A 56,529-nucleotide genomic window follows, 5' to 3' on the forward strand; every position below is an offset into this window, starting at 1 on the left:
ATAGCGCAACAGCACTTTCAAGGCGCGCATGGTCAGGCCCATCGGCGTGCGGCCGTATTCCTGGCAAAAACGCGTGAGAAAGGCGTTGATCAGCAACGGTATGTCATCGCGGCGCTCGCGCAAGGGCGGCAGGGCGATGGGGTAGACGTTGAGCCGGTAGAACAGGTCTTCACGGAACGCGCCGTCCGCCACGGCCTTGCGCAAGTCGATGTTGGTGGCCGCCACGACGCGCACATCGACCTTGATGCCATGGCCGCCGCCGACCCGTTCGACTTCCCGCTCCTGCAAGGCGCGCAGCAACTTGCTTTGCCCGGCCAAGCTCAGGCAGGTGATCTCATCCAGGAACAACGTGCCACCGTGGGCGTGCTCGAAACGACCGGGGCGTGAATGGGTGGCGCCGGTATAGGCTCCGCGCTCGACGCCGAACAGTTCAGCCTCGATCAGGTTGTCGGGGATGGCCGCGCAGTTGAGGGCGATGAACGGCCCCTCGCGTCGGCGACTCAATTGGTGCAACTGGCGGGCGAACATCTCCTTGCCCGCACCGGATTCGCCGCTGACCAGCACGGTGGCAGGGGTCAAGGCCACCCGTTGCAAAGCCTGGGTCGCGGCGTTGAAGGCGGCGCTGGCACCGATCAGTGGCTGTTCGCTGTCCGGCAACGGGACCGTTCCGGCCACGCTGTCGGACTGAATGTCGGCGCGGGCGCCGACGGTCGACGGTGAGGCATTGAGGTAATTCAGGTCCTGCTCGATATCACCCCATTGTTCAGCGGTCTTGCCGACGACTCGGCAGCGTTCGTGGCCCATGCCCCGGCATTCCACTTCGCGAAAGACCACCAGTTGCCCGAACAGCCCGCTGACGAAACCGATGGCGTAGCCCAGTTCGGTCCAGCACACCGGATCCTGCCCGGTGCCGTAGGCGGCGACATGCTCGTCGGCCTCGCAGGAGTGATGCCAGAGAAATTCCCCCTCATAGAACCCCGAGTCGGCGTCGAACTTGAAATGCAGCGGCTCGACCTTGGTCATGCCTTCGAGGGTATGCAGATGCGTGCCGGCGCGAAACACCGCCGCGGCATCGGCGTGGGGCCAGCGCTCGCGAATCAGCCGGGCGTCGCGGGCGCCGGAGGAATAACCGGTGCGGGTGAGCATGCCTCGGGCCTGCTCCAGCCCCTGGCGTTCGATGATCTCCCGGCGCAATGCACCGAAGGAGGAACCGTGCAGCAGCAACATGCGCTGGTCGTTGAGCCAGATGCGACCATCGTCGGGGGAGAAAAACAGGCAGGCGGTGAGCTCTGCCGGCGTGGGCGAACTGCTGTCGCTCAACTCGTTGCTATCACCCCGTGGATGGAAATGCTCGGTGGCGATCCGGTGATCCGGCAACTGGCAGTGGGGATTATTCATTGTTATGCCCCTGATGACGGGGTGATCGAAATGATCACCTGGCGAGATAGTTATTAAGCATAACCTTATCAAATGAACAAGCGACAGCTGGCCAGCGGCCAGGTCGGTGGAGGCGCCCTGTGCGTCATGCCTGGCGAAGAACCTTGAGCCAGAGCCTTGCGCCAGGTTTATCAAGGCCCGCGGGCAAAATCGGCACAGCGCTTGCTCAAGCACTTGCACGGCGTTTGCGTCGATACCTTCCAGGTGCGGCAAACGATGACAAAAACAAAAGAGCCGGGAGTGTTAAATGTCTGCAACCAAAAGCCACCTGCTGTCCCAGGTGATCGAATCGGAATGTGTCTTCAACGGTGACTGGGTGCCTGCCTCGGGCCCGCTGCAATCGATCATCGAGCCGGCCACCGGTGAACGGCTGATGCGCTGTGCCATGGCCGATGCCGCCGACATCGCCAAGGCCAGTCGCGACGCCGCCCTGGCGCAGCCGGCGTGGGCGGCGCTGGGCCCGCGGCAACGGGCGGCGATTTTCCGCAAGGCCGCCGACGTGGCCGAGCAGTCCTTCGACGAACTGGCGCTGTACGTGGCCCGGGAGACCGGTGCCGCGCTGTTCAAGGGACAGCATGAAGTGCGCGAAGCCATTGTGCTGTTGCATCAGGCCGCCGGTCTGCTGTCCCAGGCCCATGGGGTGGTGCTGCCCAGCGAGGCGGGGCGCCTGTCCTATGCGCGGCGCCAGCCCCATGGCGTGGTCGGGGTTATTTCGCCCTTCAACTTTCCCCTGGTGCTGTCCATGCGCTCCGTCGCGCCGGCCCTGGCGGCGGGCAACGCGGTGGTGCTCAAGCCGGATCCGCAGACCCCGGTGAGTGGCGGTTTTCTCATCGCTCGGTTGTTCGAAATGGCAGGCCTGCCCAAGGGCTTGCTGCACGTGTTGCCCGGCGCGGCGGAGGCCGGGGAGGCGCTGTGCCGCGACCCTAATGTGCGCATGATCGCCTTCACCGGTTCCACCGGCGCCGGTCGCAAGGTCGCTGAAGTGGCCGGGCGCAACCTGAAGAAGGTCGCCCTGGAGTTAGGCGGCAAGAACCCACTGATCATTCTCGAAGACGCCGATCTCGACCTCGCGGCCCGGAACGCGGCCTGGGGCGCCTGGCTGCACCAAGGGCAGATTTGCATGGCCACCGGATTGATCCTCGCCCATGAGTCCATCGCCGCCGAGCTGACCCGCAAACTGGTGGAAAAGGCCCAGGCCATGACCCTCGGCAACGCCGCTCGGGAAGAAGCCGCCATGGGGCCACTGATCAATCAGCGGCAGTTGCAACGGGTGCACGACATCGTCAGCGACACCGTGCTCGCCGGGGCCCGGCTGGAGACCGGCGGCGATCACGATCGGCTGTTCTACCAGGCCACGGTGCTCAGCGGTGTGAAGCCGGGCATGCGCGCCTTCGACGAGGAGGTCTTCGGGCCGGTGGCCACGGTGGTCAGCTTCGCCACCGATGACGAAGCCATCGAATTGGCCAATCGCACCGAATACGGTTTGGCGGCGGCGATCATTTCTCCGTCCGTGGGCCGGGCCATGGCCATCGGTGAGCGGTTGCAGTGCGGCATGCTGCACATCAATGACCAGACCGTCGCCGATGAATGCGTCAATCCGTTCGGCGGGCGCGGCGCCTCGGGTAACGGCGGCAGCGTTGGCGGCCCGGCGGATTGGGATGAATACACGCAGTGGCAATGGGTCACCGTGAAGAATACTGCGCCGATCTATCCGTTCTGACGTCGTTCCTTCGATATGCCTACACAACAATAAGAGGGCTTGAACATGAACCTGCACAACAAAACCCTGGTCGTCACAGGCGTGGCCTCCGGCATCGGTGCGGAACTGGCGCGCCTGGCGCGTTTCCAGGGCGCCCGGGTGATTGGCGTCGATCGCCATGAACCGCAACTGACCGTGGATGGCTTTTTCCAGGCCGACCTTGGCGATCCGGAAAGCATCGATGCCTTGGTGGCGCGGCTACCGCAGCAGATCGACGGGCTGTGCAACGTCGCCGGCGTACCGGGAACCGCGCCGGTGCAAGCGGTGGCGAAGGTCAATTACCTGGGGCTGCGCCATCTCACCGAGTCCGTGCTGCCACGCATGGTGCCCGGCAGCAGCATCGTCAACGTCGCCTCGATCCTGGGGGGGCAGTGGCCGGAACGGCTGATGCTGCACAAGGCGCTGGCTGCCGCCGAGAGCTACGGGGCAGGGCAGCAGTGGCTCGCGGCCAATCCGGTGGACCAGACCACCTGTTACCAGTACTTCAAGGAAGCGCTGATCGTCTGGACATACCAGAAGTCGCAGCAATGGTTTGCCGAGTATTCGGTGCGGGTCAACTGTGTGGCACCCGGGCCGGTCTTCACCCCGATCCTTGGGGATTTCGTCAGCATGCTCGGCGAGGAAAGAGTGGCGCAGGACAGCCATCGCATGAAGCGCCCGGCCCTGGCCGACGAGGTGGCGGCAGTGATCGCATTCCTCTGTTCTGACGCCGCGCGCTGGGTCAACGGCGTCAACCTGCCGGTGGACGGCGGGCTGGCGGCGACCTACGTATAGCGCTACCGCGGTGATGTACCCCGGCCCCGTGAGTGCGGTGCCGGGCCTGCGATAACAACAAAAATACAGGACTCACAAGATGCTCAAGCCTATCTTGCGGATGGCTGCTGCCCCGATTCTGGTAACACTGTCGCCCCTCGTTCATGCCTATGACTTGCCCGGTCTCAACCTGGGCAGCACCAGCTTCTACGACGGTTCCCCGGCGCCGGCCGGCCCAGGTTGGTACCTGGAGGAATACCTCACGTACTCCAAGGCCGACCGGTTCAACGATGCCCACGGCGATAAACTGCCGTTGCCCAAGCAAACCGTAGAAGTCTTCGCGCCCACCACCCAGATCATCTACGTGGGGCAACCCTGGGCCAACGGCGCGATGCCAGGGTTCACGCTGATCAACACCTCCCTGGTCCACGCCGATGTGGACGATGGGCTGGACAATGCAGCCCTGAGTTCGCGGGAAGGCTTTGGCGACCTGGTCGTCGGGGCTTTCCTGCAATTGCCCACGCTGACCCGCGCCGACGGTAGCCCTTTGCTCACCCAGCGTGTCGAGGTGGACGTGTCGATGCCGGTGGGGGCCTACAACCGCAACCGGTCGATCAACCCGGGCAGCAACTTCTGGTCGTTCAATCCGTATTACGCCGCCACCTATTGGTTTATGCCCAAATGGTCGGCCAGCGGGCGCTTCATGTATTTGTGGAACGGCAAGAACGACGACCCGTCGGCCAGTTTTGGCGACGTCTCCGATACCCAGGCGGGCCAGGCCCTGCACGCGAACCTGACGTTGCAGTATGCCTTGACCGACCGATTCAGTGCCGGACTCAACGGCTACTGGCTCAAGCAGTTCACCGACACCCAGGTCGATGGGCACGATGTCAGCGGGCGCCGGGAGAAAGTCTGGGCGATCGGGCCGGGGTTCAACTATGTCTTTCGCAAGGAGGACACGCTGTCGGTCAACGCTTACTTCGAGCAGGATGCCGAGAACCGCACCGAGGGGAACAAGCTGGTGTTGAACTGGTTGCATCAGTTCTGAGCCTGGACAACCGCGGAGGGTTGCAGGCGCTGTGAAGGGTAACGAAGCTGCGATCTTTCCACGCTCATCGATTCCAGCGCGAAAGATTCAGGATCGCAGGCTTCGCCAGTTCTACAACAGCGCTTAGCGCCGCAGCGGCTCGCCATGCACCACTTGCGACTGTACCGCCGCCGCCCGGGCCATCACGCTGATCGCCGCCACGGCCGCGATCAGCAACCCGGGCGACGTCGCCAGCAACACGCCTGTCGTGCCTGCCCCTGCCGCCAGGATCTGGCCCGCAGCCAAGGGGCCAGCGACCGAACCCAGGCGACCGATAGCCACTGCCGCGCCGACTCCCGTCGCGCGCACCGTGGTGGGGTAGGAGGGCGGTGCCAAGGCATAGAGAACCAGTTGCGCGGCCATGACGAATAACCCGGCAGCAAACCCGGCGATGCCCATCGGCACGATGCCGACCGACAAACCGACTCCGGCCAGGGCACTCAGCAGGCCGGCATAGACGAACAGCACCACCTTGATGCCATTGCAACGGTCCAGCAACAGGCCGCCCAGCAACGAGCCAAGGGCGCCACCGACGTTGAACAGCATCTGCACCAGGCCAGCCTGGGGTTTGCTGAAGCCCTGTTCCAGCAACAATGACGGCAGCCAGTTGAGCAACATGTACATGACCGTCAGGGTGAAGAAATAGCTCAGCCACAGGGCCAAGGTGGTACGGCCGCGACCTTCACCGAACAGCGCCTGGGCGGTGGAGCCGCGCGATGAGCCGCCATCCTGCACCTGGCGAAAGGCACTGGATTCTGGAAGCCACAGGAGCATCAGCGGCACCACCAGCAGCGGCGCCAACCCACCGATGAAAAACGTCATCTGCCAGTGCTCGCCAAACAGCATCGCGACCACGGCAGCCAATGCACCGCCCAGCGGCACTCCCGCATACATCACGCTGATGGCCGTGCCTCGGCGCTGCTCACCCACGGCTTCGGCACACAGGGCTATGAGGTTGGGCAGGGCGGCGCCCAGGCCCAGGCCGGTCATGAAACGCACCAGCAACAGGGTGGAGAAGTGTTCGACATAAGCGGTGCTGAGGGAAAACACGCCGAAGAGCAAGACAGCGGTGATGAGGATTCTCTTGCGACCGATGCGATCAGCGATCCAACCACCGAAGAAGGCGCCCGGCAGCAACCCGATGATCCCGGCGCTGAACACCCAGCCCATCATGTTCGGGTCAAGGGCAAACGTCTGCCGTAGGCCTGCGGCGGCGGTACCGGCTGACTGCAGGTCGAAACCCTCGATCAACGCAACGATGAAACACAAGGCAATGGTCAGCGTCGCACGACGCGCCGGACGGTCCATGGCAAATCCTCTTATTGTTTTTGTGAGGGGACACCGCTCGAAGGAAAACCGGCGGATGGGATTAAGATTAACAAAGATAACTAAAAAATGAAGGGTGCCGGAAGGACGTCAATAAGCGGCCAGTTCAGTATGAAAATCAGTGGCTTGGAAAGGATTAATGGACGAATGGGTAAATTAGTTAGTTATATTAATGTTCGATTATCGGACGCCGGCGATTGACGAAGCGCCCGTACCGTTTCCATTCTTTGTCCGCACGGCCCCCGTCGCCAGGCTCGGGCCGATCAAAACAACAACAATAAATGGACACCGAACATGCCAAACCTTGCTCGGGACACGCTGACGGCGTGCCCTGTTTCATCCCTCGTCCCTCTGCTGGCCTGTCTCGGGCTGAGCCTCGGTTCCCCCGTATCGTGGGCGGAAGGCTTCATTGACGACAGCCACGGTACGCTGACCCTGCGCAACTACTACATGGACCGCGACTACAAGGACGACGGCGCCAAGACCGCAGCGCGGGAATGGGCTCAGGGTGTGTTCATGAACATGGAGTCGGGGTTCACCCCGGGCGCGGTCGGGTTCGGCCTGGATGTCAGGGGGTTGCTGGGCATCAGGCTTGATTCGTCGCCGGATCGCAGTGGCACTGAACTGTTGCCGGTGTCCGCCAGCGACAAGCGCGCGGCGGACGAATATTCGCGCCTGGGCGTGACCGGCAAGCTGCGTTTCGCTCAAACCACGGTGAAGACCGGCGATGTCTCGATCTTCCTGCCGTTTGCCTTTGCCAGCCCGTCGCGGCTGCTGCCGCAGACCTTTCGCGGGACGACGCTCAGTTCCAAGGATCTCGACGGTTTGACGTTGAACACCGGGTATATCGATCGCATCGCCCGCCGCGATTCCACCGATTACCAACCGATGAGCATCGCTTCGCCCAACCGCCGATTCAACGGCGCGGCGACCGCTTCCCATATGGCGTATGTGGGCGGTGACTACCAGGTCAACAAAGACCTCAGCCTGCGGGCCTACCACGCCGAAGTGGCGGACCTGTACCGGCAGGAAACCCTGGCGTTGTTGCATAACCTGCCCCTGGGCGATGGCGTCCTGACCACCGACCTGCGCAGTTTTTTCAGCGACGAAGACGGCGCGGCCAAGGCCGGCAAGGTGGATAACCGCAATGCCTCGGCACTGGTTGGCTATCGCCTGGGCGGGCATCGCGTGAGCCTGGGCTACATGCACGCCAGTGGCGATACGGCCACGCCTTATGTGTCCGGCACCGAGTTGATGGGCTTGAGTGAAATGACCATGAGCTCGGACTTCCTCAATGCCAAGGAACGCACCTGGCAGGCGATCCATGACTACGATTTCGCCGCCGTGGGCGTGCCGGGCCTGAGGACTCGACTGCGTTATGTGCGTGGCGATCACATCGAGCTGGCGGCCCTCAATGCCGAAGATCGCAAGGAGCGCGAGTTCCAGATGGAGTTGGGGTACGTGATCCAGGGCGGCCCACTGAAGAACGTCGGGTTGCTGGTCCGCAAATCGATCTATCGCAACAACTTCCCGGGTACGGCGGCGTTTCGCGACGAGAACCAGACCCGGTTCCTGGTGACGTACAGCGTGCCGATCTGGTGAGTTTCAAGTCGGCTGGCTAGCGCTTGTGGGAGCAAGCTTTGCTCCCACATAGCGGTGCCGCAGGGACCCGCGCCAGGCTCGCTACTGGTAAACCTTCTTCAACAACCGCAGCAACTCCTCGCGCTCAGTCCCCGAGAGGGCAGCGGTGGAGTCAAGGTCGCTCTGGGCGGCGATTTGCTTGAGTTCCTTGAGCAGGGTTTCGCCGGTCTTGCTCAGGAAGATCCCATAGGAGCGCTTGTCTGGCTTGCAGCGCACGCGCACCGCCAAAGCCCGGCTTTCCAGCTTATTGAGCAACGGCACCACTTGCGGCGGTTCGATCGCCAGGGCCTTGGCCAGGTCGGCCTGCATCAGGCCGGGATTCTGGTCGATGATTGCCAGGGCCGAGAACTGGGCGGGCCGCAGATCATGGACGGCGAGCCGGCCAATCAGGTTCTGGAACAGTTTCAACTGGGCGCGGCGCAGGGCGTAACCGATCAGGTCATCCAACGCGGAGTCCAGCGGCACCTGAGCGTCGGTACCGGCGACCAGGGGCTCGGCGGGTTCGGCAAGCTTGGAAGACTTGGCCATCGAAGTGAGTGTCCTCAAGATAAGTGATTAACAAGGCTATCCAGTTTGCCGGGGTTGCGGCGCCCTGGCTACGGGCTTGTGCATATTCGAATTTTTAAACCTTCGATCCAGCCTCTGAAAAATACAGATAAACCGGTTAATAGTTAATTGACATAACTAAATTTCCGGTTTAGTTTTTGAGCATCTTCAGCCAAGAACAAGAGTGCACGCATCATGAGCAATTACGAAGGTCGCTGGAAAACGGTCAAGGTCGACATCGAGGAGGGCATCGCCTGGGTCACCCTCAATCGCCCGGAAAAACGTAACGCCATGAGCCCGACCCTCAACCGCGAGATGATCGACGTGCTCGAGACCCTGGAGCAGGATCCGGCCGCAGGGGTATTGGTGCTGACCGGGGCCGGTGACGCCTGGACCGCTGGCATGGACCTCAAGGAATACTTCCGCGAAGTGGATGCCGGGCCGGAAATCCTCCAGGAAAAAATCCGTCGCGAAGCGTCGCAATGGCAGTGGAAATTACTGCGCATGTACGCCAAGCCAACCATCGCCATGGTCAATGGCTGGTGCTTCGGTGGCGGTTTCAGCCCGCTGGTGGCGTGCGACCTGGCGATCTGCGCCGACGAAGCGACTTTCGGTCTCTCGGAGATCAACTGGGGCATCCCGCCGGGCAACCTGGTCAGCAAGGCCATGGCCGACACCGTGGGCCATCGCCAATCGCTGTACTACATCATGACCGGCAAGACCTTCGGTGGGCAGAAAGCGGCCGAAATGGGCTTGGTCAATGAGAGCGTGCCCTTGGCGCAGTTGCGTGAAGTCACTGTGGAACTGGCCCGCAACCTGCTGGAAAAGAACCCGGTGGTACTGCGGGCGGCCAAGCATGGCTTCAAGCGTTGCCGCGAACTGACTTGGGAGCAGAACGAAGATTACCTGTACGCCAAGCTCGACCAGTCGCGCCTGCTCGATACCGAGGGTGGCCGCGAGCAGGGGATGAAGCAATTCCTGGACGACAAGACCATCAAGCCGGGCCTGCAGACCTACAAGCGCTGAGCCAACCGCGCGGCGGGCGCCATCGTGCGCCCGCGGGCTGTTCGTCCCAGGCCCTCGGCGCTACTGTGAACGTGTTCCCGATAAAGACAATAAAGAGGAATCACCATGCTGGACGTGCCCCTGTTGATTGGCGGCCAGTCGTGCCCGGCCCGCGACGGCCGGACCTTCGAGCGCTGCAACCCGGTGACCGGTGAAGTGGTGTCTCGCGTGGCCGCCGCCACCCTGGAAGATGCCGATGCCGCCGTGGCCGCAGCCCAGGCGGCGTTTCCCGCCTGGGCCGCGCTGGCACCCAACGAACGCCGCACGCGTCTGCTGCGGGCAGCCGAGCAATTGCAGGCCCGCAGTGGCGAGTTCATCGCCGCGGCCGGCGAGACTGGCGCCATGGCCAACTGGTACGGTTTCAACGTGCACCTGGCGGCGAACATGCTGCGCGAAGCCGCGTCCATGACCACCCAGATCAATGGCGAAATCATTCCCTCCGACGTGCCAGGCAGTTTCGCCATGGCCCTGCGTCAGCCCTGCGGCGTGGTGCTGGGTATCGCGCCCTGGAACGCCCCGGTGATTCTCGCCACCCGTGCCATCGCCATGCCCCTGGCCTGCGGTAACACCGTGGTGCTCAAGGCTTCCGAGATCAGCCCGGCGGTGCATCGGCTGATCGGCCAGGTGTTGCAGGACGCCGGGCTGGGTGACGGTGTGGTCAACGTGATCTGTAACGCACCGGCGGATGCGCCGGCCATTGTCGAACGGTTGATCGCCAACCCGGCGGTGCGCCGGGTCAATTTCACCGGTTCGACCCACGTTGGACGCATCGTCGGCGAACTCTCGGCGCGCCACCTCAAACCAGCGTTGCTGGAGCTGGGCGGCAAGGCGCCGTTGCTGGTACTGGACGACGCCGACCTGGACGCCGCCGTGCAAGCGGCGGCCTTCGGGGCCTACTTCAACCAGGGCCAGATCTGCATGTCCACCGAGCGATTGATCGTCGACGCCCGCGTGGCGGATGCGTTCATCGCCAAGCTGACCGCCAAGATCGCCACCTTGCGTGCCGGTGATCCGGCGGCCGGCGATTCGGTGCTGGGCTCGTTGGTCGACGCCAGTGCCGGCCAGCGCATCAAGGGACTGATCGACGATGCCTTGGCCAAAGGCGCAACGCTGGTCACCGGTGGCCAGTTGGAAGGCAGCATCCTGCAGCCGACCTTGCTCGACGGCGTCACTGCGCAGATGCGCCTGTACCGCGAAGAGTCCTTCGGGCCAGTGGCGGTGCTGTTGCGCGGCGAGGGCGATGAAGCGCTGTTGCGCCTGGCCAACGATTCCGAGTTCGGCCTGTCGGCTGCCATCTTCAGCCGCGATACCACCCGCGCGTTGGCCTTGGCCCAGCGGGTCGAGTCGGGCATTTGCCACATCAACGGGCCGACCGTGCACGACGAGGCGCAGATGCCCTTCGGCGGGGTCAAGTCCAGTGGTTATGGCAGCTTCGGCGGCAAGGCGTCCATCGAGCATTTCACCCAGTTGCGCTGGGTGACCTTGCAGAACGGTCCCCGGCATTACCCGATCTGAAACCCATCGCATCATGGGTGGTCGAGCCTCGAACGCCGCCGCCCGGATGCAGGCCAGAATAACAATGACAAGGCCGCAGCCCCGCGCTGCCATGCTCCGCTCGCATCGCGACCCGAGCGTGCCTTGGTGGAGGAAATGTACGTGAGTTCCGAGTCCAGATCGTCCTCCCGACCCGAGGCCGGGCGTTATCGCCAGGTGTCGATTGGTCATCCTGCCGTCGAAGTCCGGGAAGAGCGCGGCATTTTGCACATGCGCTCCCTGGAACCCCTGGCCCCGCTGCCGGCGCGTTTGCTCGAACGCCTGGTGCACTGGGCCGAGGTGCGCCCGCAGCAGACGTTTATCGCGGCCCGTGAAGCAGGCGGCGACTGGCGTCGGGTCAGCTATGCGCAGATGCTCGACAGTGTCCGGGCCATCGCCCAAAGCCTGCTCGGTTACGGTTTGTCAGCGGAAAAACCCTTGGCGCTGCTCTCCGGCAACGACATCGAACACCTGCAAATGGCCCTCGGTGCGATGTACGCCGGCATTCCCTATTGCCCGGTGTCGCCGGCTTATTCATTGCTGTCCCAGGATTTCGCCAAGCTGCGCCATGTCTGCGATCTGTTACAGCCGGGGTTGGTGTTTGTCAGCGAAGCCGCCCCGTTCGAGCGAGCGGTCAATGCCGTACTGCCGGCGAACGTTCCCTTGATCACGGTGCGCGGCGAGATGGCGGGCCGCTCCAGGACCCGCTTCGCCAGCCTGTTGGCTCAACCCGGCGGCGCGGAGGCCGAGCAGGCGTTCGCCGCCACCGGCCCGGACAGCATCGCCAAGTTCCTGTTCACCTCGGGCTCCACCAGGCTGCCCAAGGCCGTGATCACCACCCAGCGTATGTTGTGCGCCAATCAGCAGATGCTGCTGCAAACCTTTCCGGTGTTCGGCGAGGCGCCGCCGGTGCTGGTGGACTGGCTGCCGTGGAACCACACGTTCGGCGGCAGCCACAACCTCGGCATCGTGCTGTACAACGGCGGCACGTTCTACCTGGACGACGGCAAACCCACCGCCCAGGGCTTCGCCGAGACCCTGCGCAACCTCAAGGAAATTTCGCCCACCGCCTACCTGACCGTGCCCAAGGGCTGGGAAGAATTGGTCAGCGCCTTGGAGCAGGACGGTGAATTGCGCGAGCGTTTCTTCAAGCGCATCAGCCTGTTCTTCTTTGCCGCGGCGGGCTTGTCCCAAAGTACCTGGGACCGGCTCGACAAGGTCGCCGAGCAGCATTGTGGCGAACGTATCCGCATGATGGCGGGCCTGGGCATGACCGAAGCGTCGCCGTCCTGCACCTTCACCACCGGGCCCTTGTCCATGGCCGGCTACATCGGTCTTCCGGCGCCCGGCTGCGAGGTCCGGCTGGTGCCTGTGGACGGCAAGTTCGAAGGGCGTTTTCGCGGGCCGCACATCATGCCTGGCTACTGGCGTTCGCCGCAGCAGACTGCCGAAGTGTTCGACGAGGACGGTTTCTATTGCTCGGGGGATGCGATCAAACTGGCCGATGCCAGCAATCCGCAACTGGGGCTGATGTTCGACGGGCGGATCGCCGAGGACTTCAAATTGTCTTCCGGTGTCTTTGTCAGCGTCGGGCCGTTGCGTAACCGGGCGGTGTTGGAAGGCACACCCTACGTCCAGGATCTGGTGATCACCGCACCGGATCGCGAGTGCCTGGGTGCGCTGGTGTTTCCACGACTTGCTGAATGCCGGCGCCTGTCAGGCCTGGGCGCGGATGCCAGCGACACCCAGGTCCTCGCCAGCCCACCGGTACGCCAATGGTTCGCCGACTGGCTGCAACGCCTGAACCGCGAAGCCAGCGGCAACGCCAGTCGCTTGGAGTGGATAGCCTTGCTCGATGAACCGGCGTCGATCGACCGTGGTGAAATCACCGACAAGGGGTCGATCAACCAACGGGCGGTGTTGCAGTGGCGGGCGGGGAAGGTGGAGGCTTTATATCGCGGGGAGGATGCGTCGATCCTGCGGGCGGGTCCTGCCGCTTGAGGCAATCAAAAGTCCCTGTGGGAGCGAGCTTGCTCGCGATGGCGGTGGTTCAGCAGCAGAGATGTCGCCTGGTACACCGTCATCGCGAGCAAGCTCGCTCCCACATCAAATCCGGGGGCTGCTTGCTGTTGTTTAACGCCGGCCCAGCAGCAAACCCACCACCAGCCCGAACCCCGCGGAAATCGCCACGGTCTGCCAGGGGTGGCCGCCAATATAGACCTCAGTGGCATCGACTATGGGACGGGTACGCTCCCGGGCGCTGGTGACCGAGTCGCGCGCCTGTTGCAGTTTCTGCGCTATCTGGTCTCGCAGGTTTTCGGCCTCTTCGCCTACCAGCGAGGCGCTGCTTTTGAGCAGCTTTTCCGATTCTTCAATCAGCGCCGTCAATTCGCTGAAGGCTTGATCCTTGATTTGTTCTCCGTTCGCTTGCACGGTGCCTTTACGGGCCATGGAAGTACTCCTTGTGTGGATGAATGGCATTGAACAGTGGAGTGCCGCGCCGGTTAAAAAGTTGCAGCGCTCGGCCTTGGCAGGGCAATCCATCGCAAATCGTGGTTAAGACGTTTCCCTGCAAGGTGTAAGATGGCGCCTATTTACGCAACAGGTAATTCCCATGAGCTTCAATCTGGCTGACAAGCCCCTGGCCGAGCGCGCTGCGCTGGAAGACGAAAAATCCCGACTCTTTGAACTGTGGCAAAACAACCTGGGCAAGGCCAAGGGCGATGCCGCCCGCCTGTTCGGCGAGCGCTCCAAACGCAAGGGCAAGTGGGCCGAGTGGGTGCGTGCCGAACTGGACGGCATGTCGCCGCCGGAATACGCCAACATGGTGCGCAGCGAAGTCAATCGACTGATGGCCGCCAACAAGTAAACCTCAGGCAAACGTCGCGCTAATGGCCTCGCGCACCTTGAGCACTGCCGGATCCATTTGCGTGTGGGTCCGCCAGCCCAGTTCGATGGGGTAGCGGGGCAAGGCCAGGGGGCAGGGCAGCAAGGCCAGGCCGCTGAGGTCGGCGATGGCCCGGGCGGCGTGGGCCGGAATCGTCGCTACGGCCTGGCTGCCCTTGAGCAGGAATGGCAGCGCGGCAAAGTGGGTGGTCGAGGCACAGACTCGCCGACTCAGGCCAAGCCCGGCCAATCCTTCGTCGGTGATGCCGATGAAGCCCCCCGAAGACACCAGCAGATGCTCGCGGGCCACGAACGCCTCCAGACTGAGGGATTGTTGGCCATGCGTCAGGCTCGCCGGGTCCAACAGGCAGGCGTAATCGCCTTCACCCAATACCTGGCGGCTGAGCAACCGCTGGGCGAAACCACCCGCCGTGATCGCCAGGTCGAGATCGCGCTCCATCAAGGCCCGGCCGACGATCTGGCTGTGGGTCTGACGGAAAATCAAGCGCAGGCCCGGCGCACGTCGGGCCACTTCGTCGATCAGGCGCCGCCCATGGGCAATCTCGAAATCATCCGACAGGCCGATGATGACCGAGCGGCCGTCATAGTGGCTGGCATCCGGGTCGACCATCGCCAGGCTCTGGCGACATTTGTCCAGGGCTTCGCTGATCACCGGTTTCAGCTGGTTGGCCCGCAACGTCGGTGCCAGACCCCGGCCCGTGCGCACGAATAATTGATCGTCATACAACCCCCGGAGCCTGCGCAATGCGGCGCTGATGGCCGACTGGGTCACGCCCAGGCGCACGGCGGCGCGGCTGGCGCTGGATTCGTCATGCAGGGCTTCGAAAGTCTTGAGCAGATTGAGGTCGATGTCGGCGATATTCATGAGACTCATATCATTTAGCAGCATTCGGGGCTTTATTCATGATCGGCCGCTCCTTGAGAATCAGCAACACCTGATGATCAAGGAGTTGAAAACCATGCCCAAATCCATTGTGGCTGCCCTGCAGATCGGTTCGTTGCCTGGCGGCAAGGCCGAGACCCTGGCGCAGATCCTTTCCTACGAAGACGCCATTCGCCAGGCCGGCGCACGCCTGGTGGTGATGCCTGAAGCGTTGCTCGGTGGCTATCCCAAGGGCGAGGGGTTCGGGACGCAACTGGGTTACCGGCTGCCGGAGGGGCGTGAAGCGTTCGCCCGCTATTTTGCCAACGCCATTGATGTGCCCGGCGTAGAAACCGAAGCGCTGGCCGGGCTGTCGGCGCGTACCGGGGCGAGCCTGGTGCTGGGCGTCATCGAGCGTGTCGGCAGCACCCTCTATTGCACCGCGCTGTATTTCGAACCCGATACGGGCCTGGTAGCCCGGCACCGCAAGTTGATGCCCACCGGTACCGAGCGGCTGATCTGGGGCAAAGGCGACGGTTCGACCTTGCCGGTGATCGACAGCCAGGTTGGCCGGGTCGGCGCGGCGGTGTGCTGGGAAAACATGATGCCGCTGTTGCGCACCGCGATGTACGCCAAGGGGGTGGAGGTCTGGTGTGCGCCCACGGTGGATGAGCGGGAGATGTGGCAAGTGACCATGCGGCATATCGCCCACGAAGGGCGTTGTTTTGTGGTCAGTGCCTGTCAGGTCCAGGCCTCGCCGCAGGCGCTGGGTATCGATGTCGCGCACTGGCCGGCCGAGCGGCCGCTGATTGCCGGTGGCAGCGTGATTGTCGGGCCCATGGGCGATGTGCTCGCCGGGCCGCTGAAAGACACCGCCGGGCTACTGACCGCCGAAATCGATACCGATGACTTGGTGCGGGCGCGCTACGACTATGACGTGGTCGGGCACTACGCCAGGCCGGATGTGTTCGAACTGGTGGTGGACGAGCGCGCCAAGCCTGGCGTGCGCTTCATGGCATGATTCACCACGTCGCCGCGGAGCCCGGCAGTTCGAGGGTCCCGCGGTCGACGAAGCGCATGGTACCGAACACGCCGCCGGCGAGTTTGCCCTTGAGCACATAGGGCAGGTTGTCCAGGCTTTGGGTCTGGCTCAGGCCCAGAGTCTGGCGCAGCACGGAAAACGCCGAAATGCTCACCGGGACGCTCAGGATCGCTTCGGAAAAGCGCGGGATCGAGCCGGTCTGGTCACTGACCCCTGTCGCCAGCGTACGGCCATTGACCTCCAGGTCCAGCGCCACGCCGTTGTAGTCGATGGCGGTTTCGTTGGGGTTCTGCACGCGCAGTTTCACGGCGAAGCGCACCTCCAGGCCCTGGTTGGGCAACGGTTCGATGCCGACCACGTTGATGTTCAGCGGGTCACGGTTCGGGAAGAGAGCGCAGGCGCTGAGGCTGAGCAGGATCAGGAATACGGAAAGGCCGAGGATTCTGCGCATGGATTGACTCTCAAAGAATGAAAAAACCGGAAGCGATTGAGCACGATACGCCACAGGTGCCCCCCGGCAACCAACGAACCCTGGCTCATAGACAGAGGCTCCTGACAGTTTCTGACACCAGCCTCTGCTAATCTGCGCCATCTTTTCTTTGCGGACAGTCCTTCGTGTCGCGTACCACTCGGCTGCTCACTTTGCTGCAAGTCTTGCGGGGCAAGCGTTGCCCGGTCACCGCTGCGACGTTGGCGGGTGAACTGAATGTATCCGAGCGCACCTTGTACCGCGACATTGCTGAGCTCACGGCCCTCGGCGCGCCGATCCAGGGCGAGGCGGGCATTGGTTATGTATTGCGCAGCGGCCTGTTCCTGCCGCCACTGATGTTCACCGCCGATGAAATCGAAGCCATCGTGCTGGGCTTGCGCTACGTGGATCAGCGCGGCGACGAGGTGCTGGGCAAGGCGGCCGCCGACGCCCTGGCGAAGGTCGCCGCCGTGCTGGCCCCGGATGTGCGGGACGCGTTGCGCAACCCTACGGTACTGCCTGGCCCGCCGGGTTATGGCTATCCGCAGAACACCGTGGAGCTGAATGTCTATCGCCAGGCCATTCGTGCCCAGGCCAAGCTGCACATCGACTACGCCGACGTGAACAAGACCCCGAGCCAACGCCTGATCTGGCCGCTGGCCCTGGGCTTTTTCAACGAGGCGCGGGTGGTGGTGGCCTGGTGCGAATTGCGCGGCGCCTACCGGACCTTTCGCACCGACCGGATTGCCTCGGCCACCGAGCAGGGCGAGCGGTATCCGGGCCGGCGCAGCGATTTGTTGCGGGACTGGTTTGCGTTGATGAAGTTGGACGAAACCGGGCGTTTCACTCCTGACAAAAACTGACACAACGCTGTTCTAGCATGGTGCCAGATCGATAAAACAAGGAGCCGTACCATGTCCAATCCCGTCTCTTCCCTGGCCCCGGCCATCGCCGGCTACATCGCGGCTGCCAATGCCCGTGACAGTTCGGCGGTGACGCGTTTTTTCGCCGAGGATGCCAACGTGTTCGATGAAGGCCAGCACCGCGTTGGCACCCAGGCCATCGCCCAATGGATGGAAGACACCGCCCAGCGACTCCAGCCGCGGGTGGAAGTCCTCAATGTGCAGCAACGCACTGGCAAGGTGCTGGTGCAGAACCTGATTTCCGGAACATTCCCCGGCAGCCCGCTGGAGTTGCGTTATACCTTCCGGCTCGATGAGCAGGGCAAGATCAGTCGGTTGGATATCTCAATCTAAAGTTCCGTACCCAGGTCTGTGGGAGCAAGCCTTGCTCCCACAGGGCATGCTTCCACAAGACCTTGCTCCTACAGATAAACCCCACGCCACCGTTCTACGCAGGGTTCCTGCAATCGCCCGCCATGGCATACTCCCCACCTTCGTTTTCCGGACCCGGGCCGTATGACTTTCGACTCCCCCTTGACTGCCTGGCAGCATGCCATCGAACACCACGGCTTCGTCCAGGACGAGGCCCAGGAATTGGCCATCATGGCGCTGGAGCAATGCCACCAGGCGTTGCACGAAGGGCGCAAGTCGATCAAGGGCGTTTATCTCTGGGGCCCGGTGGGGCGTGGCAAGACCTGGCTGATGGACCGCTTTTATGAAAGCCTCAAGGTGCCGGCCCGCCGTCAGCACTTCCATCATTTCATGGCGTGGGTGCACCAGCGTTCGTTCCAGCTCACCGGCACGCCGGATCCTTTGCAGGCCCTGGCCCGGGAGTTGAGCGCAGAAGTGCGGGTGCTGTGTTTCGACGAGCTGTTCGTCAACGACATCGGTGACGCGATCATTCTGGGGCGCTTGTTCCAGGTGATGTTCGAGCTGGGCATGGTGATGGTGAGCACCTCCAACCTGCCACCGGAAGAGCTCTATGCCAACGGCCACAACCGTGAGCGTTTCCTGCCGACCATCACCGCGATCAAGAAACACATGCAGATCGTGCCGGTGAACGGCTGGCAAGACCATCGCCAGCACCCAGGCCAATTGCAGCAGCGTTACTGGCTGCGCGATCCCGGGCAGCCCGATCCGCTGGGCGATGTCTTCAACCTGTTGACCGCCGGGCAGGTGCCCAGCCGTGCGCCGATTGACGTGGGCCATCGTCGGCTTGAACCGTTCCAGGCCAGCGATACGGTGCTCTGGAGCCGTTACGCCGACCTGTGTGAGCAACCGTTCTCGGCGCTGGATTTCATGGCGCTGTGCGACCGCTTCAGCATTATCCTGCTCAGTGATGTGCCCTGCCTGAGCGCCGAACAGCGCGAGGGGCGCATTGCCCGTGGCACCGAGGACGGCGTCGAGCGGGTCGTGGCCGGTGACCGTGAGTTGCCGCAGTTATCGGTCCACGACGACGGCGTACGACGGTTCATCGCCCTGGTCGACGAATGCTACGACCGCAAGGTTCCGTTGTACCTTTCGGCTGCGGTGCCAATGGATGAGTTGTACACCGAGGGCTATCTGCAATTCCCGTTTCGCCGTACGCTCAGTCGCCTCCAGGAAATGCAAATGCAACGTTTTGGTCAGCCAGCCTGACCTGTATCCCGCCGACGGCGTCGAGCCGCCGGTACTACCGAAGTGAGATGGAAGGTCATGGAAGAAGCCAAGGACATCCTTGTCCTGCAAGCCAGCTACACCAACCCGATCCACGCCGAAGCGATCTGTCATGTGCTCAACGGCTATGCGCAGGACCCGATGGGCGGAGGGCATCCGTTGCCGGCCGAAGTGCTGTTGCATCTGCCCGAGGAGTTGGCCAAGCGTCCTCATGCTTTCAGCGTGCTGGCTTTCGTCAATGGCGAACCGGCGGGGCTGGTCAATTGTTTCGAAGGTTTTTCAACCTTTGCCTGCCGGCCTTTGGTGAACATCCACGACGTGGCGGTGATGCCGGAATTTCGCGGCCTCGGGTTGAGCCAGAAGATGCTGCAGAAGGTCGAGGATATTTCCCGCCAGCGCGGTTGCTGCAAGATTACCCTGGAAGTGCTCCAGGAAAATGCCGTGGCACGGGGCAGCTACGCCAAGTTTGGCTTTGCCCCTGGCATGTTCGACCCTGCCCACGGCCCTATGCAGTTCTGGATCAAGCCCCTGTAAAAGCGGGCCTCCGGTCAGTTTCGGTTATTTCTGCACGACTTCGGCCAGTGGCGCCTTGGGCTGCATCAGGCTGAAGTCGATCAGGGCCTTGCGTGGGGTTTGATACGGGTTGCCGATCAGCAGCGGGCGGGCCTTGAAGTCATCGCTGACCAGGCTCTTGCTGCGGTCCAGCTCGTCAAAACTCAAGCCGGCCAGGTCCGCCCAGGTGTGGATCAGGTGTGAACTGCTGTAGGGCCGTGACAGGTCGCCGGCAAAGTTCCAGTCATGGTTTTCGCGCCACTTGGGCGAAGCCCAGGCCATGAAAGGTATGGTGTACATCGGTGCGGTCGGTTTGCCTTCGTTACGACCCAGCGTGCCGTGTCCCGGCGAGTCGAACACGTCTTCGCCGTGGTCCGAGAGGTACAGCAGGAAGCCGTTGGGATCGGTCTTGGCGTAATCCTTGATCAGGCTGGACACGACAAAGTCGTTGTACAGCACGGCGTTATCGTAGCTGTTGTAGGTCGGGACCTGATCATCACGCAGGCCCGCCGGTACGCCCTGGCGGTCAGTGAATTTGTTGAACGTCGGTGGATAGCGGTACTGATAGCTCATGTGGGTGCCGAGCAGGTGCACCACGATCAGCTTGCGCGGGGCGCTGTCGGCCAAGGCCTTGTTGAACGGCTCGATCACGTCGCCATCGTATTGTGCGGCATTCTGGTTGCGGTTGTTGTTCAGGTACACCTGTTCGTCGGCCTGTTGGGAAAAGGTCGTGAGCATGGTGTTGCGCTTGGTCATGGTCTGCTGGTTGGTGATCCAGAAGGTCTTGTAGCCGGCCTGCTTCATCATGCTGACCAACGATGGGGTACTCAGGTACAGGTCTGGATTCTCCTCGTCGGCGAACGTCAGTACCTGCTGCAGCGCTTCGATGGTGTAGGGGCGCGGGGTGATGACATTGTCGAACACCGAAAGCTGGTCCTTGAGCTTGTCCAGCTCCGGCGTGGTTTCCCGCGGGTAACCGTACAGGCTCATGCGCTGGCGGTTGGTGGATTCGCCGATCACCAGCACCAGGGTGGCCGGCTGTTCTGCCATGGCATCCTTGAGATTGCTCAGGGGCGCAATCTTGCTGGCGCTGTGGAGCATGCCTTGCATGTTTTCCAGCTGTTCACAGTAGCGACGATAGGCCACCAGCATCTGCCACGGCACGGCCGGCTCGATGCGATCTTCGAACTTCTCCAGGCCACCGGCGAAACTGCCGGTGCGCTGGGTCTGCTTGACCAGCGGATAACCGACCACCGCGAGCACGATGACCGCGGCCGCCACCCAGGCTTGTCCCCGGGGCAGGTACACCGGACGCAGGCGGGTCCAGAGCCAATAGCCAACGACGGTGTGGGCCAGGAACGCCGCCACCATCCACCAGGCAAAATACTGGGTCAGGTACTCGCCGGCTTCAGACACGTTCGATTCGAACATGATGAAAATGACGCTCTGGGAAAATTCCTGCTGGTAAATGAAGAAGTAGCCCAGGCTGGCCATGGAGCAAGCCCACAGCACCACGCCGATCAATGCCGCGAGCAAGCGTGTACGGGCGGGGAAGAGCAGCAGGGGAGCGAGCCACACCGCACTCATCACGAACGCTTGGCGAAAGCCGGTGAAACCGGAGGTGTCGCTCAGCAGGATGAGCAGTTGGGTGATACCCGAGAAGTACCAGAAGAACAGAAACAGCCAGCCAAGTCCGGCCCAGTCGAAACCTTTCGCAGTCGTTTTGCTGCGTTTGAACAAGCTCATCAAGCGCTCCAGCCTTATATCGACGAAGCTGTCGGCACCGGATGGGTGACCGCAGGCCTGCGCCGAACAACCCTAAAGGCGGGGAGTATCACGAGCCGGTTGTGAAAACTTTGTGAGTTTTTCGGATACAAAATGCATGTGAGGTGCGAATGCACCTGTGGCAAGGGGATTTGTCTCTAGAGGCGGGACCTGTGGGAGCAAGGCGTGCCCGCGATAGCCGCGCCGCGGTCGTACAGCTGAACCGCGTTATCGTTCATCGCGGGCAAGCCTTGCTCTCACAGATAGAATGCTCGCCGCTAGCGGGCACGGCAGGACTTACATGGAAGTGACACTGTTTGACCAGCGTCACTTCTTCGACTGTGCCTCTGGAGCGGTTACCGAGCCAAGGACTGGCTCTGGTGGGACAGCTGTGCGTGTTGCAGCTGCATGCGCAACTGCGTCACTTCATCGAGCAGCAGATCGCGTTCTTCCTTGAGTAGGCGCAATTCATCGCGACGAATGGTCACATAAAGGGTTTGGGGAGGACGTGCGGTAACGACAGGGCCCATTGCTCACCTCGCAAATGGCGTACATCAACTATAGAGATGTCGCCATGATTTGGTCGACACCTCTACTATCGGCGCCGATTCTGATTTCTTTTGCTTGTGATTGGAACTTTTTTATTTTTCATGGTCGGCTGTGTCTTGGGCCGGATCTTGAGCGTTATCCCTTGTGGTCGCTCGAATTACCCGGAAACTATGCAGCAATGCTCTGGACTAACCTCCATTAGTCGATAGTGTTAAATCTTTGACACACCTTTATTTGTAGTAGGGAGCATCAGCACATGCAACTCGGGATCATTGGACTGGGCCGCATGGGCGGCAATATTGCGCGGCGCCTGATGCTCAATGGGCACGCCACCGTCGTCTATGACCGCAATGCCGCTTTTGTCGAAAACCTGCGCCAGGAAGGCGCCACGGGCGTCGCGGACCTGCCGGCGCTGGTCGCCGGCCTGGAAAAACCACGGGCGGTCTGGGTCATGCTGCCGGCCGGCGCCCCCACCGAAGACACCATCAACGTTCTCAGCGAACTGCTCGAGCCGGGCGACGTGATCATTGACGGCGGTAACACGTATTACAAGGACGACATCCGTCGCGCCCAGGCCCTGTCGGAAAAAGGCCTGAGCTACATCGATGTCGGCACCTCCGGCGGTGTTTGGGGCCTGGAGCGCGGTTACTGCATGATGATTGGCGGCGAGGCCGAGGTGGTGAAGCGCCTGGACCCGCTGTTCGACAGCCTGGCGCCGGGCATGGGCGATATCCCGCGCACCCGTGACCGCAAATCCGACGATGACCGTGCCGAACGTGGCTACATCCACGCGGGCCCGGCCGGTGCGGGGCATTTCGTGAAGATGATCCACAACGGCATCGAATACGGCATGATGCAGGCCTTCGCCGAGGGCTTCGATATCCTCAAGACCAAATCCAGCGAAAGCCTGCCACCGGAGGAGCGTTTCGACCTGAACGTGGCCGATATCGCCGAAGTCTGGCGTCGCGGCAGCGTGGTGTCGTCCTGGTTGCTGGACTTGACCGCCGACGCGTTGGCCAGCGATCCGAAACTGGACGGCTTTTCCGGTGAAGTCGCCGACAGTGGGGAAGGGCGCTGGACCATCGAGGCCGCCATCGAGCAAGCAGTGCCGGTTCCGGTCCTGTCCAGCTCGCTGTTCGCCCGTTTCCGCTCGCGCCAGCAAAGCACCTACGGCGACAAAATGCTCTCGGCCATGCGCTTCGGCTTTGGCGGCCACGTGGAGACGCCGAAAAAATGACCTCGATCGCCAGCAAATCCAAGGCAGAACCCGCGCCGCCGACCACGTTGTTCCTGTTCGGCGCCCATGGCGATCTGGTCAAGCGCCTGCTCATGCCGGCGCTTTACCACCTCAGTCGCGACGGTCTGCTGGATGATGGGCTGCGCATCGTCGGGGTTGACCACAACGCCATCAGCGATGTGGATTTTGCCAAGAAACTCGAAGATTTCATCCGTAACGAAGCGGCGAGCAAGGGCGGTGATGCCGACCGCGCGCTCGACCCGGCGCTGTGGGCCAAGCTGGCCCAGGGCATCAGCTACGTCCAGGGTGATTTCCTCGATGACGACACCTACCAGGCGCTGGCGGCGAAAATCGCCGCCAGCGGCACCGGCAACGCGGTCTTCTACCTGGCGACCGCGCCGCGCTTTTTCAGTGAAGTGGTCAGCCGCCTCGGTGCGGCCGGGCTGCTTCAGGAGCAGGAGGGGGCTTTCCGGCGGGTGGTGATCGAAAAACCGTTCGGTTCCGACCTGCAAACCGCCGAAGCGCTGAACGCCTGCCTGCTCAAGGTCATGAGCGAGAAACAGATCTATCGCATCGACCATTACCTGGGCAAGGAGACGGTGCAGAACATTCTGGTCAGCCGTTTTTCCAACAGCCTGTTCGAGGCGTTCTGGAACAACCACTACATCGACCACGTACAAATCACCGCCGCCGAAACCGTCGGCGTGGAAACCCGTGGCAGTTTTTATGAACGCACCGGCGCCCTGCGGGACATGGTGCCCAACCACCTGTTCCAACTGCTGGCGATGGTGGCCATGGAGCCGCCTGCGGCGTTTGGGGCCGACGCGGTGCGTGGGGAAAAGGCCAAGGTCGTCGGGGCGATCCGGCCCTGGTCGGTGGAACAGGCCCGCGCCAACTCGATCCGCGGCCAGTACACCGCCGGTGAAGTCGCTGGCAAGGCGGTGACCGGTTATCGCCAGGAGGCCAACGTCGCCGCCGACAGCAACACCGAGACGTACGTAGCCCTCAAGGTCATGATCGATAACTGGCGTTGGGTGGGCGTACCGTTCTACTTGCGTACCGGCAAGCGCATGAGCGTGCGCGACACCGAGATCGTCATCTGCTTCAAGCCGGCGCCTTACGCGCAGTTTCGCGACACTGAAGTCGACGAACTGCAACCCACGTACTTGAGGATCCAGATTCAGCCCAATGAAGGCATGTGGTTCGACCTGCTGGCCAAGCGGCCGGGGCCGGCGCTCGACATGGCCAATATCGAATTGGGCTTTGCCTATAAGGACTTCTTCGAAATGCAGCCGTCCACGGGTTACGAAACCCTGATCTACGATTGCCTGACCGGTGACCAGACTCTGTTCCAGCGCGCCGACAACATCGAAAACGGCTGGCGCGCCGTGCAGCCGTTCCTCGATGCCTGGCAGCAGGACGCAACGGTCCAGCCCTACAAGGCCGGCGAAGATGGCCCGGCGGTCGCCGATGACTTGCTGACCCGCGACAATCGCGTCTGGCATGGCCTGGGATGAGTGATCTGATGAAGCGTCCCATCCGATTTTTACTCAGCGACATGGACGGCACACTGCTGCTGCCTGATCACAGCATCAACCAGCGCACCATCGCCGCGGTTCGCGCATTGCGTGAGGCCGGTGTGCTGTTCAGCCTCGCCACCGGGCGGCCGCCGCGGGCGATGTTGCAGCAGATCGAGGCCCTGGGCGTCGACCTGCCCACGGCGGCGTTCAATGGCGGCACGCTGGTTCATCCCGACGGCAGTTTCCTCGCTGTCCATTACCTGCCGCCCGAGGCTGCACTGACCACCCTGGCGCTGTACGCCGATCAGCCGGGCATCGAAGTCTGGGTATTCGCCGATGGCGACTGGCTGGTGCGCGACGCCCACGGGCCGATGGTGCCGGTGGAGACGCGTGGCCTGGGCTACCCGCCGGTCGAAGTCGAGAGTTTCGAGCCTTACCTGGAGCGGATCGACAAGATTGTCGCCACCAGTGCCAACACCGACTTGCTGGTGGAGCTGGAGGCTCGGCTGCATCCGCTGCTCAAGGGCCAGGCCCAGGTGTCGCGTTCACAACCGATCTACCTGGATGTGACGGCGATGAAGGCGAACAAAGGGGAAGCGCTGTCGACCCTGGCCGCCTTCCTCGACGTGCCGCTGGAGCAGACCGCGGCCATGGGCGACGGCGGCAACGACCCGGCGATGTTTCATCGGGCGGGATTATCGATTGCCATGGGCCAGGCGGAGGAAGCGATCAGGCGCCAGGCGGATGTGGTGACCGCCGCCGTGACCGAAGACGGCGCAGCCCTGGCGATCGAGCGGTACATCCTGCCGCGATAGACCGCCCTGGCTTTTGTGGCGAGGGAGCTTGCTCCCGCTGGGGCGCGAAGCGCCCCTCAAACCAGCGAGTCCTATGTGTCAGGCTTCAGATTGCAGCGATGAGGGCTGCTGCGCAGCCCAGCGGGAGCAAGCTCCCTCGCCACGGGTTTTCTACAGCCAGTAAGTCACCGCATACCAGCCCAAACCGCCCATCACCACGGTATAGGGCAGGGCCATCCAGACCATCCGGCCATAAGACAGGCGTATCAGCGGTGCGATCGCCGAGGTCAGCAGGAACAGGAAGGCAGCCTGGCCGTTCGGCGTCGCGACGCTCGGCAGGTTGGTGCCGGTGTTGATGGCCACCGCCAGGGTCTCGAACTGTTCGCGGCTCATGTGCCCGGAGATGAAGGCCTGCTTGACCTCGGTGATGTAGATGGTCGCCACGAACACGTTGTCACTGATGGCCGAGAGCAGGCCGTTGGCAATGAACAGCATGCCGGGCTGCTGGTCGGCGGGCAGAGCCAGGACCCACTGGATCAGCGGCGTGAACAACTGCTGGTCGTGAATGACCGCCACCACTGCAAAGAACACCACCAGCAGCGACGTGAACGGCATGGCGTCCTTGAACGCATTGCCCAGCCGATGTTCGTCGGTGATGCCGGTGAAGGCGGTAATCAACACGATGACCATCAGGCCGATCAGGCCGACTTCGGCAATGTGCAAGGCCAGGCAGACGATCAGGATAAGTGCGGCAAGACCCTGGACGATCAGGGCTGCGCGCTGGCGTGCGGTGCGTTCGCGATTGTCCTGCTCAGCGTAATCGGCCAGCACGGTGCGGACGTTGTCCGGCAGCAGCGCGCCATAACCGAACCAGCGCAGCTTTTCCAGGGCCACGCAGGTCAGCAGCCCGGCAACCAGCACTGGCAGCGACACAGGAGCGACTTTCACGAAGAAATCAGCGAAATGCCAGCCCATCTCATGGCCGATCAGCAGGTTCTGCGGTTCGCCCACCAGGGTGCAGACGCCGCCCAGCGCCGTGCCGACGGCACCATGCATCAGCAGGCTGCGCAGGAATGCCCGGAACTGGTCCAGGTCGCCATGGTGCAGCGACGGCATGTCGTGGTCTTCAGCGATGCTGCTGTCCTGGCGTGGATCGTTGCCCGATGCCACGCGGTGGTACACCGAATAAAAGCCCACCGCGGCGCTGATGATCACCGCCGTGACGGTCAAGGCATCGAGGAACGCCGACAGAAATGCCGAGAGAAAGCAGAACATCAAGGCCAACAGCGCCTTGGAGCGCACACCCAGGAGCAGGCGCGAGAACAGGAACAGCAGCAGGTCCTTCATGAAGTAGATGCCGGCCACCATGAACATCAGCAGCAGGATGACCGGGAAGTTATGCAGCAATTCATCGTACAGCGCCTTGGGTGTGGTCATGCCCAACAGCAGGGCTTCGACCAGCAGCAGCCCACCGGGCATCAGCGGGTAGCATTTGAGGGCCATGGCGAGGGTGAAGATGAACTCCACGACCAGCATCCAGCCGGCGACCACCGGGCCGAGGGTCCACAGCACCACGGCATTGAGAATCAGGAAGGTGATGATGCACGCCTTGTACCAGCGCGGGGACTGCCCAAGAAAGTTGTGCGCGAAAGCTTGAGCCATCGAACCGGACATTGGCTGCTCCTTTTAATTAGAAGCGCGCAACTTGCCGTAACAAATGGGGAATATCAAGCGTAGGCATGAATACCGTTCGCCTACGACGAACTGACTCAGGCCCAATACCGCGCAACCACCGCTCGATAATGCCCCTGGAGCGAGTAGCCGCCCACCAGGATTCTGCCATCAGACTGCACCGCAAGGGTGGTGGCGGTGTCCAGGCTGTAGCCGAGTCGAGTGCGAACCCAGCCTTTGCCTTCACCGAAATCCGGATCGAGGCTGGCATCCGGCAAATGCCGGGCGAGCACGAAGTCAGCTTCGATACCGCCGATGGTGGCGCCAGCGGTCACCAGCTTGCCGTCCGGTTGAAGCCGGGCGGCGGTCCACTGGCTGGCGTTGCGCCCGATCGTCATGAGCTGGCACTGGCCCTGGTTGCAATGACGGTCCGGCGTGCCGTCCAGGCGCACCTTCAGGGACAGGCTATGCATCGGATCGCGGCTGCTGCCAAAGGCTTGTAGATCGCCGTTCGCATCCTGAACGATCTGGCTGACCATTGCGCTGTGACCCTGCGCCAGAATCGACAGGAAACCCTCTTCGCCGAAGCTGTCATCGAGCTTGCCGCTGCTGTCATAGCGGGCGATCAAGCCATGCTGGGGCAAGTCAATGGCGCCGCCGACGACAATATGGCCGTCAGCCTGGAGCATCAGGCAGCCGAGCCAGGTATTTTTCAGCGCGCGTCGGACCATCACGAAACCGCGCCCGTTGAACGAGGTATCCAGGGCCCCGTCCGGCAGGAGCCGGATCAGTACGCCGACATGGTCGGACAATTGGTAGTGATGGTTGGCGAGCAAGAGGATCCGGCCATCGGCCTGTACTTGCATGTCGCAGGCCTCGAGCCCAGGCACGCCGGGCGGCAGCCAGGGATCGCGCAGGCCTTGGGAGAGGTGGCCGCAGAGCCGGATGATGTGTCGGCCAGCGTTGCCGAAGTTCTGGACGGCATGGCCCTGTTGATCGAACAGTGCCAGTGCGGGCAGGGTGTGCTCGTTGTTTTCGTAGTGCAGGCCGGACAGCAGGATATGCCCGTCGGGTAACTCGATCACTTTGCCCGCCGTCGCTTCGAAGCCTTGTTCGAACGCACCGATCACGCAGCCATGGCTGCCGAAACCCGGATCGGTCGAACCGTCATGGTTGAGTCGCGCCAGCCCGAATCGGCTGCCATGGGCGGTCTCGATCCTGGCCGCGACCAGGATGCGGTCGGCACGGTCGAGGGCCAATCCGGTGATCAGGCTCGAGGTGCTGCCTTCGAAATGAACCCAGGCTTTGCCGTTGGCGGCAAAGCCTGGGTCAAGTTTCCCGGCGTGGGCCATGGCCGGGGGGAGTTCAACCGCGAACTGATCGAGCATGCCTGCCTCTCCTTGCGTGTCGACCGGCCCGAACGGGCGATGACTGCATGAGGGCAACATTCAATCCCTGAATGTGACAATGCACAACTGTCAGGTACTACAGTTACAGGGGCGATGCGTGCCATAACAATGGCTTTACAACCCAATGCCAAGCCTGCAATCGATAACAGGCTCCAGCGGCGTTTTATTCAGGCATCGACCAGGACTGCAAGGTGTAGCCTTCCTGGCTCAGTTCGGCACGGGCCTGTTTCAACAGATCGGCCAGTTGGACCGGGTCGGTATAGGCGCTGCTTGGAATCTGAGTGCGGCCAATATGGGTATTGGTGCGGTCGATGACGGTCAGGCTGAGTTCGCCGTTACCGTCTTGTGGAGCCCAGGCCACGCATTGGAAAGGACGGAATGCGCGGTCGGCAATCAAAAGAGCTTCGTTGATACGGAGCGGGGCGTTCATGGCATTTTCTCTTAAGTGTGCCCAAACAAATGATGTGCCGTCGGTTGGGCGTACCGTGCGGCTGGTTACTTGTACTGATGTCCCGAACCCGTAGGCGGGTCACACATTATTTAAATAAATTTCGATTTTCTTTCAGACCAGGCTTTTGGTCTTTTGTTTGAAAGCACCCTGAAAGAAAAGCCCCCGCGATAACTAACGAAACGCTCGCTTATAACCACTTTAACGTGTTCTCGATAATCAATTGATACAAGGACGCGTCAAGTTCTTGCTACTGTTACATGCAGGTTTGCCAAACGACTGTTTCTAATCATATTTCTTTATTTTGGCGCCAAGGATCAGTCATGGTCGAAGCCAGTACGTCACGTCGTCTGCTCGTGGTTGATCCCTGCGACGATTGCCATCGCCTGTTGCCAGGTCTGCGCAGCATTGGTTGGGACGTGGACAGTTGCGCCCTTGAACATGCCGGCGATCGGACCTGTGACGTCGGCCTGTTGCGCTTGCAGCCTTTTCACCTGGAGCGTCCGGAAGCGGTCAAGGAATTGATCAGCCGTAGCGGCACCGAATGGATCGCCGTGCTCAGCCAGGAAGTATTGCGCCTGCAAAACGTCGGTGATTTTGTCTGCGAATGGTTTTTTGACTTTCATACCTTGCCGTTCGACGTGTCCAGGGTCCAGGTGACACTGGGCCGGGCGTTTGGCATGGCGCGCTTGCGGGGGCAGGGCTCGATTCACATCGATCGGCCCGAACATGAACTGCTGGGTGACAGCAAGCCGATCCGCGAACTGCGCAAGTTATTGAGCAAGTTGGCGCCTGCCGAGTCGCCGGTGTTGATTCGTGGTGAGAGCGGCACTGGCAAGGAACTGGTGGCGCGCACCCTGCATTGTCAGTCCCACCGGCGCAACAAGCCGTTCATCGCCATCAACTGCGGCGCCATTCCGGAACATCTGATCCAATCCGAACTGTTCGGGCATGAAAAGGGCGCGTTTACCGGCGCTCACCAACGCAAGATCGGACGGATCGAGGCGGCCCACGGGGGCACGCTGTTTCTCGATGAAATTGGCGACCTGCCGTTGGAACTGCAGGCCAACCTGCTGCGTTTCCTGCAGGAAAAACACATTGAGCGGGTCGGTGGCAGCCAGCCGATTGCGGTCGATGTGCGGATCTTGGCGGCCACCCATGTGGACCTCGAGGCGGCCATCGAGCAAAAGCGTTTTCGCGAGGATCTCTACTATCGCCTGAACGTGCTGCAAGTGGCGATGGCGCCCTTGCGCGAACGCCATGGCGACCTGGCGATGCTCGCCAGTCACTTTTCCCATTTCTACAGCCAGGAAACCGGCCGCCGCCCCCGCAGCTTCAGCGAGGATGCATTGGTGGCGATGGGCATGCACGACTGGCCCGGGAATGTGCGGGAGTTGGCCAACCGCGTCCGTCGCGGGTTGGTCCTGGCCGAAGGGCGGCAAATCGAAGCCCGGGACCTCGGGCTGGCCAGCCACCAGGGCGTCGCGGCGCCGATGGGCACACTGGAGGATTACAAGACCCGCGCCGAGCGCCAGGCCCTGAGCGATGTGCTCAACCGTCACAGCGACAACCTGAGTGTGGCCGCCCGGGTGCTGGGCGTCTCCCGACCGACGTTCTATCGTTTGCTGCACAAGCATCAGATTCGCTAGAACAGCCTACATACAGCCCATTGTGGGAGCGGGCTTGCTCGCGAAGGCGGTGTGTCAGGTTGATTCATGTCACTGACACACCGCCTTCGCGAGCAAGCCCGCTCCCACAGTAGTTTTGCAGTGCCCTTGGGACAGGTGTCCATCACATATCCCTTGGGGCATCAGAAGTAATACGGGAATTTCAGGCTGAAGGTGAAATCCGGCGCATCGTCGGTCAGCCCGATGGACAGGTTGGGCACGATGGTCAGGTTGTCGGACGCGGCGACGGTCATGCCTATGTTGAAGTAACCGGCGTTGGCGTCGCTGGAGGTCACCGACTCCCAGTCGCCGCCGTCCTGTTTGAGCTTGCTTTTCTTTTGGATCAGGTCAGAGACCGAGAACGACATGCTCATCTTCTCGTTCAGGGCGAAGGCAATGCCCGCACCGAGCTGGAAGCTGTCGCCGATCCGCACTTTGCCCGGAACCTTCTGGTTGACGGTGGAGCTGATGTCGTCGAACGATTCTTCGAAGTTGTGGGTGTAGGACAGGGTGCCGAACAAGACCGCCGGGTCGAAGGTCTTGACCAGCGAGAGTCCGGGCGTGATCGACCACACGCCGTTGCCGGTGGGCAGGTCGTCAGGTACGAACAGGTTGGTGTTGGCCTGGGATTGGCGCAGTTTGATGCCAAACGGGTCCTTGCCGGTGGGCGCCTTGACCCGCAGGGTGACCACCGCGTCCGGAGAGTTGATCGATTCATCCATGAACTTGTAGGCGATGCCGAAGTTGACGTCGCCGATGGTCGGGTCGCGGGTTACGGTTTCTTCGCTGGTGACCCCGGCCGCGCCGTTGTTCGCGCCGCCTGACTGATACGTGGATTCGCGGTAGACCACTGGCACGTTAAGGTCGAACTGCCAGCGATTATCGAAGTTGTAGCGACCGGTGAGGTCCAGCGTCCAGGTGTCGGCCTTGATCCGGTCGAGGTTGATGTTGCCCAGGAAAATCGAATCCAGGGCCAGGAAGCCATTGAGGATCAGTTGCCGCGTGTCGTAGCGCGAATAGGTCACGCCGGTCTCGAAACTGAACTTGCCGCCGCCGAAGAAGCCGCTGGCCTCGTCATAGAGATTGGAGACACTCTGGGCCGGCTGGGAATCATCGGCCAGGGATTGCCCATAACCACTGCCGCCGGCTGCTGTTGCGCCACCGGCCACGGTCTGGTTGCCTTTCATGTCGGCCGGGGATTTGGCCAGGCGCTTGGGCTGCGGCGTGGTGGGTTGGTCCTCTACCTGGCGGACCCGCTGTTCGAGCACCGCCAGGGCCTTCTGCTGGACCTCGTATCGTTGCTTGAGCTCAAGAAGTTCCTGTTTCAGGGCCTCGATGTCGGCGTCCGGGGCCGCCTGCAACATGGCCGCCGGCAACAACGTGCTTAAACACATCACAGCGCGCAACGATACGGATCGATACATGAAATATGCCGTCCCTATTTGCCCAGTGGTCGGAAAACAGCGTAGTTCAGTAACCGAGGTTACGGAGGCCGCGCAGTTGGGTCAGGTTGCAGTCCAGTGCCCCGGCACTGGGGCCGTTGTTGTTCAGCACCACGTTGAGCTGGGTCATGTTGTTGACCAGGTTGCTATTGCCCAGCAGGCGAGTGTTTTGCAGCAAGCCGCCCTGGGCCACTTGTTGCAGGGTGCCGCCCTGGTTGTGGCTGGCCTGGATCGCCATTTGCACGCCGCTGCCGGTGGCGGTGACCGCGACGCTGCCGGCGGCGTTGCTGCCGCTGATGGTCTGGCCCTTGGTCAGCAGTTGGCCCTGGGAAGGCACGAGCGCCGGTGCCTGGTTGCTCTCTTTCACATTGATGTTGACGTTGTTGTAGGCCGTGTTGCCGTCGCCGGCAGCACGTACGCTCTGGGTCACGCCCTGGCCCGTGCCAAGGCCGGCGCCGCCGGTAATGTTGCCGCTGCCCTGTTCCGGGACGCTGCCATTGCCGGTCTGCTTGATGGTGGAGACATAGAACTCGGGTTTGACGGTGGCGGCCTGGATCTGCATGGTGCCGGTGGCGCCGATCAAGTCGCCGCTGGCGTTGCGCCAGGTACTGCTCATGACGATGCCGAAACTGATGACTCGGCCGGGCATGACATAACGACCGCGTAGCTCGGCAAGCTCCTGGTCCTTGACTTCGATGGGTTTGAAGCCGGCATGGGCATAGCCCGAGGCGGTCGCGAGCAGGCAGGCCAGCGACAGCCAGTGTGACGTTTTCATGTGCTGCTCCCGGAGCGTCCTGCTCCTTTTTGTACTTATTGTTGGCAGTGGTCGGCGATTAGAAAAAGTCGCTCTGTATGAAGCCGAAATCCATCAGTTCCGCATCCCTGACCGGATTGAAACCGTCCAGCTTGTTACGGGCTGTCAGGGGTTGAGGAGGGCTGCGCAGTGCATTGGCCTTGTCGTAGCCCGGGCCGACGATCGCAAAGACGATGCCGTTCCAGCCTTTGACGAACTCATCGTGGGCGTAGCGCTTGTGCCCCAGCACCGGGTCGCCGATGTAGACCCATTGCTTATCGGCCCGCTGCAACACCACGAAGTGCTTGTAGCCGCGTATTTCCATCAGGACGACCACCGGAATCGTCACCGCTTCGAGTTTCTCTGGCGGTATGCGGTAGCCTCGGGCACGCATGCCGATGGTCTCCACGTAGCGCTTCATGTCCAGCATGGAAAACCCCTGGGTGCGAACCAGGTTCTGGTCGGCATTGACCAGCATGCCTTTGATGACGTGTTCTTCATCGACGTCAAGCCAATAGGCCTGGCGCAGCACCGTGGCCAGCGCGGCGGCGCCGCAACTGAAATCGGTTTTCTGCTCGACGATGTCGCTGAATTTACGTTCGCGTACGCTTTGCACCGGTTTGTAGACCAGCACGCCGCCAGGCAGGGCGGCGACTGGCATCTGCGCCGCTTCGGCCATACAAGCCAGGCAGAGCAGCAGGGAAACGGCAGTGACACGCATGATCAATACGCCTGATGAACATCCGGGGAAAAAAGCCCCCTGTGGGAGCGAGCTTGCTCGCGATAGCCGTGTGTCAGGCAACACAAAGGTCATCGATCCAATGCCATCGCGAGCGAACTCACCCCCACAGTGGTACTTTTTTACATGCAAGCCTTGCAGCCGGCCGCGATGGACAGCGAGTTGCTTTGCTGGTTGCCCACGCCTGCCGACACGTTGGCGCCGCCGTTACCGGAGAAGCCGTTCATGGAGTTGGTCATGGTGGCGTTGTTGATCACAGGGTTTTTCCAACCGTCGCGGGTCAGCACCTGCTGGGTGTTGCTGCCGGCCAGTTCGAAAGTCCCCACGGCGGAGAACTTGAACTTGTCGTCATCATGACCGCCGCCGTAGCCGCCTCTGTTGTCCCAGCCGCCATGATCGTTGTCTTCGGCGGTACCGGTACCTTTGGCCTTGAATGTGCCTGAGGCGCTGTAGGTGCTGGTAAGCGTGTCGGTCTTGTAGGTCCGCACGCCTTTGTTGTCGACCACAAGGCCGGTGGAGGCCTGGTCGGCCGAGGCCGAGGCCTGTGCGACACGGCCCCCGGATACGGCGATGGCCAGGTTGTTTTTCTGCTGGTTGAAATTCCCGGCGGTCACGTTGATACCGATGTTGCCGGAGCCGTTGTTGCCCGCATTGGTGAGCGAGGCGTTGTTTTGCGTGGAGTTGTTCTTGACGTAGTTGTTGTTATTGACCTGCGTGGCGCTGGAGGCGGCGACAGCCGAGCCGAAGATGAAGCTTTCGTCGGCGGTGGCCAGGGCGGCGGCGTTGTCCTGCTGGTTGCCGTCGCCGCCGGCAATGTTGGCGCCCATGTTGCCGTTGCTGCCATTGAGCGAGTCTTTGGCTTCGGCGGTGTTTTTGGTGGCCTGGTTGGTCACCACGTTGCCGTCGCTGTTCTGCTCATCCAGCACGGTCGCGCCGGCCCCGGCAGTGATCGAGAGCAGTTGCTCGAGCGACGGACCCCTTGGGCCTTGGTTGCCGTTACCGTGGCCGTTGCCACGCCCGTTACCATCGGCCTGCGCAGCCATTGCCATGACAGCGGCGAGAGCGAAAACCAATGGTTTGAGTGCCATTGTAGGTTTCATGGTGTTTCTCCTTGCGTGTCGTTGGTTAAGTGTCGGTACTTTCTTATGTAGCCCCCGGGTCAATCAGCGACCCGGATGCTCAGGGTGTTAGCCATGCGGTTCCCCACCCCGGCGCTCTGGTTCACCTGGATTACCCCTCGGCTGCCGGTGAAGGCCTGGTCGCTGGTAACGACCTGGCGACTGCCGGTTGGGGCGCCAGTTGCTCCTGAGTTCGGTAACAACGCCACGTTCTGTTGGGACAGGGCGCTGTCGTCCATGCTCTGCGGATGAGCACTGATGCCCACCCGCATGACATTGGCCAACTGGTTGTTGGCCCCGGCGGACTGGTTGACGCCCAGCACGCCGTTGCCGTTGCTGAAGGAGTGGCCACCGATGCGGGCGGTGGCGTTCATGGAAGGGGCAGCCTGGGTGTCGACACGTTGCTGCACGTGGGTGCTTGCCTGGGCGTGGCTGCCAATGGCGATGGCCCGGGTGTTGGTTTGCTGTATCCGGTCGCCGGCCGCCTGGTTGACGTTGAAGTTGCCGGTGTAATGGCTGCCGGAGTCCTGCAGGTTGGCGTTGCTGACCACCGCGGCACCCGAATCGGCGAATACGGTGAAAGAGCTGAGCAGGGAAAGCACGATCAGGGCGAGTAGGAACAGCACGGGCTTCATGTCACTGCCCTCCCGCCAACCGACCCAGCGGGGCCAGGCCGGAACTCAACGAGCGGTTGATGGTGCCTGAGATCGCGCCACCACTCCCGCCACCGTGACCGGCATTCATGCCCGGCATGCCGTTGGGATTGGTGACCACGTTCAAACCCTGCACACCGGTATTCGGCGTGACGATGTTGCGGATCGACGAGCCGCTGGCCACGCTGGCGAACTCGCCATCGCTCAGTTCGGTGCTGGCGGTCGCTTGGTTGATTCGTGCGGAGGGGTTGGCGTTGACGGTGGTCGGGTAGGGATCTTTGCCGCCGTTGCGACCGATTGCGATGGGTTGTACGTCGCGACTGAGCACGATGACGCCGTTGCCCTCGGCCTGTACTGGCAGGCTGAGCGTTGCGCTGGCGGCGCAGCCGATCACTAGCAGACAGGTCAAACTTCTTTCGAAAGTCCCCACGGCATCGATTCCTTCTTCGGTGGGCTGGCCCTGGTCCAGCGTTGCGAAGTGGGGAAGAGCAGGTGTTGTGCCGTGTTTTGAAATACCCGCCAATTCAATGGGTTGGATTCAGGCATGGACGCTCGGGGAGGGATCCTGTTTCAGCGTTGAGACAGGTGCATGACGGCCAAATGGCCATCAGCCGCTCCAGGGCTCTGGATCCAGGCTTTCAGGGGCGTGTTTCAGCAGCTTTACAGTCTTGATGACAAGGGCATGAAACGGGGTTGAGTCAGGGTTTGGTGCGAGTACGCTGTTTCAAAAGTGAAACAAATCAAGCGGCGCTCAGGCTTCAAGCAGTTGGGTCACGGCTGCAAACACGTGCTGGCGGCGTTGCATCCAGTTGCCCTGAATGACCTGGAAAGGTTGCCGATGTCGCCTCAGCCAAGTCTCGATCGCCTGGAAAAACGTCAGCCGTTCCATCAGATCGGGCTGGCAACGCAAACCGTCGCCCGTCCATTCGACCTGCTCTGGGCTCAACAACAGGTGCAAGTCGTAATGACGGGCCAGCAGCGCCGGTTCGAGCCACTCCGGGCAATCGCCGAACAGGGTCTGGCTCCAGAGGATGTTACTCAACAGGTGAGTGTCGAGGATCAGCAGCGCCGGCCGATGGGCACGCGCCTCGTCTTCCCAGGCCAGTTGGCCGGAGGCGATGTCGGTGATGTCGGCCAGGCAGGTATCGCGTTGGGTCTGCTCCATGAAATGGCGCACGTACTCATCCACCCGCATTCCACCGAAGTGTTCCTGCAATTGCGCCGCCAGCCAGCTCTTGCCGCTGGATTCCGGGCCGGTCAGGACCACCACCTTCATGTGTGCAGGGCCGGGTCGGCGCGCCATTCGCGCCAGCCCTGCACGGCCAGCAGAGTGAACAGGGCGTAGAGTGCGGCGGTCAGGTGCAAGCCCTTGTAGATGAACAAGCCAACGAAGATCACGTCCAGGGCGATCCACAACGGCCAGCATTGCACGCGTTTTTGCGCCATCCACCATTGAGCCACGAGGCTGAACCCCGTGAGCGCGGCATCGAGCCAGGGCTGGGCGGCGTCGGTCCAGTGGGCCATGGCGGCACCCAACAACAAGCTGCCCGCCGCGCCGATGGCCAGGCCGAGCAACACCGATGGCCCACCGAGGCGGCTGACCTGGCGCCCATCATGATTGCGCCCGGCACGGGTCCATTGCCACCAGCCGTAGAGTTGCAGCGCCGCGTAGACAACCTGCAGCAGCATGTCCGAGTACAACTTCACCTCGAAAAAAATCCAGCTATACAGCAGCACCATGACCAGGCCGATCGGCCAGCACCAGGGGTTCTGCTTGACGGTCAACCAGACGGCGATCACGCCGAGGGCTGCGGCAAACAGTTCAAGCCCGGACATGGCGATTCCTTGGGAAAGAGGAGAGGGCGGGGATTGTAAACGCTATGGCGTGGAGAGCTCCAATAGCAATGTTGAATGGATTGCCGCCATCGCGAGCAAGGGATTTGTGGTGCACACCCAACCTGAGACCAGCACAACACCCATGTGGGAGCGGGCTTGCTCGCGAATGCTATCTGTCAGTTATACACCTGCCGACTGAGACACCGCATTCGCGAGCAAGCCCGCTCCCACAGGGATAATCCACCGGTCTTTAGACTCGGAATTGCTTGAGCAACCCGTTCAACTGTTCACTCAGTGCCTTGAGGCGGCTGCTTGCCTGGCTGGATTGTTCGGCGGCCATGGCGGTGCTGTGGGACAGTCCGGCGGCCTGGGTGACGTTTTGGTTGATGTCTTCCACCACATGGGCCTGTTGCAGGGTGGCGCTGGCGATGGAGGCGTTCAGGCTGTTGAGGTTGCGCAGGGCCTGGCCGATGGCGTTGAGGCTGGCACCGGCGAGGCCGGCCTGTTCGATGGTCAGTTGCGAGGCGCGGCTGCTGTCGCCGATGACTTTCACGGCGGCTTCGGAATGGGTTTGCAGGCGCTCGATCATCGCCTGGATCTCGGCGGTGGATTTCTGTGTACGCTGGGCCAGCAGACGCACTTCATCGGCGACCACCGCAAAGCCTCGACCTTGCTCGCCGGCGCGGGCGGCCTCGATCGCGGCGTTGAGGGCCAATAGGTTGGTTTGTTCGGCGATGGAGCGAATCACCTCCAGCACACTGCCGATCTGGGTACTTTCACTCGCCAGGGTACGAATCACTTCCACGGCTTGATCGATGGTCTGGGACAGGCGGTCGATCTGCTGCAAGCTGCCATCGATGTTGACCTGGCCTTGCTGTGCCTGGGATTCGGCGTCGCGCATCTCGCTGGCTGCGTGCTCGGCATTCTTGGCCACATCCTGCACGCCATAGGTCACCTCATTGATCGCGGTGGCCACCAGTTCCATTTGTTGCGACTGCTGTTGGCTGCGTTCCTGGGCTTGAGCCGCGTCGTTGCCCAATTCGCTGGAAGACTGTCCCAGTGCACTGGCCGACTCCTGCAACTGGCTCACCACCTGGCGCAATTTGGCGGTAAAGGCGTTGAAGTGCCGGGCCAGTTGGGTGACTTCGTCCTGGCCGTGGGTGTCGAGCGTGCGGGTCAAGTCGCTCTCGCCACTGGCGATATTGGCCATGGCATTGACGGTCTCTTGGAGCGGGCGGACGATGCTGCGTACGATCAGGGTCAGCAGCAGGCCCATGACCAGGGTGATCGCCAAGCCAATCAACGAAGCTTTGATCAACTGGGACTGGAACTCTGCCTGGACGTCGTCCACATACACACCGGAACCGATGATCCAGCCCCACGGTTCGAACAATTTGACGTAGGAGGTCTTGCCGACTGGCGCTTCGGCGCCCGGCTTGGGCCAGAGATAGTCGATGATCCCGGCACCCTTGGCCTTGGCGATGGCGACCATTTCGTTGAACAGCGCAAAACCGTTCGGGTCGCGGATCGCCGAGAGATTCTGGCCTTCTAGCTTCGGGTTGGTCGGGTGCATGACCATGACCGGCGTCAGATCGTTGATCCAGAAGTAGTCGCTCTGGTCATAGCGCAGGCCTCGTACCGCGCTGAGGGCCTGCTTCTGCGCAGCGTCGCGGGTCAGGGTCCCAGCGGTTTCCAGACCATGGTAATAGCTCAGCACACCACTGGCGGTCTGCACCACATGCTGGGTCTTCTGCACCTTGGCCTGATACAGGTCCGTGTGGATCTGCTTGAGCATGAAGGCACCAAGCGTGAACAACATCACGACGGCCACGACCAGGATGAGCCACAAGCGTCGGCTGATCGACACACTGCGCAAGCTATTCATACGCTGTCACTCCGGTTTTTTATTCTTGTCATATCGACGGCCGGCACTGTAGCGCCCGACCGCTATCGGTAATTGACCTGAGTCACAACGCGGCAGCGTTATCAGGGCTTGTCTGATAGGATTTCGGCCCCGCAGCGCAAAACCTGAGCCTGTTCTGATTTTTCATTGGTTTTTTTTGAAAGGTCGCGGTTATCGTGCAGCCGCTGCGAGGGGACCTGCATGACACTTGAATATTGATAAGACCTGCATGAACAGTGTCTTTTTTGGGGGATGAATGGATTTGTGGACCGCCTTTTCGGCACTGATTCTTGGCGTAGTGGAAGGTTTGACGGAATTTCTGCCGATTTCCAGCACGGGGCACCAGATCATTGTCGCCGACTTGCTCGAGTTCGGTGGCGAACGAGCGATGGCATTCAACATCATCATCCAGCTTGGCGCGATCCTCGCGGTGGTCTGGGAGTTTCGGCGCAAGATCTTCGACGTGGTGCTGGGCCTGCCGACGCAACCGGGCGCCCGCCGGTTTACCGCCAACCTGCTGATCGCTTTCCTGCCCGCCGTGGTCCTGGGCGTGCTGCTTGCCGACTGGATCCATCACTATCTGTTCAACCCGGTCACCGTAGCCGCCGCGCTGGTGGTGGGCGGCGTGGTGATGCTCTGGGCCGAGAAGCGCCAGCACCGGGTGCACGCCGAAACGGTGGACGAGATCTCCTGGAAGGATGCGTTGAAGGTCGGCCTGGCCCAGTGCATTGCGATGATCCCGGGCACCTCCCGTTCCGGTGCGACCATCATCGGTGGCTTGCTGTTTGGCCTGTCGCGTAAGACCGCTACCGAGTTCTCGTTCTTCCTGGCGATGCCCACCATGGTCGGCGCGGCCGTCTACTCGGGCTACAAATACCGCGAACTGTTCGTCCCGGCGGATTTCCCGGTGTTCGCCATTGGTTTCGTCACGGCGTTCATTTTCGCCATGATCGCGGTCAAGGGCCTGCTGCGGTTCATCGCCAGTCACAGCTACGCCGTGTTCGCCTGGTATCGCATCGCCTTTGGCCTGTTGATCCTGGCCACCTGGCAGTTCGGCTGGGTGGACTGGACCGCCGCCAAGCCATGAACGATTCAGGCGCCCGTAAACGCGCAGGGGGCAATGGCGGCGTCGTGCAGCACCTGCGGCTCAAGCTGATGGTCTTTGCGCTGGTTTGCGCCTTGCCGCTGTTCGGTTCGCTGCTGTTCGGGCTGCGGGCAGTGTCGTGGGTGCCGATGGCAGCCTACGGCATCGTCAGTGTGGTGGCGTTCCTGCTGTACTGGAGCGACAAGCGCAAGGCGCGCGCCGACGCCTGGCGCACCCCGGAGAACGTGCTGCATGCACTGGAGCTGGCCGGCGGTTGGCCTGGAGCCTTGCTGGCCCAGCAGCTATTTCGCCACAAGACCCGCAAAGTCTCGTTTCAAGTGGTGTTCTGGTTCATCGTACTGTTGCACCAGGTGTTCTGGATCGACCAGTTGTTCCTGGGCGGTTATCTGTTGGCGTAGTCCTGGACAGTCCAAACCTGTGGGAGCGAGCTTGCTCGCGATGGCGGTGGTCCAGTCGCGCCGCCACTACAGCAACAACCCGACTTGGGTACGCTTCGGTAACTTGCCGACCACCAATTGGTGCGAGCGTTGCAGCAGGCCACGCAGTTCTTCGGCCCCCAGCGGATAGGGCACCTGCATGATGACCCACTGGGCCCGTGCCAGGTAAGGCGCGGGGTGAATGCCTGGCCGATCGCAGTGACCCAGGAACAGATCCTTGTCGACCTTGAACGCCAACGAGTCGCCCCGCAGGCCCTGAAGGGCGAACATCTTGTTCCCGGCGATGGAAAACACCCGCACGCCGCCCCATTTGTAGTCTTCCCTGGCACCGGGCAAGCCCAGGCAAAACTGCGCGACATCCTCTTCGCTCAAACTCATAGCGTTCTATCTCCACAGCCCTCGAAGGCTTCCACCAAATGATCGATCCAGGCGCGCACCGCTGGCAACATGCCGCGCCGATGCGGGTAGACCGCCTGTAGCCAGCCGTCGGGCAACGACCATCCCGGCAGCAGTTCCACCAGTGTGCCGTCCCGCAATTCCTGCTCGCAATACATGCTCGGCAATAAAGTGAAGCCCAGGCCGGCGAGGGTGCAGGCCCGGCGCACAATGAAGTCATCGATACCCAGGCGGGCCTCCAGGCTCAGTTCCACACGCTGTCCATCGGTCTTGACCAGGCGCAGATGCACCAGGCGATCGGCTTCCAGGGCCCCCAGCACCGGCAACGCCTCCAGATCGTCCGGGGTCTCGATCCGCCGCCCTTCAACGAAGGCCGGGCTGGCCACCAGCATCAGTCGTGCCCGGCGCAAACGCCGGGTCATCAACAGCGGGTCTTCGTCCCCCAGGTCACGCACGCGCAACGCCACGTCGATGCCTTCGCCGATCAGGTCCACCCGCCGGTTGAGCAGGGTCATGTCCAGTTGCACCAAGGGGTATTTCACCAGGAAGGTTTCGATCACCACCGGCAGGAACTGGTGGGCCAGGCCCATGGGGCTGGACACCCGCAACCGGCCGCGGGGCTCGCTGGACATGCTCGCCACCGCTTCGTCGGCCATCTCGGCCTCCAGCAACATGGCCTGGCAATGGCGCAGATAACGTTCGCCGACCGCCGTCAGTTTCAACTGGCGGGTGGTGCGCTGGAGCAGCCGGGCGCCCAGGCGCTCTTCCAGCTCGGCGATACGCCGCGACAACCGCGACTTGGGAATGCCCAGCAAGCGCCCGGCCGCCGCGAAACCACCGGCTTCGACGACTTTGGCGAAATAGTACAAGTCATTGAGGTCTTGCATGGTGAACTCGATTGTCCTGTGAGTGGGACAAACTATCGCATTTATCCTGACTTATCGATCATTGGCTTCATCTGTAGGATGGTCGCCAATTGATCGCCTGGTCGCGGTCCTCATTTGGAGAGCATTGATATGAAACTACTGCACATCGATTCGAGCATCCTCGGCGACAACTCCGCTTCCCGCCAATTGAGCCGTGAAGTGGTTGAAGCCTGGAAAGCCGCCGAGCCAGGCATCACCGTCACTTACCGTGACCTGGCCGCCGACGCCATCAGCCATTTTTCCGCCCAGACCCTGATCGCCGCCGGTACCAGCGCTGAACTGCGTGATGCTGCCCTGAAGCACGAAGCGGATCTCAGCGCGTCGGCGATGGCCGAGTTCCTGGCCGCTGATGCGGTGGTCATCGCCGCTCCAATGTATAACTTCAGCATTCCGACCCAACTCAAGGCCTGGATTGACCGCATTGCCGTCGCCGGCCAAACGTTCCGCTACACCGAAGCCGGTCCGGAAGGCCTGTGTGGCGGCAAGAAACTGGTGATCGTCTCCACCGCGGGCGGCTTGCATGCCGGCCAACCGAGCGGCGTGGGCCACGAGGAATATCTCAAGCTGATGTTCGGTTTCCTTGGCATCACCGATATCGAATTCGTCCGTGCCGAAGGTCTGGCCTACGGTGACGACATGCGGACCAAAGCCATGAGCGAAGCCTCGTTGCAGATCGGCCAGCAGTTCGCCGCTGCGTAAAACCTGCGTAAAGGCAGCAAGCGCTTCGGGCAACCTTCGCAAAACCCTGTATTCTCGTCGTCATTGGATGGCTGGGATGCAGGGTTTTGCTGCATTCGGCGCCGAGGATTCTGGCGCAGGTTATGCACGGCCAAGCATACGAGCGACGGGGCCTTCCCGCGCGCTGGTGAAGGTGGAAGATTCGATGACACGTTTTGGTGCAGCGCTGCTGCTTTGCTGGTTAGCCAGTCTCGGTTCCGTGCAGGCCGCACCGGGGCCCCATCCGCATTGGAGCGCTGGTTTCCATGAGCTGAGCTTTCTCGATCCGCTGGATCAGCAGCCGATGCACGCCATCGCCTTCTATCCGTCCACCGACCGGGAACAATCCAGCCTGCTGGGCGGCTACCAGATCGATGCCGCGCCGGACGCCCAGATCGCCATCGGCCGCTTCCCGCTATTGATGTTGTCCCATGGCAACACCGGCACGCCGTTGGCCCTGCATGACCTGGCCACCTCGCTGGCGCGCAAGGGGTTTGTCGTGGTGGCGGTGATTCATCCCGGCGACAATGCCCAGGATCACAGCCGGCTTGGCACCCTGAGCAACCTGTACGGGCGGCCGATCCAGATTTCCGAAGCCATCACCGCAACGCTCAATGACCCGATGCTGTCGCCGTTCGTCAACGCCGGGCAGGTCGGGGTGATCGGCTATTCGGCCGGTGGCGAAACCGCGCTGATCCTGTCCGGTGCGACGCCGGACCTCAATCGTCTGCGCCGCTACTGCGTGGAGCGGCCGGACGACCATGACGCCTGTAACACCCAGGGCGAACTGATCGCCGACCGCGATGACCTGCAACCCGTGGCCGACCCCAGGGTCCGAGCGTTGCTGCTGATGGCGCCGTTGAGCCTGAAATTCGGTCGTCATACGTTGGCCGATGTCCATGTGCCGGTGCTGCTGTACAGCGGCGATGGCGACAAACTGGTGGCTTTCGACAAGAATGCCGCCGCCTTGGCCCGTAAGCTGCCCACCGCACCGGATTTCAAGACCTTGGCCGGCGCGGGCCACTTTGTCTTCCTGGCGCCGTGCACTGAGGAGCAGATCGCCGCGATGCCAGCGCTCTGCACGGATGCCGACGGTGTCGATCGCAAGGACATCCACCGCACCATGATTTCCGAGGCCAGCCGCTTCTTCGGCGAGGCCTTGGGCAAGCCGACCCGAGCAGGGATGAAGACGGCCGATCAATAAAGGGCGTTTGTCGCTCGGCGACGCAGCAGCAGGGTCAGGCCCAGGCCGGTGACCGACAGCAAGGCGGCACAGAAGAATATCGACGAATAGCCCAGGTTCAATGCCACCGCGCCCATCAGCGGGCCGGCAATCGCCAGTGCCAGGTCAAAGAACACCGCGTAGGCGCTCAGGCCCGCGCCACGGCTGGTGTTGGGCACTTGCTTGATGGCCTCCACCCCCAGCGCCGGATACACCAGCGACAACCCGAAGCCGGCCAATCCGGCGCCGACCAGGGCGAACGGGGTGGACGGCGCGAGCCACAGCAATGCCAGCCCGAGGGTTTCGATGCTCATGCAGGCAATGGCCGAGTTGAAGCCACCGAAGCGGGCGATGCTGGAAATGAACAGCAACCGCGCGAGGATGAAGCAGACGCCGAATACCGTCAGGCACCATGCCGCGCCGGTCCAGCCGCGGCTGATGTAAAACAGGGTGATGAACGTGGTGAGTGTGCCGTAGCCGATCGACGCCAGGCTCAGGCTCGCTCCGTACGGCGCAATGCGCGCGAACACCGCCCAGAATGGCAAGCGCTCGCCGCGAATGACCGGCACCGACGGCTTGTTGCGAATCATCAACAGCGCAGCGCCCGCCAGCAACGACAATGCAATACCCAGGCTGGCGAAACCCAGTCCATCGACCATCACCACCCCCAACGGCGCGCCAATAGCGATGGCCCCGTACGAAGCGATGCCGTTCCAGGAAATCGAGCGGGCCGTGTGCTCCACCCCCACCTGGCCCATGCACCAACTGATGGTGCCCACGCCAATAAGCCCCTGGGCCACGCCGAGCAGCAAGCGGCCGGCGATCAGAATCAACAGGCTGGGTAGCGCGAAGCTTTGCAGCAAGGTCGAGATCAGCGTCAGCGCGCCGCTGAGCACAATCCCCGACAGCCCGTAGACGATCGCCCGCTTGGTGCCGACGCTGTCCGACAACCGCCCGGCCATAGGGCGGCTGAGCAAGGTCGCCAGATACTGTGAACCGATGGTCAGCCCGGCCACCACCGCGCTGAAGCCCAATTGTTCATGGACATACCCAGGCAGCACGGCAATCGGCAGGCCGATGCAGAGGAAGGCGATGAAGGTATAGAACACGATGGAGACGATCTGCAGGGTAATCGACAGGGAACTGGGGGCAGAGGAGGGCGTGGGCATGGGGCTCGTTCGCGGGCGGCGGTAAGAGAGCCCCATCATGGCGCGAGGTGGGCGTAAAAGAAAGCAGGCTAACTAAATGTGTTGGGAGACTGGGTGTCCAGGCTGGATTGATGTGGCATGTGCTGCCGCCATCGCGAGCAAGCTCGCTCCCACAAGGAGGTTGGGCTCGAACATAAATGGAGGGGCGCCACAGATCCAATGTGGGAGCGAGCTTGCTCGCGATGGCGGAGGGTCAGGTAATACGATGCGACTGTCAGGGCCTCATCGCGAGCAAGCTCGCTCCCACAGGTTTTTACCCCACTGAAATACAAAAAAGCCCTGTCACAGTGGACAGGGCTTTTTACTTGTCGCTTGAAGCTTGCAGCTCGGAGCTGGCCTTAGAACACCACACCCTGGCTGCGCAGGTAGTCGTCATAGGTGCCGCTGAAGTCGACCACGCCATCGGCGCTCAGTTCGATGATGCGGGTGGCCAGGGACGATACGAACTCTCGGTCATGGCTGACGAAGATCAAGGTGCCCGGGTAGTTTTCCAGCGCCAGGTTCAGCGCTTCGATGGATTCCATGTCCAAGTGGTTGGTCGGTTCGTCCATGACCAGCACGTTTGGCTTCTGCAGGATCAACTTGCCGAACAGCATGCGGCCTTGTTCACCACCGGAAATGACCTTGACCGACTTGAGGATCTCGTCGTTGGAAAACAGCATGCGGCCCAAGGTGCCACGCACCAGCTGTTCGCCACCCTGGGTCCACTGGCCCATCCAGTCGAACAGGTTGACGTCGTCTTCGAAGTCATGGGCGTGGTCCTGGGCGTAGTAACCCAGTTCCGCGGCGTCGGTCCACTTCACGGTACCGGCATCCGGTTCCAGTTCATTGACCAGGGTGCGCAGCAAGGTGGTCTTGCCGATACCGTTCGGGCCAATGATCGCTACGCGCTCACCGGCTTCGACGGTGAAGCTGAAGTCCTTGAACAGCGGCTTGCCGTCGAAGCCCTTGGCCATGCGTTCGACAATGACCGCCTGGCGGTGCAGCTTCTTGGTCTGCTCGAAACGGATGAACGGGCTGACGCGGCTCGATGGCTTGACCTCGGCCAGCTGGATCTTGTCGATCTGCTTGGCGCGGGAGGTGGCCTGCTTGGCTTTCGAGGCGTTGGCCGAGAAGCGGCTGACGAACGACTGCAATTCGGAAATCTGTGCTTTTTTCTTGGCGTTGTCCGACAGCAACTGCTCGCGGGACTGGGTCGCCACGGTCATGTACTCGTCATAGTTGCCCGGGAACAGGCGCAGTTCGCCGTAGTCCAGGTCCGCCATGTGGGTGCAGACACTGTTCAGGAAGTGACGGTCGTGGGAGATGATGATCATCAGGCTCGAACGCTGGGTCAGCACGTTTTCCAGCCAGCGGATGGTGTTGATGTCCAGGTGGTTGGTCGGCTCGTCGAGCAGCAGCACTTCCGGGTCGGAGAACAGCGCCTGGGCCAGCAGCACACGCAGTTTCCAGCCTGGCGACACTTCGCTCATCGGGCCGAAATGCTGCTCGATGCCAATCCCCAGGCCCAACAGCAGTTCACCGGCGCGGGATTCGGCGGTGTAGCCGTCCATCTCGGCAAATTCGGTTTCCAGCTCGGCCACGGCCATGCCGTCTTCTTCGGTCATTTCCGGCAGCGAATAGATGCGGTCGCGCTCGGCCTTGACCTTCCACAGCTCCTCGTGACCCATGATCACGGTGTCGATCACGGTGAATTCTTCGTAGGCGAACTGATCCTGGCGAAGTTTACCCAGGCGCACGTTCGGTTCGAGCATGACTTGGCCGCCGGACGGCTCGAGGTCGCCACCGAGGATTTTCATGAAGGTCGACTTGCCGCAACCGTTGGCACCGATCAGGCCGTAGCGGTTACCCGCGCCGAACTTGACAGAGACGTTTTCGAACAGTGGCTTGGCGCCGAACTGCATCGTGATGTTAGCTGTAGAGATCAAAGGTTTATCCTGCGGAACATTCAGAGTAGCTAAGGGTGCGGCAGTACCTGTTCAGTACCTGTTTGCGCACGTTCCGACCGCGCAAAGGCGTCGAGGTCGCAAGCGCAAGGGTCCATCCGGCATAAGAGGACAGCAGCATACGGAGCGCCTGGCCCGGGTAGACGTACGCCGAAGCCGTGGTTTGCGGTATCGGCCAAAGGGGGCGCGTGATAATTGGCGGCGATTGTACTGATCTGGCCGCATAAACGATAGGGTATTGCCCGGGCAAGACAGTTTTTCACAACTTCGGGATAACTTTTGCTTACAAACTGTGGCTAAAATGCCATCTCACCCGATGCCATCTCCCTTGCCGCTTGGCTGGCCTGGAGACGCAGCCTGTTCACTCCTGCATTGTGACGGACTTTCGTGAAGCTCATCATTGTCGCGATTTACCTCCTCTCCATTGGCTACGTTCACCTGCGCGGACGCGTGCGGCATAAGATCGGGCGCCAGTTGAGCGATCATTCGTCTTTTCTGGCGCCGATCAATTGCCTGTTTTACCTGTGCTCGAAACTGCCAAACAAGCCTTTCCTGAGCCCGGCGCAGTTTCCCGACCTGAGCCCGTTGCAGGCCCATTGGGAGGAGATCCGGGCCGAAGGCCAGGGCCTGCTGCGCGCCGGGGAGATCAAGCGTTCCAATCAGTATGACGACGTGGGCTTCAATTCATTCTTCAAGACCGGCTGGAAGCGTTTCTACCTGAAGTGGTACGGCGACAGCCATCCCTCGGCCATGAAGCTGTGCCCGCGCACCACTGAACTGGTGCAAAGCATCGGCTCGATCAAGGCGGCGATGTTTGCCGAGTTGCCGCCGGGGTCGAGGCTGGTCCGCCACCGCGACCCTTACGCCGGGTCCTATCGGTATCATCTGGGCCTGGAAACGCCCAACGATGCCGGCTGCTACATCAATGTCGATGGCGAGCCTTATCATTGGCGTGATGGCGAAGCGGTGGTTTTCGACGAAACGTTCATCCATTATGCCGAGAACACCACGGCCCATAACCGCATCATCCTGTTCTGCGACGTGGAACGGCCGATGAGGTTTCGCTGGGCCACCGCCTTCAACCGCTGGTTCAGCCGTACCGTGATGGCGGCCGCCGGTGCGCCCAACGACGCGGGCGACAAGACGGGCGGCCTGAACCGGGCGTTCTCCAGGCTCTACAAGATCCGGTTGCAAGGCAAGGCCCTGAAGAAGCGCAACCGCACGCTGTATTACCTGCAGAAGTGGGCTTTTTTCGGTGGCTTACTAGCGATCTTCCTCTGGATTTGAACGCTGGATTGTCCTCATGCCTCGGGTTTTTGCGCATCCAGTTGCTCCCACATCCTGGCGGTAATCCGCTGGCGGTGGTTGTAGCCCTCCCAAGGATCGGCGCCCAGGCTTCTGGCCCGTTCCAGCGCGGTATACATGTCCCATTGCTGGGCGTTGCGCAGGGTCGACAGCTCGGCCCGGGCAATCGGCACCGAGACCGGCAGGCCTGGCCTGGCACGTACCGAATAGGCGGCTACTGTACTGGCTCCACGGGCGTTGCGCAGGTAGTCGACGAATATTTTCCCGACGCGGTTCTTCGGTCCCATGGTGGCGGTGATGCGCTCGGGCATCTGTCGGGTCAGGAACTGAGAGATGGCTTTGGCGAACGCTTTGGTGGTGTCCCAGCCTTCATTTCTCGCCAATGGCACGATCACATGCATGCCTTTGCCACCGCTGGTCTTGAGGAAGGCCTGCAAGCCCAGCTCGTCGAGCACCGCCAAGGTCATGCGGGTCGCCTCGATCATGGCGCTCCAAGGCAGTGACGGGTCCGGGTCCAAGTCCAGGACAAACAGGTCAGGCGTCTCGATCCGATCGTGGGTCGCGGCCCAGGTGTGCAATTCCACCGTGCCCATCTGCGCCGCGCCGACCAGCGCGTGGATATCATCGATCTCCATCAGAGCGGCATGGCCCGGGTCCAGTTGCGGATCCAGCTGCTTGATGTGGGGAATCTCCAGGCGATCGGCATGTTTTTGAAAGAACAGTTCTTCGCCGACACCGTCCGGTGCCCGCAGCAGCGCGACCGGGCGCAACTTGAGGTGCGGCAGGATCCAAGGGGCGATGTCCAGGTAATACTGCGCCAGCTCGGCCTTTTGCACGCCGCTGACACTGTCGATGACCCGCTCGGGGTGGGTGATCGTCACCCCGTCGACTTTGGCGGTGCTGGCTTTTTTGCGACGCTGGGGTTTTGGCGTGGAGGGCTTTATCGGCAGGGGCTGCTCCCGAACCACTGTGCTGGCGAGCGTATGGGGCGGCAAGCCCAGGAAAATGGCCTGCCGCACCTGGTTATCGCGGGTCCACTCGGTGAATTCCACTTCACAGGTCAGGGTCGGCTCGACCCATTGCACGCCGCGTCCCTGCGTACCGTTGAGCGGCTCAGCCAGTGGCGAGGTCTCGCGTTGCTGGGTACACAGTTGCTCATGCAATTGCTTGATCTGTACCTGACTGAACCCTGTGCCGACCCGGCCGGCATACACCAGCCCCGTTGCTCCGTTGACGGCCAGCAGCAGCGCGCCGAAACCGTTGCGCTTGCCTTGGGGGCGGGTGAAGCCGACGATGACGAAGGCCTGACGCAACCGGCACTTGAGTTTTACCCAGTCGGCGCTTCGGCGGGACATATAAGGGCTGCCCAGGCGCTTGCCGACCACGCTATCCAGTGAGAGCGCGATGGCGCTTTCGAACATGTCGTGCTGGCTGGCGGAAAACGACTCGGAAAAGCGCAGGCGCTTGCTGGCGTTGTTGCCGAGGGCTTTTTTCAGCGCCGCACGGCGTTCTTCCACGGGCGCCTGGCGCAGGTCGACGCCATTGAGAAAGGGCGCATCGAACAGGAAATACACCATGTCAACGGTGCGGCTGATTTCGAAGGCCTCGCGCAGGGCGGCGAAATCGGAATGGCCGGTTTCATCGAGCAGGACCAGTTCGCCGTCCAGCCAACTGTCCCCCAGGTCCAACCCGGCCAGGGCGTCGGCATGCAGCTTCAGCCGATCGGTCCAGTCCTGGTGATTGCGGTTGTATAACCGCACTTCGCCGTGTTCGATGCGGGTCAGCAGGCGATAACCGTGGAACTGGACTTCGTAGCGCCATTCACCGATGGGCGGCTCTTCCACGGGCGTGGCCAGCTGCGGCGACAGGCGCTCGGGCAGGCGGGTGCCCGGGGCTGGCTTGCCCCTTTGGCCAGGGTTGCGGGGCGTCGTTGCGTCCGACTCGGCATTGGACAAACGAGCAGATTCACTCTCGGCGTTGGCCATGACAGATTCCCTTGTATTGCACACGCCAGGGTTTTAGCCCCGGGAGGCCTTGGTGGCTTTTTTGGCAGGAGCGGATTTACCGGTTTTCGCAGGTTTTGCCGGGGGCTTGCCGGCGGATTTGTCGGCGGCCTTGCCCTTGCCGCCCAGGCTGCGCTTGAGCAACTCGGTCAGGTCGATGACATCGGCGGTCTTGCGTTGTTCTTCGCCCGGATCGGTCTCCACGGCTTCGAGGCGGCCTTCGTTGGCCTTTTTCTCTACCAGTTCCATGATCTTGTCTGCAAAACTGTCCCGGTATTCTTGCGGCTCCCAGTCGGCGCTCATGTCTTCCACAAGACGCTTGGCCATTTCCAGCTCGCCCTTGACCAGGGTCGGTTTCGTGACCTCGTCGCCCAATTCCAGGATATCCAGCTCGCGCACCTCCGCGGGCCAGCGCAGCAGCACCAGCACCAGGGCCGACTCAAGGGGCATGAGGGCGGCCAGGTGCTGGCGGGTATGCAGCACGACGTGGGCCAGGGCCACCTTGTTGGTCTTGACCAGGGTTTCGCGCAGCAGGGCGTAGACTTTGCCGCCGCGCTTGTCGGGGGCGAGAAAGTAGGGCGTGTCGATGTTTTGCAGGGGGATCTTCTCGCTGTCGACAAAGGAAAAGATATCGATGGTCTGGGTGGACTTGGGGTGGGCGGAGCGGATTTCCTCTTCGCTAAGCAGCACGTACTGGCCTTTCTGGTACTGGACGCCCTTGACGATGTCTTCCTTGGTCACTTCCTTGCCCGTGGTCTTGTTGATCCGCTTGTAGCCCACCGGGTCCATGCTGCGTTTGTCCAGCCAGTCGAAATCCACACCCTGGGAAGAGGTGGCCGACACCAGCGCGACGGGGATGTGGACCAGCCCGAAACTGATTGCGCCTTTCCAGATTGCCCGAGCCATGGTGGTGTTTTCCTTGCCGGTGGATGTCTCTCTGGTGACCTTCGCGCCTCGGGAAAAGTTTCCACTGTGGAGCGAGCAAGCTTGCTCCCAGCTGTGTTCGGAGACGCTTCGTTACATCTTCACTGGGATATTTCGCTTAACAAGGGCGAACCTGCGGCGTAGCGTGCTTTCGATATGCCTGAACCCAAGAGGTGTCCCAATGAACAGGCTGATGCTCGTCATCATGACGCTATTACTGACTGCCGCTGCCCAGGCCGCCACGCCCAGCGCAGGCCCGACGGTCCTGCCCCAAAACCTGCCGGGCAACGACAATCCCTATAACAGCCCGACGCGCCGGGCCAATCCCAACAGCATGCAGGGCACCCGGCCCAACGTGCCGACGATTCATAACAACCCGACAGTGCCGGTACCACGGCCACCGACCCTGGAAAATGGCGGCATCGGCAATGGCTACCCCCGTTCCGGCCAGCCGTCGGGTTCGCCGCGACCGACCATCGAGTCGCCTGCGCCATCGCGCAACAGCCAGAATGGCAACCGCTAGGCGCTGGCGCCCGTTGTTCTCTTTCAACACCGCAGAAGGAAATGTGCATGTTGCGTAAAACACTCCTGGCCGCGTTCTGCGCCAGCGCTGTCCTGACCCTCGCCACCCCGGCCAGTGCCGCGCCAACCCAGTCATTCAAGAGCGAGGAGGGCACGCTGGAAGTGACCACCGTGGTCAAGGGGCTGGAGCACCCTTGGTCCGTTGCGTTCCTGCCTGGCCAACAGGGCATGCTGGTGACGGAGCGAGGGGGCAACCTGCGGGTGGTCAGCCCCGACGGCCAATTGTCCGCCCCCTTGAGTGGCGTGCCCGAAGTGTGGGCCAAGGGGCAGGGCGGCCTGCTGGACGTGGTGCTGTCGCCGGACTTCAAGCAGGATCGCACCGTCTACCTGTCTTATGCCGAGGCGGGCGCAGACGGCAAGGCTGGCACCGCCGTGGGGCGGGGGCAACTGGCCGAAGACCTCAAGAGCCTGAAGAACTTCGACGTGGTCTTCCGCCAGCAACCCAAGCTGTCCACGGGCAACCACTTTGGCTCGCGACTGGTCTTCGACCGCGATGGTTATCTGTTCATTACCCTGGGGGAAAACAACGACCGGCCCACCGCCCAGGACCTGGACAAACTGCAAGGCAAGGTCGTGCGCATCTACCCCGATGGCAAGGTGCCCGACGACAACCCTTTCGTCGGCCAGAAAGGCGTGCGTCCCGAGATCTGGTCCTACGGCATGCGTAACCCCCAGGGCGCCGCCCTGAACCCTTGGAGTGGCACCCTCTGGGAGAACGAGCACGGGCCCCGGGGCGGCGATGAATTGAACATCATCGAGCGCGGCAAGAACTATGGCTGGCCACTGGCGACCCACGGCATCAACTACTCCGGTGCTCCGATTCCAGAGGCCCAGGGCAAGACCGTCGAAGGTGCCCTTGATCCTCACCACGTCTGGCAGGTCTCACCGGGGCTCAGCGGCATGGCGTTCTACGACCAGGGGCGCTTCAAGGCCTGGCAACACAGCGTGTTCATCGGTGCCTTGGTGTCGGGGGAGCTGATCCGCCTGCAATTGCAAGGCGACAAGGTCGTTCATGAAGAGCGCCTGTTGGGCGAGCTCAAGGCGCGAATCCGGGATGTCCGCCAGGGCCCGGATGGGTATCTCTATGTGTTGACGGATGAGGACGACGGAGCGTTGTACAAAGTCGGCCTCAAATAATTGGAAAAACTGTGGGAGCGAGCTTGCTCGCGATTGCTATGGATCAGCTGACATTAGATGCTGACTGATACTCCGCTATCGCGAGCAAGCTCGCTCCCACAGGTAATGATGCTGTTCACTTAAGGTCATTGCAGCGAATATCGGCTGGCACTTGATATTGCCCATTGACTTGCCACCAACGCACCGCTAATTTCCAGGCATGAACTCACCCGTATTGCGCAGCCAGCCAAGCATTATTACCGCCATTCCTTATTTGGCGGGCTAGCTGACGGCTGCACCGAACCCGCCCTCGAGGCGGGTTTTTTCTTTCTGTCTCCTGGGCTCCGAGCGAACCAGGAGATCGCCATGACCGCTGCCCACACCGAGCAAACCCTGCTCGAGCACTATGTAAAGAAAATCCTCGCCGCGCCGGTCTACGAATTGGCCGTGCGCACGCCACTGCAAGCGGCGCCCGCGCTGTCCGAGGCCCTGGGCAACCGGATCCTGCTCAAGCGCGAAGACTTGCAACCGACTTTTTCCTTCAAGATCCGTGGTGCCTACAACAAGCTCGTGCACCTGACCCCAGAGCAGCGGGCCCGGGGCGTCATCACCGCGTCAGCCGGCAATCACGCCCAGGGCGTTGCGCTGGCGGCACGGGAACTGGGTATTTCGGCCAGCATCGTCATGCCCGTGACCACCCCGCAACTGAAAGTGCTGGGCGTGCGCAACCGCGGCGCCGAGGCGCTGCTGTATGGCGACAGTTTTCCGTTCGCCTTGGCCCATGCGCTGGAATTGGCCGAGCAGACCGGGCGGGAGTTCGTCTCGCCATTCGACGACCCGGACGTGATTGCCGGGCAAGGCACCGTTGCCATGGAAATCCTGCGCCAGCACCCCGGCCGCCTGGACGCGATTTTCGTTCCGGTGGGAGGCGGGGGGTTGATCGCCGGGATCGCGGCCTACGTCAAGTACCTGCGCCCGGAAGTTCGCATCATTGGCGTCGAGTCGCAGCACTCTGCCTGTCTCCAGGCTGCGTTGATCGCCGGAGAGCGGGTGACCTTGCCCGAGGTGGGAACCTTCGCCGACGGCGTGGCCGTGGCGCAGATCGGCGCCCATGGCCTGGATATCTGCCGTTTCTGTGTCGATGAGGTGATGACCGTGACCAACGACCAACTGTGCGCCGCGATCAAGGACATCTATGACGACACCCGTTCGATCACCGAACCGTCAGGGGCCTTGGCGGTGGCGGGCATCAAGCAATACGTGGCGCACACGGGCGCGCGAGGCGAGACCTTGGTCGCGATCGATTCGGGTGCCAACATCAATTTCGACAGTTTGGGCCATGTGGCGGAGCGGGCGGCGGTGGCAGCTCTTTGAGTTTTTACGCTACGTCACACTTTTTTCATGCCAGGCGACGGATGCCCACTTTCTTCTTCGCAATAGGGACTAATCTAGGTTGCGAACAGGATAAAAGTGATTGCAGTTTGCATGGAAAAAACAACCTTTTCTTGCATATTGCACGAGCTCTCCGGCGCGGGACGAAGCTAAGCGCTTGATTCATATCAATCCGGAAGTTCGTCAATACAGGCATATTTTTTGCGGGATGGTTCAGGAGTTCGCTTGAGCGAACTCATTAACTGAAAACGCCAAGAAAAGAACGAACGGCACGGTATCCAGAGTCCCAGTCCGCAGGGAAGAAAACGGACGAAAGTACCGCCGTCGTGAACATAAATTGGCCGCCTCAACAGGAGAGAGTCGCCATGTTTTTATCTGCCCTCGAAATGCGAAACATCATTGAAAGCAGCTTGCTGCCCAAGCGCTCGCAATGCACGTTGTCACCTGAGCTGACGATGACGATCAAGATCTTCGATGACCACAGGACCGACCATGTGGCCTTGCTCAAAACGAACATCGATGCCAGGAAACTTACCGGGTGCCGAGCCATCAACGACCTGATTGCCGAGTTGCGTACGGAGCTTGACCACAACCCCGCCGCTGGCAATCACTTTCATCAGCAACACCATCGAATGACCGGGCGCTGATTACGGCCTTGTCATTTTCCTCTGACGCTCGGGTCCGGTGATGTCCGAACCCGGCGTCCAGCTTTTCAGTTGTAACGCGCAAAATCAGGCCAGTTGCTGTCGATAGGGCAGATCCGGCCCGGTTTTGCCGCACGTCAGTGCTGCGGCGCGAATGGCGAACTCAAGCATGGCATTGACCTGCTCGCGCGTCAGTGTCTGCAGGCCCTCGATCGAATCCAATTGTTGTTCAGTCAGCCACGCAATCAGCGCGGCCTGGAAGGTATCGCCCGCACCCACGGTGTCGGCGATGTTCACCGGGCACGCTGGCTGCGACCATGTGCCGTGCTGGCGACTGAAGACCGTAGCCCCCTGGCCGCCACGGGTCAGGAAGACCACTTGGCAACGGTGCTTCAGCCAACCTTCGATGACCGCCTGGGGCTCGATCCCTGGGTAGAGCAGGCCCAGGTCCTCGTCACTGACCTTGATCAGGTCGGCATATTGCACCAGTGTCGCGATCCGCGAACGCCATAGTTCGATATCCGGCTGCGGGTTAAGCCGCACGTTCGGGTCGAGACTGATCAGGCGCCGGCCGCTTTCCCGTTGCACCAGGGCCAGGAGCGTGTCGGCAACGGGCTGGACCACCAGCGAGAACGAGCCGATATGCAAACCACGCACTTCAGGGCCCAGCTCCGGTAGATGGGCCAGGCTCAGTTGCCGGTCGGCACACCCTTCGCCGCGAAAGCTGTAGTGGGGCGAACCATTGGCGCCTACAGCGACCATCGCCAGGGTGGTCGGCGCATCGAAGTCCAGCAGGTATCGAGGGCTGACCCCTTCGTTGAGCAGCACCTGCTGCAAGCGACGGCCCAGGTAGTCGGTGGACAAGCCGGTGAACAGCGCCGATTCGATACCCAGGCGGCGCAATCCCACCGCCACGTTGAATGGCGAGCCACCGGCAATCGCCTTGTAGTTCACCTGCGAGGCAGGGCCATCCGCCTCGGTTTCACTGAAGAAATCAAACAGCGCTTCACCACACACCAGATACATAGTTGCCCGCTCTCAAAGGGTTGCGACGTGTTGTCGATAACGTTCATAGGCCTGCTGGGACGCCGTGACATGTGCGGCGACTGGCCGGGTTTCGCTGGCCGGGTCGAGCTTGACGCAGCGCTCGCACAATTCGGCGAGGCTGTCTTGCGCGCCTGAATGGCACCATGCCGCCTGGATCGCCGCACCCAACGCAGCCGCTTCGCTTTGTTCGGTGCAAATGACCGTGGTGTCCATGATGTCGGCGACGATCTGCCGCCACACCGGGCTCTTCGAGCCGCCGCCGATCAGGCGAATGCTCTGGGCCTTGAGCCCGTTGGCCCGCAACAGGTCCAAGCCATAGCGCAAACCGAAGGTCGTGCCTTCGACCACGGCGCGACACAGGTTGGCCCGGGTCAGGTTGGTGGTGGTCAGGCCCAGCAGGCTAGCGGTGGCATGGGGCAGGGCAGGCACTCGCTCGCCATTGAGGAACGGCAGCATGCAGACCCCCTCGGCGCCAATCG

Annotated in this window: 54 protein-coding genes (2 of these 54 only partly in view); 26 read left to right on the top strand and 28 right to left on the bottom strand. The window is 61.8% G+C overall.

What is annotated here, in order from left to right; all coding sequences use genetic code 11:
• A protein-coding gene (locus BLO80_RS01620) for a sigma-54-dependent Fis family transcriptional regulator (RefSeq protein WP_092326325.1) crosses the window boundary here: on the bottom strand, positions 1-1,398 show its 5' portion. 378 nt of this gene lie to the left of the window's left edge; only the first 1,398 of its 1,776 coding nucleotides appear in the window; its start codon is at positions 1,396-1,398; its stop codon lies beyond the left edge, outside the window.
• 286 nt (positions 1,399-1,684) lie between these two features.
• On the opposite strand from BLO80_RS01620, the gene BLO80_RS01625 reads away from it, so the two are divergent.
• The 3 genes from BLO80_RS01625 to BLO80_RS01635 all read left to right on the top strand — a co-directional run bounded on the left by BLO80_RS01625 (position 1,685) and on the right by BLO80_RS01635 (position 4,997).
• On the top strand, positions 1,685-3,157 hold the full coding sequence (locus tag BLO80_RS01625) for a benzaldehyde dehydrogenase (protein ID WP_092326327.1): 1,473 nt from the start codon (positions 1,685-1,687) through the stop codon (positions 3,155-3,157).
• Positions 3,158-3,202: 45 nt separating this feature from the next.
• Positions 3,203-3,970: a coniferyl-alcohol dehydrogenase gene (locus BLO80_RS01630; RefSeq protein WP_092326328.1), complete on the top strand. Its 768-nt coding sequence runs from the start codon at positions 3,203-3,205 to the stop codon at positions 3,968-3,970.
• A gap of 79 nt (positions 3,971-4,049) precedes the next feature.
• Entirely contained in the window at positions 4,050-4,997 is a 948-nt protein-coding gene (locus BLO80_RS01635) for a SphA family protein (RefSeq protein WP_092326330.1), read from the top strand.
• A 123-nt stretch (positions 4,998-5,120) separates the two neighbouring features.
• On the opposite strand, the gene mhpT is transcribed toward BLO80_RS01635, so the two are convergent.
• The gene (gene mhpT / locus BLO80_RS01640) at positions 5,121-6,344 is read right to left on the bottom strand and encodes a 3-(3-hydroxy-phenyl)propionate transporter MhpT (protein WP_092326331.1); all 1,224 of its coding nucleotides are present in this window, start codon (positions 6,342-6,344) and stop codon (positions 5,121-5,123) included.
• Positions 6,345-6,656: 312 nt separating this feature from the next.
• Between mhpT and BLO80_RS01645 the strand changes: the two genes are divergently transcribed.
• Entirely contained in the window at positions 6,657-7,964 is a 1,308-nt protein-coding gene (locus tag BLO80_RS01645; protein WP_092326333.1) for an OprD family porin, read from the top strand.
• A gap of 81 nt (positions 7,965-8,045) precedes the next feature.
• On the opposite strand, the gene BLO80_RS01650 is transcribed toward BLO80_RS01645, so the two are convergent.
• Entirely contained in the window at positions 8,046-8,531 is a 486-nt protein-coding gene (locus BLO80_RS01650; RefSeq protein WP_092164833.1) for a MarR family winged helix-turn-helix transcriptional regulator, read from the bottom strand.
• A gap of 213 nt (positions 8,532-8,744) precedes the next feature.
• On the opposite strand from BLO80_RS01650, the gene BLO80_RS01655 reads away from it, so the two are divergent.
• From BLO80_RS01655 to BLO80_RS01665, 3 genes are all read left to right on the top strand, one after another.
• Positions 8,745-9,575: a p-hydroxycinnamoyl CoA hydratase/lyase gene (locus BLO80_RS01655; RefSeq protein WP_092200692.1), complete on the top strand. Its 831-nt coding sequence runs from the start codon at positions 8,745-8,747 to the stop codon at positions 9,573-9,575.
• 105 nt (positions 9,576-9,680) lie between these two features.
• Positions 9,681-11,129: an aldehyde dehydrogenase gene (locus tag BLO80_RS01660; protein ID WP_060742570.1), complete on the top strand. Its 1,449-nt coding sequence runs from the start codon at positions 9,681-9,683 to the stop codon at positions 11,127-11,129.
• 141 nt (positions 11,130-11,270) lie between these two features.
• Positions 11,271-13,148: a feruloyl-CoA synthase gene (locus BLO80_RS01665; RefSeq protein ID WP_092326697.1), complete on the top strand. Its 1,878-nt coding sequence runs from the start codon at positions 11,271-11,273 to the stop codon at positions 13,146-13,148.
• Positions 13,149-13,280: 132 nt separating this feature from the next.
• Here the strand turns inward: BLO80_RS01665 and BLO80_RS01670 are convergent, their stop codons facing one another.
• Complete coding sequence (locus BLO80_RS01670) at positions 13,281-13,598, bottom strand: ElaB/YgaM/YqjD family protein (RefSeq protein WP_092326335.1); 318 nt, start codon at positions 13,596-13,598, stop codon at positions 13,281-13,283.
• A 163-nt stretch (positions 13,599-13,761) separates the two neighbouring features.
• On the opposite strand from BLO80_RS01670, the gene BLO80_RS01675 reads away from it, so the two are divergent.
• Positions 13,762-14,016 carry a hypothetical protein gene (locus tag BLO80_RS01675; protein WP_003181187.1) on the top strand — a complete coding sequence of 85 codons (255 nt, stop codon included), beginning with the start codon at positions 13,762-13,764 and terminating at the stop codon, positions 14,014-14,016.
• Between the two features lie 3 nt (positions 14,017-14,019).
• On the opposite strand, the gene BLO80_RS01680 is transcribed toward BLO80_RS01675, so the two are convergent.
• A complete protein-coding gene (locus BLO80_RS01680) occupies positions 14,020-14,928 on the bottom strand; it encodes a LysR family transcriptional regulator (RefSeq protein WP_092326699.1) in 909 nt (302 codons plus the stop codon).
• A gap of 85 nt (positions 14,929-15,013) precedes the next feature.
• On the opposite strand from BLO80_RS01680, the gene BLO80_RS01685 reads away from it, so the two are divergent.
• Positions 15,014-15,937, top strand: a complete 924-nt coding sequence (locus BLO80_RS01685; protein WP_092326701.1) for a carbon-nitrogen hydrolase family protein — start codon at positions 15,014-15,016, stop codon at positions 15,935-15,937.
• A gap of 1 nt (position 15,938) precedes the next feature.
• On the opposite strand, the gene BLO80_RS01690 is transcribed toward BLO80_RS01685, so the two are convergent.
• Complete coding sequence (locus BLO80_RS01690; RefSeq protein ID WP_092326336.1) at positions 15,939-16,409, bottom strand: LEA/WHy family protein; 471 nt, start codon at positions 16,407-16,409, stop codon at positions 15,939-15,941.
• A gap of 164 nt (positions 16,410-16,573) precedes the next feature.
• Here BLO80_RS01690 and BLO80_RS01695 point away from each other — a divergent pair, with 164 nt between their 5' ends.
• The 4 genes from BLO80_RS01695 (at position 16,574) to BLO80_RS01710 (ending at position 19,519) form a co-directional block, all read left to right on the top strand.
• Positions 16,574-17,290, top strand: coding sequence for a helix-turn-helix transcriptional regulator (locus BLO80_RS01695; RefSeq protein WP_092326338.1), 717 nt, complete (start codon positions 16,574-16,576; stop codon positions 17,288-17,290).
• A gap of 51 nt (positions 17,291-17,341) precedes the next feature.
• Positions 17,342-17,683, top strand: a complete 342-nt coding sequence (locus BLO80_RS01700) for a nuclear transport factor 2 family protein (protein ID WP_092326339.1) — start codon at positions 17,342-17,344, stop codon at positions 17,681-17,683.
• A gap of 162 nt (positions 17,684-17,845) precedes the next feature.
• Positions 17,846-18,967 carry a cell division protein ZapE gene (gene zapE / locus BLO80_RS01705; RefSeq protein WP_092326341.1) on the top strand — a complete coding sequence of 374 codons (1,122 nt, stop codon included), beginning with the start codon at positions 17,846-17,848 and terminating at the stop codon, positions 18,965-18,967.
• 57 nt (positions 18,968-19,024) lie between these two features.
• Positions 19,025-19,519 (top strand): GNAT family N-acetyltransferase, encoded by a 495-nt coding sequence (locus BLO80_RS01710; protein ID WP_092326342.1) that lies wholly within the window; start codon positions 19,025-19,027, stop codon positions 19,517-19,519.
• 24 nt (positions 19,520-19,543) lie between these two features.
• Here the strand turns inward: BLO80_RS01710 and BLO80_RS01715 are convergent, their stop codons facing one another.
• A complete protein-coding gene (locus BLO80_RS01715; protein ID WP_092326344.1) occupies positions 19,544-21,283 on the bottom strand; it encodes a phosphoethanolamine transferase CptA in 1,740 nt (579 codons plus the stop codon).
• 374 nt (positions 21,284-21,657) lie between these two features.
• A complete protein-coding gene (locus BLO80_RS29825) occupies positions 21,658-21,831 on the bottom strand; it encodes a DUF6026 family protein (RefSeq protein ID WP_013693491.1) in 174 nt (57 codons plus the stop codon).
• Between the two features lie 251 nt (positions 21,832-22,082).
• On the opposite strand from BLO80_RS29825, the gene gnd reads away from it, so the two are divergent.
• The 3 genes from gnd to BLO80_RS01730 are packed head-to-tail and all read left to right on the top strand — an operon-like array spanning position 22,083 to position 25,422.
• A complete protein-coding gene (gene gnd, locus BLO80_RS01720) occupies positions 22,083-23,087 on the top strand; it encodes a phosphogluconate dehydrogenase (NAD(+)-dependent, decarboxylating) (protein WP_256574091.1) in 1,005 nt (334 codons plus the stop codon).
• Positions 23,084-24,604 (top strand): glucose-6-phosphate dehydrogenase, encoded by a 1,521-nt coding sequence (zwf, locus tag BLO80_RS01725; protein WP_092326347.1) that lies wholly within the window; start codon positions 23,084-23,086, stop codon positions 24,602-24,604. Before gnd ends, zwf begins: the two co-directional genes overlap by 4 nt.
• Positions 24,601-25,422, top strand: a complete 822-nt coding sequence (locus BLO80_RS01730) for an HAD family hydrolase (protein ID WP_092326349.1) — start codon at positions 24,601-24,603, stop codon at positions 25,420-25,422. The genes zwf and BLO80_RS01730 overlap by 4 nt, the downstream gene beginning before the upstream one ends.
• Before the next feature lie 150 nt (positions 25,423-25,572).
• Here BLO80_RS01730 and nhaB read toward each other — a convergent pair whose 3' ends face one another.
• The 3 genes from nhaB to BLO80_RS01745 form a co-directional block, all read right to left on the bottom strand.
• A complete protein-coding gene (nhaB, locus tag BLO80_RS01735; protein ID WP_092326350.1) occupies positions 25,573-27,075 on the bottom strand; it encodes a sodium/proton antiporter NhaB in 1,503 nt (500 codons plus the stop codon).
• A gap of 95 nt (positions 27,076-27,170) precedes the next feature.
• Positions 27,171-28,460: a hypothetical protein gene (locus tag BLO80_RS01740; RefSeq protein WP_092326352.1), complete on the bottom strand. Its 1,290-nt coding sequence runs from the start codon at positions 28,458-28,460 to the stop codon at positions 27,171-27,173.
• A 184-nt stretch (positions 28,461-28,644) separates the two neighbouring features.
• Positions 28,645-28,911 carry a hypothetical protein gene (locus BLO80_RS01745; RefSeq protein ID WP_013693488.1) on the bottom strand — a complete coding sequence of 89 codons (267 nt, stop codon included), beginning with the start codon at positions 28,909-28,911 and terminating at the stop codon, positions 28,645-28,647.
• Positions 28,912-29,252: 341 nt separating this feature from the next.
• Between BLO80_RS01745 and BLO80_RS01750 the strand changes: the two genes are divergently transcribed.
• Positions 29,253-30,578 (top strand): sigma-54 dependent transcriptional regulator, encoded by a 1,326-nt coding sequence (locus BLO80_RS01750; RefSeq protein ID WP_092326354.1) that lies wholly within the window; start codon positions 29,253-29,255, stop codon positions 30,576-30,578.
• A 161-nt stretch (positions 30,579-30,739) separates the two neighbouring features.
• Here the strand turns inward: BLO80_RS01750 and BLO80_RS01755 are convergent, their stop codons facing one another.
• The 9 genes from BLO80_RS01755 to BLO80_RS01795 form a co-directional block, all read right to left on the bottom strand.
• Complete coding sequence (locus tag BLO80_RS01755) at positions 30,740-32,020, bottom strand: transporter (RefSeq protein WP_092326355.1); 1,281 nt, start codon at positions 32,018-32,020, stop codon at positions 30,740-30,742.
• Positions 32,021-32,066: 46 nt separating this feature from the next.
• A complete protein-coding gene (locus tag BLO80_RS01760; RefSeq protein ID WP_092326357.1) occupies positions 32,067-32,813 on the bottom strand; it encodes a hypothetical protein in 747 nt (248 codons plus the stop codon).
• A 58-nt stretch (positions 32,814-32,871) separates the two neighbouring features.
• Positions 32,872-33,552 carry a C39 family peptidase gene (locus tag BLO80_RS01765; protein ID WP_092326358.1) on the bottom strand — a complete coding sequence of 227 codons (681 nt, stop codon included), beginning with the start codon at positions 33,550-33,552 and terminating at the stop codon, positions 32,872-32,874.
• A 140-nt stretch (positions 33,553-33,692) separates the two neighbouring features.
• A complete protein-coding gene (locus tag BLO80_RS01770) occupies positions 33,693-34,670 on the bottom strand; it encodes a heme utilization protein (RefSeq protein WP_092326360.1) in 978 nt (325 codons plus the stop codon).
• Between the two features lie 59 nt (positions 34,671-34,729).
• Positions 34,730-35,323, bottom strand: coding sequence for an adhesin (locus BLO80_RS01775; protein WP_092326362.1), 594 nt, complete (start codon positions 35,321-35,323; stop codon positions 34,730-34,732).
• A 1-nt stretch (position 35,324) separates the two neighbouring features.
• Complete coding sequence (locus tag BLO80_RS01780) at positions 35,325-35,771, bottom strand: hypothetical protein (RefSeq protein ID WP_092326363.1); 447 nt, start codon at positions 35,769-35,771, stop codon at positions 35,325-35,327.
• A 321-nt stretch (positions 35,772-36,092) separates the two neighbouring features.
• Positions 36,093-36,617 (bottom strand): AAA family ATPase, encoded by a 525-nt coding sequence (locus tag BLO80_RS01785; protein WP_092326365.1) that lies wholly within the window; start codon positions 36,615-36,617, stop codon positions 36,093-36,095.
• Positions 36,614-37,177, bottom strand: a complete 564-nt coding sequence (gene pnuC, locus BLO80_RS01790; RefSeq protein ID WP_092326366.1) for a nicotinamide riboside transporter PnuC — start codon at positions 37,175-37,177, stop codon at positions 36,614-36,616. Before pnuC ends, BLO80_RS01785 begins: the two co-directional genes overlap by 4 nt.
• Before the next feature lie 250 nt (positions 37,178-37,427).
• On the bottom strand, positions 37,428-39,062 hold the full coding sequence (locus tag BLO80_RS01795) for a methyl-accepting chemotaxis protein (RefSeq protein ID WP_092326368.1): 1,635 nt from the start codon (positions 39,060-39,062) through the stop codon (positions 37,428-37,430).
• A gap of 274 nt (positions 39,063-39,336) precedes the next feature.
• Between BLO80_RS01795 and BLO80_RS01800 the strand changes: the two genes are divergently transcribed.
• The gene (locus tag BLO80_RS01800) at positions 39,337-40,167 is read left to right on the top strand and encodes an undecaprenyl-diphosphate phosphatase (RefSeq protein ID WP_092326370.1); all 831 of its coding nucleotides are present in this window, start codon (positions 39,337-39,339) and stop codon (positions 40,165-40,167) included.
• Complete coding sequence (locus BLO80_RS01805; RefSeq protein WP_092326371.1) at positions 40,164-40,583, top strand: DUF1294 domain-containing protein; 420 nt, start codon at positions 40,164-40,166, stop codon at positions 40,581-40,583. Before BLO80_RS01800 ends, BLO80_RS01805 begins: the two co-directional genes overlap by 4 nt.
• A gap of 66 nt (positions 40,584-40,649) precedes the next feature.
• On the opposite strand, the gene BLO80_RS01810 is transcribed toward BLO80_RS01805, so the two are convergent.
• Together BLO80_RS01810 and BLO80_RS01815 are read right to left on the bottom strand one after the other, a co-directional pair.
• Positions 40,650-41,000, bottom strand: coding sequence for an MmcQ/YjbR family DNA-binding protein (locus tag BLO80_RS01810; protein WP_060742546.1), 351 nt, complete (start codon positions 40,998-41,000; stop codon positions 40,650-40,652).
• Complete coding sequence (locus BLO80_RS01815) at positions 40,997-41,905, bottom strand: LysR substrate-binding domain-containing protein (RefSeq protein ID WP_092326373.1); 909 nt, start codon at positions 41,903-41,905, stop codon at positions 40,997-40,999. The genes BLO80_RS01810 and BLO80_RS01815 overlap by 4 nt, the downstream gene beginning before the upstream one ends.
• A 129-nt stretch (positions 41,906-42,034) precedes the next feature.
• On the opposite strand from BLO80_RS01815, the gene BLO80_RS01820 reads away from it, so the two are divergent.
• Positions 42,035-42,643: an FMN-dependent NADH-azoreductase gene (locus BLO80_RS01820; RefSeq protein ID WP_092326375.1), complete on the top strand. Its 609-nt coding sequence runs from the start codon at positions 42,035-42,037 to the stop codon at positions 42,641-42,643.
• A gap of 184 nt (positions 42,644-42,827) precedes the next feature.
• On the top strand, positions 42,828-43,865 hold the full coding sequence (locus BLO80_RS01825) for an alpha/beta hydrolase family protein (RefSeq protein WP_092326376.1): 1,038 nt from the start codon (positions 42,828-42,830) through the stop codon (positions 43,863-43,865).
• Here BLO80_RS01825 and BLO80_RS01830 read toward each other — a convergent pair.
• Entirely contained in the window at positions 43,859-45,052 is a 1,194-nt protein-coding gene (locus tag BLO80_RS01830) for an MFS transporter (RefSeq protein WP_092326378.1), read from the bottom strand. The genes BLO80_RS01825 and BLO80_RS01830 overlap by 7 nt on opposite strands.
• A 377-nt stretch (positions 45,053-45,429) precedes the next feature.
• Entirely contained in the window at positions 45,430-47,019 is a 1,590-nt protein-coding gene (locus tag BLO80_RS01835; protein ID WP_003181279.1) for an ABC-F family ATPase, read from the bottom strand.
• 405 nt (positions 47,020-47,424) lie between these two features.
• Between BLO80_RS01835 and lpxO the strand changes: the two genes are divergently transcribed.
• Positions 47,425-48,324 (top strand): lipid A hydroxylase LpxO, encoded by a 900-nt coding sequence (gene lpxO, locus BLO80_RS01840; protein WP_092326379.1) that lies wholly within the window; start codon positions 47,425-47,427, stop codon positions 48,322-48,324.
• Positions 48,325-48,338: 14 nt separating this feature from the next.
• Here lpxO and ligD read toward each other — a convergent pair whose 3' ends face one another.
• Both ligD and BLO80_RS01850 read right to left on the bottom strand, forming a co-directional pair.
• Positions 48,339-50,327, bottom strand: a complete 1,989-nt coding sequence (gene ligD / locus BLO80_RS01845; protein WP_092326380.1) for a DNA ligase D — start codon at positions 50,325-50,327, stop codon at positions 48,339-48,341.
• A 33-nt stretch (positions 50,328-50,360) separates the two neighbouring features.
• Positions 50,361-51,251: a non-homologous end joining protein Ku gene (locus BLO80_RS01850; RefSeq protein ID WP_092326382.1), complete on the bottom strand. Its 891-nt coding sequence runs from the start codon at positions 51,249-51,251 to the stop codon at positions 50,361-50,363.
• A 199-nt stretch (positions 51,252-51,450) separates the two neighbouring features.
• Between BLO80_RS01850 and BLO80_RS01855 the strand changes: the two genes are divergently transcribed.
• From BLO80_RS01855 to BLO80_RS01870, 4 genes are all read left to right on the top strand, one after another.
• Entirely contained in the window at positions 51,451-51,792 is a 342-nt protein-coding gene (locus tag BLO80_RS01855) for a hypothetical protein (protein ID WP_092326383.1), read from the top strand.
• Between the two features lie 47 nt (positions 51,793-51,839).
• A complete protein-coding gene (locus tag BLO80_RS01860; protein ID WP_092326385.1) occupies positions 51,840-52,988 on the top strand; it encodes a PQQ-dependent sugar dehydrogenase in 1,149 nt (382 codons plus the stop codon).
• Between the two features lie 345 nt (positions 52,989-53,333).
• Positions 53,334-54,341 (top strand): threonine ammonia-lyase, biosynthetic, encoded by a 1,008-nt coding sequence (gene ilvA / locus BLO80_RS01865; protein ID WP_092326386.1) that lies wholly within the window; start codon positions 53,334-53,336, stop codon positions 54,339-54,341.
• 383 nt (positions 54,342-54,724) lie between these two features.
• Positions 54,725-55,006 (top strand): DUF1652 domain-containing protein, encoded by a 282-nt coding sequence (locus BLO80_RS01870; RefSeq protein WP_060742536.1) that lies wholly within the window; start codon positions 54,725-54,727, stop codon positions 55,004-55,006.
• A gap of 84 nt (positions 55,007-55,090) precedes the next feature.
• On the opposite strand, the gene BLO80_RS01875 is transcribed toward BLO80_RS01870, so the two are convergent.
• Both BLO80_RS01875 and xylB read right to left on the bottom strand, forming a co-directional pair.
• The gene (locus tag BLO80_RS01875; RefSeq protein WP_092326388.1) at positions 55,091-56,029 is read right to left on the bottom strand and encodes a carbohydrate kinase family protein; all 939 of its coding nucleotides are present in this window, start codon (positions 56,027-56,029) and stop codon (positions 55,091-55,093) included.
• 12 nt (positions 56,030-56,041) lie between these two features.
• Positions 56,042-56,529: the 3' end of a xylulokinase gene (xylB, locus tag BLO80_RS01880; RefSeq protein ID WP_092326389.1), read on the bottom strand. Its footprint extends 1,000 nt past the window's final position; only the last 488 of its 1,488 coding nucleotides appear in the window; the start codon falls outside the window, past its right edge; the stop codon is at positions 56,042-56,044.

This window comes from Pseudomonas sp. NFACC56-3, from assembly GCF_900100025.1.
Taxonomy (GTDB): domain Bacteria; phylum Pseudomonadota; class Gammaproteobacteria; order Pseudomonadales; family Pseudomonadaceae; genus Aquipseudomonas; species Aquipseudomonas fluorescens_AA.

Coding starts and splice junctions, on each gene's coding strand:
- BLO80_RS01630 (WP_092326328.1), top strand. CDS start 3,203: ATGAACCTGCACAACAAAACCCTGGTCGTCACAGGCGTGGCCTCCGGC.
- pnuC (WP_092326366.1), bottom strand. CDS start 37,177: ATGTCCGGGCTTGAACTGTTTGCCGCAGCCCTCGGCGTGATCGCCGTC.
- BLO80_RS01800 (WP_092326370.1), top strand. CDS start 39,337: ATGGATTTGTGGACCGCCTTTTCGGCACTGATTCTTGGCGTAGTGGAA.
- BLO80_RS01645 (WP_092326333.1), top strand. CDS start 6,657: ATGCCAAACCTTGCTCGGGACACGCTGACGGCGTGCCCTGTTTCATCC.
- BLO80_RS01785 (WP_092326365.1), bottom strand. CDS start 36,617: ATGAAGGTGGTGGTCCTGACCGGCCCGGAATCCAGCGGCAAGAGCTGG.
- BLO80_RS01870 (WP_060742536.1), top strand. CDS start 54,725: ATGTTTTTATCTGCCCTCGAAATGCGAAACATCATTGAAAGCAGCTTG.
- nhaB (WP_092326350.1), bottom strand. CDS start 27,075: ATGTCCGGTTCGATGGCTCAAGCTTTCGCGCACAACTTTCTTGGGCAG.
- BLO80_RS01655 (WP_092200692.1), top strand. CDS start 8,745: ATGAGCAATTACGAAGGTCGCTGGAAAACGGTCAAGGTCGACATCGAG.
- BLO80_RS01755 (WP_092326355.1), bottom strand. CDS start 32,020: ATGTATCGATCCGTATCGTTGCGCGCTGTGATGTGTTTAAGCACGTTG.
- BLO80_RS01805 (WP_092326371.1), top strand. CDS start 40,164: ATGAACGATTCAGGCGCCCGTAAACGCGCAGGGGGCAATGGCGGCGTC.
- BLO80_RS01635 (WP_092326330.1), top strand. CDS start 4,050: ATGCTCAAGCCTATCTTGCGGATGGCTGCTGCCCCGATTCTGGTAACA.
- BLO80_RS01690 (WP_092326336.1), bottom strand. CDS start 16,409: ATGCGCAGAATCCTCGGCCTTTCCGTATTCCTGATCCTGCTCAGCCTC.
- BLO80_RS01740 (WP_092326352.1), bottom strand. CDS start 28,460: ATGCTCGATCAGTTCGCGGTTGAACTCCCCCCGGCCATGGCCCACGCC.
- zapE (WP_092326341.1), top strand. CDS start 17,846: ATGACTTTCGACTCCCCCTTGACTGCCTGGCAGCATGCCATCGAACAC.
- BLO80_RS01650 (WP_092164833.1), bottom strand. CDS start 8,531: ATGGCCAAGTCTTCCAAGCTTGCCGAACCCGCCGAGCCCCTGGTCGCC.
- BLO80_RS01815 (WP_092326373.1), bottom strand. CDS start 41,905: ATGCAAGACCTCAATGACTTGTACTATTTCGCCAAAGTCGTCGAAGCC.
- BLO80_RS01710 (WP_092326342.1), top strand. CDS start 19,025: ATGGAAGAAGCCAAGGACATCCTTGTCCTGCAAGCCAGCTACACCAAC.
- BLO80_RS01760 (WP_092326357.1), bottom strand. CDS start 32,813: ATGAAAACGTCACACTGGCTGTCGCTGGCCTGCCTGCTCGCGACCGCC.
- BLO80_RS01820 (WP_092326375.1), top strand. CDS start 42,035: ATGAAACTACTGCACATCGATTCGAGCATCCTCGGCGACAACTCCGCT.
- BLO80_RS01795 (WP_092326368.1), bottom strand. CDS start 39,062: ATGAATAGCTTGCGCAGTGTGTCGATCAGCCGACGCTTGTGGCTCATC.
- BLO80_RS01715 (WP_092326344.1), bottom strand. CDS start 21,283: ATGAGCTTGTTCAAACGCAGCAAAACGACTGCGAAAGGTTTCGACTGG.
- zwf (WP_092326347.1), top strand. CDS start 23,084: ATGACCTCGATCGCCAGCAAATCCAAGGCAGAACCCGCGCCGCCGACC.
- BLO80_RS29825 (WP_013693491.1), bottom strand. CDS start 21,831: ATGGGCCCTGTCGTTACCGCACGTCCTCCCCAAACCCTTTATGTGACC.
- BLO80_RS01700 (WP_092326339.1), top strand. CDS start 17,342: ATGTCCAATCCCGTCTCTTCCCTGGCCCCGGCCATCGCCGGCTACATC.
- BLO80_RS01825 (WP_092326376.1), top strand. CDS start 42,828: ATGACACGTTTTGGTGCAGCGCTGCTGCTTTGCTGGTTAGCCAGTCTC.
- BLO80_RS01770 (WP_092326360.1), bottom strand. CDS start 34,670: ATGAAACCTACAATGGCACTCAAACCATTGGTTTTCGCTCTCGCCGCT.
- BLO80_RS01670 (WP_092326335.1), bottom strand. CDS start 13,598: ATGGCCCGTAAAGGCACCGTGCAAGCGAACGGAGAACAAATCAAGGAT.
- BLO80_RS01775 (WP_092326362.1), bottom strand. CDS start 35,323: ATGAAGCCCGTGCTGTTCCTACTCGCCCTGATCGTGCTTTCCCTGCTC.
- BLO80_RS01810 (WP_060742546.1), bottom strand. CDS start 41,000: ATGAGTTTGAGCGAAGAGGATGTCGCGCAGTTTTGCCTGGGCTTGCCC.
- BLO80_RS01850 (WP_092326382.1), bottom strand. CDS start 51,251: ATGGCTCGGGCAATCTGGAAAGGCGCAATCAGTTTCGGGCTGGTCCAC.
- ligD (WP_092326380.1), bottom strand. CDS start 50,327: ATGGCCAACGCCGAGAGTGAATCTGCTCGTTTGTCCAATGCCGAGTCG.
- BLO80_RS01685 (WP_092326701.1), top strand. CDS start 15,014: ATGCCCAAATCCATTGTGGCTGCCCTGCAGATCGGTTCGTTGCCTGGC.
- BLO80_RS01830 (WP_092326378.1), bottom strand. CDS start 45,052: ATGCCCACGCCCTCCTCTGCCCCCAGTTCCCTGTCGATTACCCTGCAG.
- BLO80_RS01875 (WP_092326388.1), bottom strand. CDS start 56,029: ATGTATCTGGTGTGTGGTGAAGCGCTGTTTGATTTCTTCAGTGAAACC.
- mhpT (WP_092326331.1), bottom strand. CDS start 6,344: ATGGACCGTCCGGCGCGTCGTGCGACGCTGACCATTGCCTTGTGTTTC.
- BLO80_RS01750 (WP_092326354.1), top strand. CDS start 29,253: ATGGTCGAAGCCAGTACGTCACGTCGTCTGCTCGTGGTTGATCCCTGC.
- BLO80_RS01660 (WP_060742570.1), top strand. CDS start 9,681: ATGCTGGACGTGCCCCTGTTGATTGGCGGCCAGTCGTGCCCGGCCCGC.
- BLO80_RS01730 (WP_092326349.1), top strand. CDS start 24,601: ATGAGTGATCTGATGAAGCGTCCCATCCGATTTTTACTCAGCGACATG.
- BLO80_RS01625 (WP_092326327.1), top strand. CDS start 1,685: ATGTCTGCAACCAAAAGCCACCTGCTGTCCCAGGTGATCGAATCGGAA.
- BLO80_RS01855 (WP_092326383.1), top strand. CDS start 51,451: ATGAACAGGCTGATGCTCGTCATCATGACGCTATTACTGACTGCCGCT.
- BLO80_RS01745 (WP_013693488.1), bottom strand. CDS start 28,911: ATGAACGCCCCGCTCCGTATCAACGAAGCTCTTTTGATTGCCGACCGC.
- BLO80_RS01675 (WP_003181187.1), top strand. CDS start 13,762: ATGAGCTTCAATCTGGCTGACAAGCCCCTGGCCGAGCGCGCTGCGCTG.
- BLO80_RS01765 (WP_092326358.1), bottom strand. CDS start 33,552: ATGCGTGTCACTGCCGTTTCCCTGCTGCTCTGCCTGGCTTGTATGGCC.
- BLO80_RS01680 (WP_092326699.1), bottom strand. CDS start 14,928: ATGAGTCTCATGAATATCGCCGACATCGACCTCAATCTGCTCAAGACT.
- BLO80_RS01860 (WP_092326385.1), top strand. CDS start 51,840: ATGTTGCGTAAAACACTCCTGGCCGCGTTCTGCGCCAGCGCTGTCCTG.
- ilvA (WP_092326386.1), top strand. CDS start 53,334: ATGACCGCTGCCCACACCGAGCAAACCCTGCTCGAGCACTATGTAAAG.